The 44,967-nt window shown below is 32.9% G+C and carries 51 protein-coding genes, 1 pseudogene, 1 riboswitch and 1 other annotated feature (1 of these 54 cut by a window edge); of the genes and pseudogenes, 44 read left to right on the plus strand and 8 right to left on the minus strand.

All coding sequences use genetic code 11. From position 1 onward, the window contains the following. The 13 genes and pseudogenes from FC55_RS10245 to FC55_RS04120 all read left to right on the plus strand — a co-directional run. A pseudogene (locus FC55_RS10245) lies at positions 1-755 on the plus strand (DUF6625 family protein) (it extends 188 nt beyond the left edge of the window). A gap of 19 nt (positions 756-774) precedes the next feature. Continuing rightward, the gene (locus FC55_RS04065) at positions 775-1,890 is read left to right on the plus strand and encodes a glycosyltransferase WbsX family protein (protein WP_003700377.1); all 1,116 of its coding nucleotides are present in this window, start codon (positions 775-777) and stop codon (positions 1,888-1,890) included. A 72-nt stretch (positions 1,891-1,962) separates the two neighbouring features. Next, on the plus strand, positions 1,963-3,075 hold the full coding sequence (locus tag FC55_RS04070; protein WP_003700375.1) for a glycosyltransferase WbsX family protein: 1,113 nt from the start codon (positions 1,963-1,965) through the stop codon (positions 3,073-3,075). Positions 3,076-3,103: 28 nt separating this feature from the next. Beyond that, positions 3,104-4,636 (plus strand): lipopolysaccharide biosynthesis protein, encoded by a 1,533-nt coding sequence (locus FC55_RS04075; RefSeq protein ID WP_081036605.1) that lies wholly within the window; start codon positions 3,104-3,106, stop codon positions 4,634-4,636. A 5-nt stretch (positions 4,637-4,641) separates the two neighbouring features. Then, a complete protein-coding gene (locus FC55_RS04080; RefSeq protein WP_035149816.1) occupies positions 4,642-5,721 on the plus strand; it encodes an NAD-dependent epimerase/dehydratase family protein in 1,080 nt (359 codons plus the stop codon). A 6-nt stretch (positions 5,722-5,727) separates the two neighbouring features. After that, complete coding sequence (locus FC55_RS04085) at positions 5,728-6,978, plus strand: nucleotide sugar dehydrogenase (RefSeq protein ID WP_003700371.1); 1,251 nt, start codon at positions 5,728-5,730, stop codon at positions 6,976-6,978. Between the two features lie 12 nt (positions 6,979-6,990). Then, positions 6,991-8,151: a glycosyltransferase family 4 protein gene (locus tag FC55_RS04090; protein ID WP_003700369.1), complete on the plus strand. Its 1,161-nt coding sequence runs from the start codon at positions 6,991-6,993 to the stop codon at positions 8,149-8,151. 74 nt (positions 8,152-8,225) lie between these two features. Continuing rightward, positions 8,226-9,383 carry a glycosyltransferase family 4 protein gene (locus tag FC55_RS04095; protein WP_003700368.1) on the plus strand — a complete coding sequence of 386 codons (1,158 nt, stop codon included), beginning with the start codon at positions 8,226-8,228 and terminating at the stop codon, positions 9,381-9,383. A gap of 22 nt (positions 9,384-9,405) precedes the next feature. Continuing rightward, positions 9,406-9,738 carry a hypothetical protein gene (locus FC55_RS04100; RefSeq protein ID WP_003700366.1) on the plus strand — a complete coding sequence of 111 codons (333 nt, stop codon included), beginning with the start codon at positions 9,406-9,408 and terminating at the stop codon, positions 9,736-9,738. A 142-nt stretch (positions 9,739-9,880) separates the two neighbouring features. After that, entirely contained in the window at positions 9,881-10,726 is an 846-nt protein-coding gene (locus tag FC55_RS04105) for an SDR family oxidoreductase (protein WP_003700365.1), read from the plus strand. A 62-nt stretch (positions 10,727-10,788) separates the two neighbouring features. Then, the gene (locus tag FC55_RS04110) at positions 10,789-11,250 is read left to right on the plus strand and encodes an Rrf2 family transcriptional regulator (protein WP_003700363.1); all 462 of its coding nucleotides are present in this window, start codon (positions 10,789-10,791) and stop codon (positions 11,248-11,250) included. Beyond that, complete coding sequence (locus FC55_RS04115) at positions 11,231-11,539, plus strand: CHY zinc finger protein (protein WP_003700362.1); 309 nt, start codon at positions 11,231-11,233, stop codon at positions 11,537-11,539. The genes FC55_RS04110 and FC55_RS04115 overlap by 20 nt, the downstream gene beginning before the upstream one ends. A 224-nt stretch (positions 11,540-11,763) precedes the next feature. Next, positions 11,764-12,768 (plus strand): NADP-dependent oxidoreductase, encoded by a 1,005-nt coding sequence (locus FC55_RS04120; RefSeq protein WP_003700360.1) that lies wholly within the window; start codon positions 11,764-11,766, stop codon positions 12,766-12,768. A gap of 69 nt (positions 12,769-12,837) precedes the next feature. Here the strand turns inward: FC55_RS04120 and FC55_RS04125 are convergent, their stop codons facing one another. Next, positions 12,838-13,407: a hypothetical protein gene (locus FC55_RS04125; protein ID WP_003700359.1), complete on the minus strand. Its 570-nt coding sequence runs from the start codon at positions 13,405-13,407 to the stop codon at positions 12,838-12,840. A gap of 216 nt (positions 13,408-13,623) precedes the next feature. On the opposite strand from FC55_RS04125, the gene FC55_RS04130 reads away from it, so the two are divergent. The 5 genes from FC55_RS04130 to FC55_RS04145 all read left to right on the plus strand — a co-directional run bounded on the left by FC55_RS04130 (position 13,624) and on the right by FC55_RS04145 (position 17,057). Continuing rightward, positions 13,624-14,307, plus strand: a complete 684-nt coding sequence (locus FC55_RS04130) for a TMEM175 family protein (protein ID WP_003700358.1) — start codon at positions 13,624-13,626, stop codon at positions 14,305-14,307. 97 nt (positions 14,308-14,404) lie between these two features. Next, positions 14,405-15,214: a conserved phage C-terminal domain-containing protein gene (locus tag FC55_RS04135; RefSeq protein ID WP_003700356.1), complete on the plus strand. Its 810-nt coding sequence runs from the start codon at positions 14,405-14,407 to the stop codon at positions 15,212-15,214. Positions 15,215-15,286: 72 nt separating this feature from the next. Continuing rightward, positions 15,287-15,409 carry a hypothetical protein gene (locus FC55_RS10200; RefSeq protein WP_003700355.1) on the plus strand — a complete coding sequence of 41 codons (123 nt, stop codon included), beginning with the start codon at positions 15,287-15,289 and terminating at the stop codon, positions 15,407-15,409. 129 nt (positions 15,410-15,538) lie between these two features. Continuing rightward, positions 15,539-16,051 (plus strand): GNAT family N-acetyltransferase, encoded by a 513-nt coding sequence (locus tag FC55_RS04140; protein ID WP_035149811.1) that lies wholly within the window; start codon positions 15,539-15,541, stop codon positions 16,049-16,051. A 43-nt stretch (positions 16,052-16,094) separates the two neighbouring features. Beyond that, positions 16,095-17,057, plus strand: a complete 963-nt coding sequence (locus FC55_RS04145) for an SDR family NAD(P)-dependent oxidoreductase (RefSeq protein WP_003700353.1) — start codon at positions 16,095-16,097, stop codon at positions 17,055-17,057. On the opposite strand, the gene FC55_RS04150 is transcribed toward FC55_RS04145, so the two are convergent. Both FC55_RS04150 and FC55_RS04155 read right to left on the minus strand, forming a co-directional pair. After that, entirely contained in the window at positions 17,046-17,612 is a 567-nt protein-coding gene (locus tag FC55_RS04150; protein ID WP_003700352.1) for an NUDIX hydrolase, read from the minus strand. The genes FC55_RS04145 and FC55_RS04150 overlap by 12 nt on opposite strands. A gap of 84 nt (positions 17,613-17,696) precedes the next feature. After that, positions 17,697-18,434, minus strand: coding sequence for a hypothetical protein (locus FC55_RS04155; protein WP_003700350.1), 738 nt, complete (start codon positions 18,432-18,434; stop codon positions 17,697-17,699). A gap of 319 nt (positions 18,435-18,753) precedes the next feature. On the opposite strand from FC55_RS04155, the gene FC55_RS04160 reads away from it, so the two are divergent. The 10 genes from FC55_RS04160 to rpmA all read left to right on the plus strand — a co-directional run bounded on the left by FC55_RS04160 (position 18,754) and on the right by rpmA (position 23,450). After that, positions 18,754-19,275 (plus strand): sigma-70 family RNA polymerase sigma factor, encoded by a 522-nt coding sequence (locus tag FC55_RS04160; protein ID WP_003700348.1) that lies wholly within the window; start codon positions 18,754-18,756, stop codon positions 19,273-19,275. Between the two features lie 90 nt (positions 19,276-19,365). After that, complete coding sequence (locus FC55_RS04165) at positions 19,366-19,566, plus strand: DUF1659 domain-containing protein (protein ID WP_035149809.1); 201 nt, start codon at positions 19,366-19,368, stop codon at positions 19,564-19,566. Between the two features lie 16 nt (positions 19,567-19,582). Next, entirely contained in the window at positions 19,583-19,816 is a 234-nt protein-coding gene (locus FC55_RS04170) for a DUF2922 domain-containing protein (protein ID WP_003700343.1), read from the plus strand. Positions 19,817-19,935: 119 nt separating this feature from the next. Next, positions 19,936-20,145: a hypothetical protein gene (locus tag FC55_RS04175; RefSeq protein ID WP_003700342.1), complete on the plus strand. Its 210-nt coding sequence runs from the start codon at positions 19,936-19,938 to the stop codon at positions 20,143-20,145. A gap of 243 nt (positions 20,146-20,388) precedes the next feature. Continuing rightward, positions 20,389-21,654 (plus strand): RNA-guided endonuclease IscB, encoded by a 1,266-nt coding sequence (iscB, locus tag FC55_RS04180; protein WP_003700341.1) that lies wholly within the window; start codon positions 20,389-20,391, stop codon positions 21,652-21,654. Positions 21,655-21,738: 84 nt separating this feature from the next. Further along, positions 21,739-21,942 (plus strand): hypothetical protein, encoded by a 204-nt coding sequence (locus FC55_RS04185; protein WP_003700339.1) that lies wholly within the window; start codon positions 21,739-21,741, stop codon positions 21,940-21,942. 130 nt (positions 21,943-22,072) lie between these two features. Next, positions 22,073-22,330, plus strand: coding sequence for a hypothetical protein (locus tag FC55_RS04190; RefSeq protein WP_003700337.1), 258 nt, complete (start codon positions 22,073-22,075; stop codon positions 22,328-22,330). A 61-nt stretch (positions 22,331-22,391) separates the two neighbouring features. Continuing rightward, positions 22,392-22,470, plus strand: a sequence feature (ribosomal protein L21 leader region). Positions 22,471-22,487: 17 nt separating this feature from the next. Next, a complete protein-coding gene (gene rplU, locus FC55_RS04195) occupies positions 22,488-22,796 on the plus strand; it encodes a 50S ribosomal protein L21 (RefSeq protein ID WP_003700335.1) in 309 nt (102 codons plus the stop codon). Positions 22,797-22,820: 24 nt separating this feature from the next. Continuing rightward, positions 22,821-23,147: a ribosomal-processing cysteine protease Prp gene (locus FC55_RS04200; RefSeq protein WP_003700333.1), complete on the plus strand. Its 327-nt coding sequence runs from the start codon at positions 22,821-22,823 to the stop codon at positions 23,145-23,147. A 21-nt stretch (positions 23,148-23,168) separates the two neighbouring features. Then, positions 23,169-23,450 (plus strand): 50S ribosomal protein L27, encoded by a 282-nt coding sequence (gene rpmA, locus FC55_RS04205; RefSeq protein WP_003700332.1) that lies wholly within the window; start codon positions 23,169-23,171, stop codon positions 23,448-23,450. Positions 23,451-23,551: 101 nt separating this feature from the next. Here the strand turns inward: rpmA and FC55_RS04210 are convergent, their stop codons facing one another. Then, positions 23,552-24,136, minus strand: coding sequence for a hypothetical protein (locus FC55_RS04210; protein ID WP_035149805.1), 585 nt, complete (start codon positions 24,134-24,136; stop codon positions 23,552-23,554). Between the two features lie 386 nt (positions 24,137-24,522). Here FC55_RS04210 and FC55_RS04215 point away from each other — a divergent pair, with 386 nt between their 5' ends. Both FC55_RS04215 and FC55_RS04220 read left to right on the plus strand, forming a co-directional pair. Further along, positions 24,523-24,726: a hypothetical protein gene (locus FC55_RS04215; protein ID WP_003700329.1), complete on the plus strand. Its 204-nt coding sequence runs from the start codon at positions 24,523-24,525 to the stop codon at positions 24,724-24,726. Positions 24,727-24,759: 33 nt separating this feature from the next. After that, positions 24,760-25,653, plus strand: coding sequence for an ATP-grasp domain-containing protein (locus FC55_RS04220; protein ID WP_035149801.1), 894 nt, complete (start codon positions 24,760-24,762; stop codon positions 25,651-25,653). 114 nt (positions 25,654-25,767) lie between these two features. On the opposite strand, the gene FC55_RS04225 is transcribed toward FC55_RS04220, so the two are convergent. Continuing rightward, a complete protein-coding gene (locus FC55_RS04225; protein WP_003700324.1) occupies positions 25,768-26,730 on the minus strand; it encodes a diacylglycerol/lipid kinase family protein in 963 nt (320 codons plus the stop codon). A gap of 273 nt (positions 26,731-27,003) precedes the next feature. Between FC55_RS04225 and FC55_RS04230 the strand changes: the two genes are divergently transcribed. The 12 genes from FC55_RS04230 (at position 27,004) to xerD (ending at position 37,243) form a co-directional block, all read left to right on the plus strand. After that, positions 27,004-28,179 (plus strand): SAM-dependent methyltransferase, encoded by a 1,176-nt coding sequence (locus FC55_RS04230; RefSeq protein ID WP_003700322.1) that lies wholly within the window; start codon positions 27,004-27,006, stop codon positions 28,177-28,179. Positions 28,180-28,370: 191 nt separating this feature from the next. Continuing rightward, a complete protein-coding gene (gene xerC / locus FC55_RS04235) occupies positions 28,371-29,267 on the plus strand; it encodes a tyrosine recombinase XerC (protein WP_003700321.1) in 897 nt (298 codons plus the stop codon). Positions 29,268-29,293: 26 nt separating this feature from the next. Then, a complete protein-coding gene (hslV, locus tag FC55_RS04240; protein WP_003700319.1) occupies positions 29,294-29,821 on the plus strand; it encodes an HslVU peptidase proteolytic subunit in 528 nt (175 codons plus the stop codon). Positions 29,822-29,839: 18 nt separating this feature from the next. Next, positions 29,840-31,243 (plus strand): ATP-dependent protease ATPase subunit HslU, encoded by a 1,404-nt coding sequence (hslU, locus tag FC55_RS04245; RefSeq protein WP_003700317.1) that lies wholly within the window; start codon positions 29,840-29,842, stop codon positions 31,241-31,243. 288 nt (positions 31,244-31,531) lie between these two features. Beyond that, positions 31,532-31,897 (plus strand): reductase, encoded by a 366-nt coding sequence (locus tag FC55_RS04250; protein ID WP_003700315.1) that lies wholly within the window; start codon positions 31,532-31,534, stop codon positions 31,895-31,897. Then, positions 31,881-32,666, plus strand: coding sequence for a segregation and condensation protein A (locus FC55_RS04255; protein ID WP_003700313.1), 786 nt, complete (start codon positions 31,881-31,883; stop codon positions 32,664-32,666). The genes FC55_RS04250 and FC55_RS04255 overlap by 17 nt, the downstream gene beginning before the upstream one ends. Continuing rightward, on the plus strand, positions 32,656-33,246 hold the full coding sequence (gene scpB, locus FC55_RS04260) for an SMC-Scp complex subunit ScpB (protein WP_003700312.1): 591 nt from the start codon (positions 32,656-32,658) through the stop codon (positions 33,244-33,246). The genes FC55_RS04255 and scpB overlap by 11 nt, the downstream gene beginning before the upstream one ends. Next, positions 33,246-33,974 (plus strand): pseudouridine synthase, encoded by a 729-nt coding sequence (locus tag FC55_RS04265; protein ID WP_003700309.1) that lies wholly within the window; start codon positions 33,246-33,248, stop codon positions 33,972-33,974. Before scpB ends, FC55_RS04265 begins: the two co-directional genes overlap by 1 nt. Positions 33,975-34,040: 66 nt before the next feature. Then, a riboswitch (FMN riboswitch) is annotated at positions 34,041-34,167 on the plus strand. A 110-nt stretch (positions 34,168-34,277) separates the two neighbouring features. Then, on the plus strand, positions 34,278-34,874 hold the full coding sequence (locus tag FC55_RS04270) for an ECF transporter S component (protein ID WP_003700307.1): 597 nt from the start codon (positions 34,278-34,280) through the stop codon (positions 34,872-34,874). 126 nt (positions 34,875-35,000) lie between these two features. Continuing rightward, positions 35,001-35,462 (plus strand): DUF441 domain-containing protein, encoded by a 462-nt coding sequence (locus FC55_RS04275; protein WP_003700305.1) that lies wholly within the window; start codon positions 35,001-35,003, stop codon positions 35,460-35,462. Positions 35,463-35,476: 14 nt separating this feature from the next. After that, positions 35,477-36,343: a CvfB family protein gene (locus tag FC55_RS04280; protein ID WP_035149798.1), complete on the plus strand. Its 867-nt coding sequence runs from the start codon at positions 35,477-35,479 to the stop codon at positions 36,341-36,343. A 27-nt stretch (positions 36,344-36,370) separates the two neighbouring features. Continuing rightward, positions 36,371-37,243 carry a site-specific tyrosine recombinase XerD gene (gene xerD, locus FC55_RS04285; RefSeq protein WP_003700300.1) on the plus strand — a complete coding sequence of 291 codons (873 nt, stop codon included), beginning with the start codon at positions 36,371-36,373 and terminating at the stop codon, positions 37,241-37,243. Between the two features lie 55 nt (positions 37,244-37,298). Here the strand turns inward: xerD and FC55_RS04290 are convergent, their stop codons facing one another. The 3 genes from FC55_RS04290 to nhaC form a co-directional block, all read right to left on the minus strand. Beyond that, entirely contained in the window at positions 37,299-39,617 is a 2,319-nt protein-coding gene (locus FC55_RS04290) for a transglycosylase domain-containing protein (protein WP_003700299.1), read from the minus strand. Between the two features lie 29 nt (positions 39,618-39,646). Beyond that, on the minus strand, positions 39,647-40,288 hold the full coding sequence (recU, locus tag FC55_RS04295) for a Holliday junction resolvase RecU (protein WP_003700298.1): 642 nt from the start codon (positions 40,286-40,288) through the stop codon (positions 39,647-39,649). Between the two features lie 167 nt (positions 40,289-40,455). Continuing rightward, positions 40,456-41,841, minus strand: coding sequence for a Na+/H+ antiporter NhaC (gene nhaC, locus FC55_RS04300; protein WP_003700297.1), 1,386 nt, complete (start codon positions 41,839-41,841; stop codon positions 40,456-40,458). A 476-nt stretch (positions 41,842-42,317) separates the two neighbouring features. Here nhaC and FC55_RS04305 point away from each other — a divergent pair, with 476 nt between their 5' ends. Next, positions 42,318-42,869 carry an SLOG family protein gene (locus FC55_RS04305; protein WP_003700296.1) on the plus strand — a complete coding sequence of 184 codons (552 nt, stop codon included), beginning with the start codon at positions 42,318-42,320 and terminating at the stop codon, positions 42,867-42,869. 112 nt (positions 42,870-42,981) lie between these two features. Continuing rightward, on the plus strand, positions 42,982-44,718 hold the full coding sequence (gene ade, locus FC55_RS04310; protein WP_003700294.1) for an adenine deaminase: 1,737 nt from the start codon (positions 42,982-42,984) through the stop codon (positions 44,716-44,718). The last annotated feature ends 249 nt before the right edge of the window (positions 44,719-44,967 follow it).

Consider the following 44,967-nt stretch of genomic DNA (forward strand, 5'->3'; position numbering starts at 1 on the left):
GAGTAAATTTGATTTTAAAATTAGTTTGGAAAGGGCATATAAAATTTGTGATTTTCGTCCAGCCTATAGTTATATTTTTCAGGAAGAGTTAGAAAAATATAAATTTTGGGGATATTGTTTTTGGTGATATTGACAAATATTTATCTGATGAAATTTTATTTAAGAATGATGTCATTGGTAAGTATGGACATTTTTCTATATATCAAAATAATGAAGAACTAAGATATCTTTTTATGGATGATGGAGTATATCCAGAAAAAAATTATCGAGAAGTATTCCAAAATAACGATGCCTTCTACTTTGATGAATTTGGAGGAATGATGTTAAAGAAATCTAGAAATGGGTATAAAACGTATCCCTTGAAAATAGCTAATTTCTTACCTATGCCTCCATATTTTAATGATCGAGGAGAATCGGTATACATAAAGTGGAGTAATGGTAAAGTATATACAATTTCTAAAGATAATCATTTAGAAGAATACTTTTATGTGCATTACAGTAAAAGAAAATTTAATCTTCATAAGGGTAACCAAAGCTCGGAAATAATTGTAACACCTAGTGATATTTACATGGGGAATGATAATTTACATATTAAACTAAAAGATCTTAAATTAGGTAAATTTTACTACTACAAATATATGCTAAGAAGAATATATATGCATCGTAATAATATTGGAAAGTTAATTCAACGAATGATTTGGGGACGTGATTTGAAAAAGTATACTGATAGCCTTAACGATAAGAAGAATTTTTAGTAAGGAGGAGGTGTGATATATGAAAATAATTGCTTTCTATTTACCTCAATATCATGAGATAAAAGAAAATAATGAGTGGTGGGGTAAAGGTTTTACCGAATGGACGAATGTAAGGAATTCTAAGCCTTATTTTAAAGGACATAATATGCCACGCCGCCCATTAAATGACAATTACTATGACTTAACAGATGTAAAAACGATGTTATGGCAAAAAGATCTAGCCAAAAAATATGGTATTTATGGATTTGCATATTATCATTACTGGTTCGAAGGAGAAATGTTATTGGAAAAACCAGCCGAGATAATGCTAAGGCATCCAGAAGTAGATATGCCGTTCTGCTTTTCCTGGGCAAATCATACTTGGTCGCGAGTTTGGGCGGATAAGACAAATAATGTATTAAAACTTCAGAAGTATGGCGATGAAAAAGATTGGAAACGTCATTTTGATTACTTATTACCTTTCTTCAAAGATAAACGCTATATTAAAGAAAATGGCCGACCAGTAATGATAATTTATAATCCTTTAGGTGTAAAAGAATTTCCTGAGATGATGAAAAAGTGGCAACAATGGGCTAAAGATGCAAGTTTGCCAGGAATTTTTTTCCTACATCAACAAAATGAATTTAATCATAATGAGGAATTTGGTGGTAATTCATTTGAAGGTGGAATTGAGTTTCAGCCTAATCGAGCTGTGGTAGAATACATACGTAAAAGTTTAACTTTTAAATTGGAAGCTTTAGGTAGCAGAATAGCAAATAAAATTCCTGTATTAATCTGTAAACATACTATGAAACATTATAGCTATGATGATATTTGGAAAATTATCTTAAAACAACAACCTAAAGGTAATGATTGGTATCCAGGTGCTTTTGCAGATTGGGACAATACTCCACGTAGAAAGAATAAAGGAGTATTTTGCGATGGAACGAGTCCAGAAAAGTTTGAATATTATTTAACGCAACAGATAAAACGAGCAAGGAATGTTTACCATAAGAATTATTTATTCATGTTTGCCTGGAATGAATGGGGAGAGTCTGGTTATTTAGAACCGGATACGAAAAATAGTTATAAGATGCTAGAGGCGGTAAGGAACGCCTTGATAGCTAATGATGAATTCCCAGATTTTGATAATTGAAATAATAATATTATATTTAAAAAATATATTGTAGGGTGATAAAAATTTCTAGTGAATGGAGGATTGTGTTATATGAAGATAATAGCATTTTATTTACCTCAATATCACGAAATAAAAGAAAATAATGAGTGGTGGGGTAAAGGATTTACGGAATGGACAAATGTAAAAAATTCTAAACCATATTTTAAAGGGCATAATATGCCACGCCGCCCATTGAATGATAATTATTATAATCTAACAGATATAAAAACAATGTTATGGCAAAAAGATTTAGCTAAAAAATATGGCATTTATGGATTTGCGTATTATCATTACTGGTTTGAAGGTAAGATGTTATTAGAAAAACCGGCTGAGATAATGCTAAGGCATCCAGAAGTAGATATGCCATTTTGTTTTTCCTGGGCAAATCATACCTGGTCTCGAGCATGGGCGGATAAGACAAATGAAAAATTAATAATTCAAAAATATGGTGATGAAAAAGACTGGAAACGTCATTTTGATTATCTACTACCTTTCTTCAAAGATAGTAGGTATATTAAGGAGGATGGTCGACCAGTAATGATATTATATAATCCTTTAGGTGTAAAGGAATTTCCTGAGATGATGAAAAAGTGGCAACAATGGGCTAAAGAAGCAGGTTTACCAGGAATCTTTTTCTTACATCAGCAAGATAAATTTGATCATCATAAAAAAGATAGTGATGGCTTATATGATGGAGGAATTGAATTTCAGATGAGTCGAGCCATAGTAGAATATGGACGTAAGAGTTTAACTTTTAAACTAGAGACACTAGGCAGTATGATAGCTGATAGATTTCCTATGCTTATTTGTAAGAATACTATAAGACATTATAAGTATGATGATATTTGGAAAATTATTTTAAAACAACAGCCTAAAGGTGATGACTGGTATCCAGGTGCCTTTGTAGATTGGGATAATACTCCACGTCGGAAAAATAAGGGTTCATTTTGTGATGGAACAAGTCCAGAAAAATTTGAATATTATTTAACGCAACAGATAAAACGAGCAAGGAATGTTTATCATAAGGATTATTTATTCATGTTTGCCTGGAATGAATGGGGTGAATCAGGTTATTTAGAACCAGATACGAAAAATGGCTATAAAATGTTAGAAGCAGTGCGAAACGCTTTAATAGCTAATAATGAATTCCCAGATTTTGATTAGTAGAATAAACTATAAATGAGGAATGGATATGAAAAGCTCAAGAGTTGAAAATTCAATCAGAAATACAATTTATGCACTTAGTACTCAAATTTTTTCTATGTTAATGTCTTTTGCTGTACGTACTGTTTTTATTCATACTTTAGGAAAAGAGTATTTGGGTTTTAATGGTTTGTTCAGTAATATTTTTTCCATACTATCGTTAACAGAATTAGGTATGGGAACAGCTATTGTTTACTCCATGTACAAACCAGTAGCTCAAGGAGATCATAGAAAAGTAGCAGCTTTATTAAATTTATATCGGACTTTTTATAGAATAGTTGGAACTATTATTGCTGTTTTAGGATTGAGCTTGCTTCCATTTCTAAATTACTTAGTTTCAGGTATAAGAGATATTCCAGAACTAAAAATTATTTACTTGTTATATCTATCTAGTTCAGTTATAAGTTACTTTTTTGTATATAAAAAGAGTATTTTGACTGTATACCAACAAGATTATATTTCATCTAGAATTGATCTAATAATAAATTTCATACAAGGAATTATTCAAATTGCAATATTGATATTGTGGCATAATTATATTTTGTATTTAATAATTTTAATATTAACGGTGTTTTTTGGTAACTTACTAAATTCTCTCTATGTTGATTACAAATATCAATATTTAAAAGAATACCATTCAGAAAAAGTAGGAAAAGAAACTAAAAAGAAAATATATACAGATGTTAAAGCAATATTTGTTAGTAGAATTAGTTCAGCGATAGTGACTTCAACAGATAATTTACTAATTTCTGCATTCATTAGTACAATCATACTAGGATTATATTCTAATTATCTAATGCTAATAGGTGTTGTTAATACAATAACAAGTAAAATGATAGATTCTTTGACAGGTAGTGTAGGTAATTTAATTGCGGTTGAATCAATTGAAAGAGTTTATTTAATTTTTAAAAGAGTCTGGTTTATCAATTACTGGTTAGTCGCTTTTAGTTCAATATCGTTCTTTATTTTAGCTAATCCTTTCATTATTTTATGGGTAGGGAAATCATATCTTTTAAGTAGTGGAATTATTTTCATGATAGCGTTGAATCTTTTTATGCGACTGATTAGGAATACTTTTCTCATGTTTAATAATGCTTTTGGACATTTTGTAGAATTAAAGAAGAAAAATATTATTGAGCCAATTATTAATATGATAGCATCTTTATTATTTATCTTAGTATTCAAGATGGGAATAGTTGGTGTTTTACTAGGTACATTTGTTAGTAACATTACAACCAATTTTTGGTTTGAACCGTATCTGATATTTAAAAAATGTCAGGTTAGTTTAAAGGAATATTTTAAAATAGTTGGTAAATACTTGTTAACAAATATTGTGGCTGGGGGGCTAACGTATATACTTTGTGATATTTGTATAACAGGAAACAGTTGGATGTTATTTTTCGTTCGAATAGTAATTTGTTGTTTGGTTATTAATTTGACAATAATTTTATTTTATCGAAAAACAGATGAATATCATTATTTTATGATGTTAGTTAAGAAAGTTTTGAAATTAAGTAGGTGAAGGCGATGAAAGAAATAGATTTGACTGGAAAAAGAATTCTGATAACTGGAGGAGCCGGTTTTGTTGGAGCTAATTTGATTCTTTCCTTATTACGAACAGTTAAAGGTGTAAATATTTTAACAGTTGATAATATGAATGACTATTATGATGTTTCTTTAAAAGAATGGCGCCTTCAACAAATAGAGACAGAAATTAATCAACATGCAGAAAGTAAATTTGAATTCATTAAGGGAGATATTGCTGATGCTGGCTTAGTAAATCAAATATTTACTGACTTTAAACCTGATATTGTTGTTAATTTAGCAGCTCAAGCAGGAGTCAGGAATTCAATTACTAATCCAGATGCCTACATTAAGAGTAATATTATTGGTTTTTACAATATTTTAGAGGCATGTCGCCATTCTTATGATAATGAAAATGGTGTAGAACATTTAGTATTCGCTTCATCTTCGTCGATTTATGGTGATGGTAAAGAGATACCATATAAAATTGATAGTAATACAGATAAACAAATTTCTTTGTATGCTGCTACTAAGAAATCTGATGAAGTATTAGCTCATGTATATAGTCATCTTTTTGGGATTCCAGTAACAGGTTTGCGGTTCTTTACAGTTTATGGTCCAGGCGGCCGACCTGATATGGCATATTTTAAATTTACCAAGAAATTGATAAATGATGAAAAAATTCAGATTTTTAATTATGGAAATTGTCGCCGCGACTTTACTTATATTGACGATGTAGTTGAGGGGGTTAAGCGGGTAATGGCTGGAGTTCCAGAAAAATCAGAGCAAGACCTAGAACCAGCTTATCGAATCTACAACATTGGTAACCATCATCCTGAAAATTTGATGGAATTTGTACAAATTTTACAAGATGAGTTGGTGAAAGCAGATATTTTGCCGAAAGACTACGATTTTGAGGGACATATGGAACTAGTTCCAATGCAACCAGGAGACGTGGCTGTTACATATGCCGATATCAGCGAATTAGAAAAAGATTTTAATTTTAAACCAGATACCAAATTGAGAGTGGGCTTGAAAAGATTTATTAAGTGGTATCGAGATTTTTATAAATTAGGGAAGTGATAGTTGATGGAAAAAAGTTTAAATATAGCAGTAGCTGGAGTGGGCTACGTGGGTTTATCGTTGGCTGTGTTGCTTGCTCAGCACAATCATGTATCAGCGGTTGATACAGTTCCTGAGAAAGTAGAATTAATTAATAAGCGACAATCTCCAATTCAGGATGAATATATTGAAAAATACCTTGCAGAAAAAGAATTGGATTTACATGCAACAATAAACAGCGAAGAAGCGTATAGACAAGCAGATATCGTAATTGTAGCGACACCTACTAATTACGATGTAGTCAAAAATTATTTTGACACAAGTTCAGTAGAAAGTGTAATTGAAATGGTTTTAAGTGTTAACTCACATGCAACGATTGTCATAAAATCGACAATTCCTGTCGGTTATACAGAATCAGTTCGAGAAAAATACCAAACAGATAGAATTATTTTTAGTCCAGAATTTTTACGTGAATCAAAAGCTTTATATGATAATTTATATCCAAGTCGAATTATTGTAGCGACTGATAAGAGTGATGATAATCAACTTAAAGCTTCGCAACAATTTGCAGAGCTACTACAAGAAGGTGCAATAAAGGAAAATATCCCAGTGCTATTTCCAGGTTTTTCAGAAGCTGAAGCAATAAAATTATTTGCTAATACCTATTTAGCTTTGAGAATTTCATTCTTCAATGAATTAGATACTTATGCAGAATCTAGAAATTTGAATACTCAAGATATTATTGAAGGTGTATCTTTAGATGAGCGAATTGGCGATCATTATAATAATCCGTCCTTCGGCTATGGTGGATATTGTCTACCCAAAGATACTAAACAATTATTAGCCAACTACCAAGATATTCCAGAAGATTTAATTGAGGCAATCGTGAAATCCAATAGTACAAGAAAGAGTTTCATTGCTGATCAAGTTTTGAAAAAGGCTGGTTATTATGATTATTCTCAAGATATGATTTACAATCCAAATGAGAAAAAACAACCAGTTGTTGGGGTTTATCGTCTAACAATGAAGTCCAATTCGGATAACTTCCGCGAATCATCTATCCAAGGAGTAATGAAACGGATAAGAGCTAAAGGGGCACAAATTATAATTTATGAGCCAACTTTAGATGGTAATGCAACATTCTTTGGTAGTCAGATTATTAATGATTTAGAGAAATTTAAGAAAATGAGCGATGTCATAGTTGCTAATCGATATGAAAAATGCCTAGATGATGTAGAAGAAAAAGTATATACACGTGACATTTTTAAACGTGACTAGGGAGATTGTGATATGAATAAACAGATAAAAATATTATTTTGTCTTCATTATGCTAATCTAAATAATGGTGCAGTACGCTCGTTGGTAGATATTATTGAAAATATAGTTAAAAGAGATGGGGTGACAGTATATGTTGTATATCCTACTCGGAGAGATACAGCTATTGATTATTTAGAAAATTTAGGCGTGAAAACCATATATTTACCCTTTGCTTATAAACTTAATTACACTGAAAATAGTAAAAGAGAAAGTTTCAAGTATATGGTTAAGAAATTTTTATCATGGTTTATACTTTTTAAATTAAGAAGTGTAGTGAAAAAAGAAAAGATTAATGTTATTTACAGTAACACAATTGTGATAGATTATGGCTTTATTTTAAGTAAAATGACTGGACTTCCTCATATATGGCATATAAGGGAATTTGGAAAAGAAGATCACGGTTTTTCATTAAGAGGAGGCGAAAAAGCTCTGTATCGTAAGTTGAATAAATCTAAGGGTATAATCTATATTTCAAAAGCGATAGAGAAGAAATACTCTCCTCATATAAGAAAAGAAATCCTTCAAGAAGTGATATATAATGACATTTCAGGAGATTTTATAAATAAAAAAACTAATTTTAATACTAATCCTAATAACCTATTGAAAGCAACTATAGTTGGAATGATTCAAGAAGGTAAGGGACAATTAATAGCAGTAAAAGCAGTAGAAAAAGCCAATAAATTGGGTGCTAAAATTGAGTTACATATATGTGGAGAAAAATCGGAAGCCTATTACAATGAAATAAATAGTTATGTGAAAGATCATAGGCTATCTGATCAAGTGTATTTTGATGGTTTCAAGACAAAAATGAACGAATATCGATCTGATATGGATATTGGGATTGTAGCATCTAGAAGTGAGGCTTTTGGAAGAGTTACGATTGAAGGAATGCTTAGCAATTTGGCGATGATAGGTGCTGATAGTGCTGGTACAAGTGAGCTAATAGCAGATAATGTAACAGGCTTATTATATAAAAATGGAGATATTGATGAATTAGCTGAGAAATTAGTGTACTTGTATAAAGATAGGCAAAAAATGAAAGAGCTAGCCATCAATGGATTTGATTTTGCAAAGAAATTTACAAAAGGAAATGCAGCGGATAAAATTTACAATGTGATTACTAAGTTGGGTTAATGGCTATGAGATGGATTATTTATAAAAATTATTTTAATACAATTAAAATCTAATTGTATAGAAAGGAAATAAAAATGGATGAAAAAGTAAAAATATTGTTCTGTTTACATTATTCAGACCTAAATAATGGTGGAATACGCTCAATGATAGATGTTATTGAGAATATCATAAAAAATGATAATGTAACAGTATATATTGTATATCCTACTCGTAAAAATACAGCTATTGATTATTTAGAAAAATTAGGGGTAAAAACTATATTTTTACCTTTTTATAAGCTTAATTATAATAAAACTGGGAGAAAAGGAACCTGGAAGTACATAATTAAGCGGATTATGTCACCATTTTTATTTTATAAATTAAGGCAGATAGTTAAAAAAGAAGAGATTAATGTTATTTACAGTAATACAATTGTAATAGATTATGGCTTTATTTTAAGTAAAATGACTGGACTTCCTCATATATGGCATATAAGAGAATTTGGAAAAGAAGATCATGGTATTTTGCTAAGAGGTGGAGAAGAAACTTTATATCAAAAGCTAAATAATTCTAAAGGAATAATCTATATTTCAAAAGCGATAGAAAAAAAGTATGCGCCACATATAAGAAATGGTATTTTTCAAGAAGTAATTTATGATGATATATCAAAAACATTTATAAATAAAAAGACTGAGTTTAATATTGATCCTGACAATTTATTGAAAGCTACTATAGTTGGAGCAATTCAAGAAGGTAAGGGACAATTAGTAGCAATAAAAGCAGTAGAAAAAGCTAATAAATTAGGTGCTAAAATTGAGTTACACATATGTGGGGAAAAAACAGGAGCTTATTATAATAAAATAAATAATTACGTGAAAGATCATAATTTATCTGATCAAGTGTATTTTGATGGTTTCAAGACAAAAATGAATGAATATCGATCTGATATGGACATTGGGATTGTAGCATCTAGAAGTGAGGCTTTTGGAAGAGTTACGATTGAAGGAATGCTTAGCAATTTGGCGATGATAGGTGCTGATAGTGCTGGTACAAGTGAGCTAATAACAGATAATGTAACAGGCTTATTATATAAAAATGGAGATATTGATGAATTAGCTGAGAAATTAGTGTACTTGTATAAAGATAGACAGAAGCTGAAGGAGCTAGCTATCAATGGTTTTGATTTTGCGAAGAAATTTACAAAAGGAAATGCAGCAGATGAGATTTATGATGTGATTACTAAGTTGAGCTAATTATTACGGAGATGGATTGAATATGAAAAAATTTAAGTTTTTAATACGATCCACATATTTAATTGTATTATTAGAAATATTCTACTATCTAAGAATAGCGCCTCAAGTAGTTGGAACGCATTTTGTAAGTGATAATATTCCTGATAGTCTTGGAAGTAAGTATCAGCTATTTCTCTGGGAACTGCTGATATTAATTATGGGTGAAAGCATTATTTTAATAGAAAAGAATTGGCGTGTAAAAAATAAATTAGATAATTTACCGAAGCTATTGCCAAGAGAGTACAGATTATTAATAGTACCAGTAGTTATCATTATTTTGTCTGGTTTTATGATGTTTGAACAAATAAGTGTTTAGATGAAAAGCTATATTGAGAAGTGATTGCGATAGTTATTGTAATTCACTTCTTATTTTTTTGCATTTATCTGTTGACATTAAAACAACAGGGTAGTATATTATAGTTGTTGATTATAAAACAACAAGTTAGGAGAAGATAATTATGAAATATGGTATTACAGCAGCAACAGGTCACTTTGGTCAAGTAGCAGTTAAGGAATTAGTAGGTTTGGTAGGAGCAGACAACGTTGTCGCAATTGCACGTAATCTAGAAAAGGCTAAGCAATTACTTCCTAATAATGTGGAAGTTCGTCAAGGTGACTATGATGATAAGAATAGTTTAGTTTCAGCCTTTGAAGGACTAGACAAGGTGTTATTCATTTCATCTCAACCAGGTGGTAAAATCACACGTTTAGAACAACACACAAATGTAGTAGATGCCTTAAAAGAAGCTAAAGTTGGTTTTGTGGCATACACAAGTTTCCCACATGCTGATCAAGCAAAATCTGCCTTAGCTAGTGATCACACTGCAACTGAAAAGCTAATCGCAGAAAGTGGTATTAAGCACTCATTCTTACGTAACAACTGGTATTTGGAAAATGAAGCTGGATTCTTAAATGGAGAAGATATTGTTTATGCTGCTGGTGATGGAAAAGTAGGTTGGGCATTGGAACGTGAATATGCAGAAGGTGCTGTGAAAGTACTTGCTAGCGATGACACAAAAGATGTCTATGAATTTGCTGGTGCAAGCAGAAGTTATGCAGACTTAGCTAAAGCTGTCGGTGAAGTTTACGGTAAGAAAATTGCAGTAACAAATGTTGCTAGTGACGACTACAAGACAGGTTTAGAAAAAGCTGGTTTAGATGAAAATACAATTGGTTTCATTTTGATGATTCAAGATTTAATCAAGCAAGGTGAACTTACAGAAGAAACTTCTGACTTAGAAGATGTATTAGGTCATGAATTGAAGGCTTTACCTGAAGCAATTAAAGAAGTCATTGGTCGTTAATTTGTTGAGTATTAACTATACCTTTGTTAAAATGAAGAAAGTTAGATTTGAGAGGTATAGCGATGAAACATTCATATAAACTAAGCGATGCAATTCATATTTTGACATATGTTGATATATACAAAAATGGTGATCTGAGCAGTGCTAGAATTGCGGCAAGTATTGAAGCAAATGCTAGTGTTGTGAGAAATTTAATGTCGAAATTAAAAAAAGCAGGGCTGTTGAATAATCAGCCAGGGGTAGCTAAAGCAAGTTTAGCAAAACCAGCAAGTGAAATTTCTGTTTTAGATGTTTATCGTGCAATTACATCAACTGCCAGTCTACTGCATGTTGATCCTAAGACTAATCCTAATTGTGTGGTAGGTGCCAATATACAAGATACATTGAATAATGTATATCAGAGAGTGCAAAATGCTGCAGAGTTAGAGATGAGCCAGATTAGTATTCAAGATGTAATTGATGGAGTGCTAGAGAGCGAAAGATTGAAACGGAAAGATGGTGGCGATGATGACACCCTTGATTAAGGGCATTAATCTAGATGCTGCAGGGCGATGTAAACATTACCACAAAGATGCAGACATTGCGGCTTTAAAATGTAGTCAATGCGATGAATATTATGCTTGTTATCAATGCCATGATAGCTTGGAAGATCATAAATTTGTAGCAAGCAATAAAGATGATTATCCTGTGATGTGTGGCGTATGTCGACGTTTATTGGACTTTGACGAATATACAAGTGGTGCATGTCTTAATTGTCATCATGGGTTTAATCCGCTATGTAAATTGCATTATGAAATATATTTTGAAGATTAAGATCGTTTTGAGTTAATTTAAGGTCATTAATTGCCTTTAAAATAACTTAAATGTTAAATACAATAATTATTAAGATAGCTTAAAATCATGTTGTGAGAAGCATGAGTTTTAGGCTATTTTTTTGTGCTTTCGTCTCGATTTTCTTTCTCAATGGGGAAATAGCTTGTAGGTAGAATAGTTTAATGGTTTAATTTGATTAAACAAAGAGAAAGTGTAGGTAGATAATGAAAGCAGCATACATTGAACGTTATGGACAAGAACAGTTAACTTTAGGTCAATTACCTAAACCTAAGATTACTTCAGCTAAACAAGTTTTAGTCAAAGTTCTCAAAGCAAGTGTTAATCCAGTTGATTTGAAAATTCAATCTGGGAAATTACGTCCGTTATTACATTTTCCAATGCCACTTATTTTGGGTAATGATTATGTGGGAATTGTTGAAGATATTGGAGAAGATGTTAAATCAGTAGAAATTGGGCAATTAGTATTTGGACGCATCAGCAAGAAACAAATTGGAACTTTTTGTGAGTATTTAGTTGATGAAGAAAATAATCTTGCTGCAGTCCCATCAGCATTGACACTCCAAGAAGCAGCAGGGTTGCCATTAGTTGGTTTAACTGCTTATCAAGCACTATTCGAGAAAATGAAAGCTAAGAGTGGACAATCGATATTGATTCATGCAGGGGCTGGAGGAGTAGGAAGCTTGTTGATTCAACTGGCTAAGATGCAGGGCCTAACAGTTATTACTACTGCGAGTCAACGTAATCATGCTTGGCTGTATTCTTTAGGGGCTGATCAAGTTATAGATTATCATAAGAGTGACTTTACTGAAGTTTGCCCACCGGTTGATTATGTTTTTGACACTATTGGACAAGAAACATTATTGCGCTCGTTTAAAGTAGTTAAGCCAGGCGGGAAAGTAGTATCTGTTTCAGGATTACCAGATGAAAAATTTGCTAAAGATTATGGTCTGAATATAATTTGGCAAAAGTTATTTAAGCTAGGTAGTTACAAGATAAGGAAAGCTAGACAAAAAGCTAAAGCAGATTATGAGTTTCTATTCATGCATCCCGATGGAAAACAACTAGAAAAATTAGGTAAATTAGTTGCAGATAAGGAATTGAAAGTCAGAATTGATAAAGAATTTGCCTTTGGTGATTTACAAGCGGCTTGTGATTATGTAGTAACTGGCCACGCTAATGGTAAAGTGATTATAGATGTAGTGGGATAAGATAAACATTTGCACAATAAAAAGCAAGTAATCGATTTGTATTTAAACAAATTAATTACTTGCTTATTTTTATTCTTCTGCAGCTGTAGTAGGTTGTTCAGGAACATTGTCACCAGCATTGCCAGAATTGCCGGAATCATTGTTGGCATCTCCATCATCTGAAGGAGAAGGATTTGAATCAGTTGGAGTGCTTGCTCCGCTACCAGATCCACTGCCACTACCTCCACCTTGAGGAGCAGTATACCCGCCATAGTAGTAACTAGATGCTGGTGCTTGATATGTTGTAGTATTACCTTGACTTGTATTTTGTTGATTTGATGATGTGTCTTGTGTATCATCGCTTGATGAAACTGAACTTGAGTCAGTTGATTCAGATACACTTGAACTTACAGAACTGCTTTGTTCAGAACTGCTAGAACTTTCCTTTTTCTTTTTCTTCTTTTTATGTTTTTTCTTTTTAGCAGCTTCAGCCTTATCATGTGCTTCTTTTTTAGCCTTTTTAATGCTTTCTGCTTTTCGAGAACTTGCTTTATAAGAAAATAAACTTTCGTTAGAGGATTTACTTGATGACGTTATTGAACAAGCTCCTAGCGTCATTAATGTAAGCACAGAAAGAACAAAAATGCTTATTTTTCTCATTTATGTATACTTTCTTTTTTAGTACAGCTTTTAGCGACATCAGATTGCTGGTCGAAATATCTCACATTTAATACTATCTTATAATATTAAAACGGTCAACATTAAGAATAGTAGTAATTTAGCAAATGTTTTTGACTTAATAAAATCTGGTTGAAATTATGATTTGGTGTGATAAAATAAATTCGTCAAATATGAATTGTTTAGTGGGGGAAAACTATGAGAAAGTTCTTTTTAAGAAGACGAAATATTAAGATTAGTGAAGAAAATATCGCTGAGTATCATAGAAGAACTGAAGAGATGCAGAAGAAACGTCATTCTTATTTGAAACAAAGATTAGAAGCTTTAAATGACGGAATAATTGCAATTATTATTACGATTATGGTGTTAGAGGTGCCATTGCCTAATGGGCAAAATATAGCATCTTATTACAATTTTTTAGGTAGTCTATCTGTGTTTTTGGTAAGTTTCTTCGTTGTAGCTAATTTTTGGTACGAATTAGGACAATCATTGGCGTTGGTTGATGAGATTGACAAAGGAATAATCATTTTTGATTTTGTTTTTCTAGCAACCTTATCGTTATTACCGATACTAACAAAATGGATGATGCATAATCCTAGTCAGTTAGCAGTGGTTAATTATGGGATAGTATACATGGTCGCTAATTTACTTAAAACATGGTTAGCTCATAGCCAATTTCGAAAAGTACTAGGAGCTAAAAATAATATTTCTGAAATGATGACTAAAGTGATTATTGGTCGCTTTGTATTAACAGCAATATTTAATTTACTTCTGATAGTAGCTGCCTATTTCTATCCTCAAATTACTTTATATGCATACTTAGCTTTGCCAATTATTGATTTCTTTTTTCCAGAAGACAAAGCTCCTCAAAAAAAGTTCTAGCATTTTGTTAGAACTTTTTTTGTTACATTTTAGTTCTTGCCAACGTATATATTATAGGACGTCCAAATAGACCAAAACGAAATGGCAGGAATTTAATATGAAAAACTTTGAACCCAATCGGGCATTTAATACAGAAGTCGCAGCAGCTTTAGGAATTTATCAAGCAATTTTGATTCAACAAATTCGCTATTGGCAAGAGAAGTCAACACATGAGATTGATGGAAGAAAATGGATTTATAATACTTATCAAGATTGGTCCAAGCAGCTTACATTTATTTCAGAGCGAACCATTAGGAGAGAACTAAAGAAACTAGCTGAATTAAAGATTGTTAGAGTTGCGAAATACAATATTTCAAAATTTAATCATACAAAGTGGTATTCACTAGATGGGGAGAAGCTACAAGAATATTTAGACAATAAAACACCTGAATGTCGAAATGGACAAATTGGACAGGTAGAGTGTCCTAAGGAAGATAATGGAAATGGAAAATCTGACCAATTCAGAAATGGACAAGTTGACCACTTCAAAGACAATAAAGTACCTAAGAATACATCATTAAATAATCAACAAAAGATAAAGGAGATCCTGGAATGTTTCAAAGAAGTTACCGGGCAGGTGTTTGATAAAGATAAATGGGGAATAAAATTGATTAAAGAAAGACTAGCAGCTGGAAATGATGTGGAACAGTGTAAAAGCATGATAGTTTTGAAAGCTAAGCAGTGGAAAGGAACACATGTTGAAAAATTTGTCCGTCCCCGAACATTGTTTGGTGATAATTTCAGTAAATATTATGCTGAATGTTATGCATATCATCGCGAAAACAACTATTTTGTTGATGACAAAGAAGAAAACATTGATCGAGACAAACTAAATCAAGAAATAGATATGCTTTTAGCTAAGATTTGAGTGTTACAACAATACTATTTTTTTCGTATATATCAGTGAGAGGAGGAATTTGGAAAAGAAGGGGGATTTTCAATGAAATTAATCTTAACGAAATTAACATTTTGTGGCTGGATTTTAGGTTTTAAGCAAAAAGTAAGCTTTGAAAGAACCACGATTGAAAAAGAACCTGAATATAAAACAAATAGAAGTGAGTGACAGGCTTCTTGAATAATTAATATAAACAGGATTTAGAGTAAGTAGGAATTCGCTTTCATACTTACTCTTTATATATTTATAAATTGTGATAAGATGTAGTTAGAAGCTAATATGGGGAGGTTTTTAACTATGAATGAAATTGAATTAGCCCATGTAAATGATGTTGACAGATGCTTGGAAATTATTGATAGCGGTAAGAAATTTCAAAATGATCAGGGATTTGTTGAATGGACAGACGACTATCCTAATCGTGAAAGTATATTAGAAGACATTCTAGCTAATAAGGGATTTGTGTTACGTGTAGATGGTATCATTGCCGGCTATTTACGAATAGATTTTACAGGTATGCCATATTATAAAGAAATATTAGGAGATTGGCATACGGAAGAACCTTACGCAACAGTTCATAGTTTTGCAATAGCAGAAGAATATCGTAATCAAGGCCTAGCAAGTATTGCTTTGGAATTAGTGGAGAGATTGACATATGCTTGCCAAATCTATGGAGTTAGATTAGATACAGCTCTTGAAAATGAACGAATGAAACATATTTTGAAGAAGAATAGTTATCAAATATGCGGAAAAGTTAATTTTAAGGGTGCAGATAGAGTGGCCTTTGATAAGGTGTTGAAAGAAAAATTTTAATAAGATCCAATCTTATACTTTATACGAAAAAGGATTGAAGAAAATGAAAAAGAAATACTTAGTTACAGGGGGAGCTGGGTTTATCGGTTCAAACTTAATTGAAAAAATCATTTCACAAGGAGATGAAGTCGTTGTTGTAGGTAGACATCTACCATCTGAGTGCAAAGAAGATGATAACAATTTAAAAGATAATATTACTTTTTATCAGGCTGACGTTACTGATTATGAATTTATGGAACAGTTATTAATCAAAGAAAAATTTGATTATATTGTATTGTTAGCTGCAGTTATTAGTATTTCTGGTACAATAGCTGAGCCTCTTAGCACACATTTTATTAACCAAGAAGCAATTTTATATATTTATGAAATCATTCGAAAGAACAAGTTAAAGGTAAAAAAGGTACTGTTTACATCCTCGTCAGCTGTGTATGGGAACATTGCTGATACACCTAGGCGTGAAGATATGCCGGTAAGTCTTAAAAATCCTTATGCAATAGACAAATTTGCAAGTGAAAGATATGCTATGTTTTACGAAAAAGTCTATGGGATTCCAACCGTTGCAGTGCGTTTCTTTAATGTATATGGGCCTAGACAAAAAGCACAGGGGAAATCTGCGGGTGTATGTGCAATTATCTTAGACTGTTTGCTTAATGACAAGGAATTTAAGCTAAATGGCGATGGAAAGCAAACACGTGATTATATGTATGTAACAGACGCAGTTGATGCTACTTTGATGTTACTGCAAGATCCAAAAATAAGTGGAGAAATCTTCAATGTTGCTTCTGGTAAATCAGTGAGCTTAATAGATTTAATAGCGGCTTTTGAGAAAATTACAGGCAAAAAGCTAAAAATTATACATAACAAAGGTCTAAAATTTGACACCAAAAATTCACTTGCGGATATTACAAAACTTGAAAAAACAGGTTTTCTTCCTAAATATACGTTTGAGTCAGGATTGAAGCAATATGTAAAAGAAGAAAAAAGTCGGTTGGGGCTAGTAAAGTAGGTTAACTTTTTCAATTAATTTATGATAGATACGTTGATTGAACCAAACTTCACTGACCTTAGAATCTAAGCTAGATAAATCAAGCCAAGTAATTTGACTATTTTCATCAGGTTTAATACGTAATGGCATAGTAGTATCAGCTTCGAATAGGTAAGTAATGTTTAAATGTAAGTGCGAAGAAACATATTCTCCACGTTTTTCGTGTCCATCAACAGTTAGAACTTCAAGCGAGAAAATATCGTCTGATAAAAATTTAACATCAGTTAGTCCACTTTCTTCTTGAATTTCTTTGAGAATTACTTGCTTTAAATTGGAGTTGCCATCAGCATGTCCTCCAAGCCAAGACCAAGATTGATAGATATTGTGATAAGCCATTAGAACTTTATTTTTATCAGGGCTAATAATCCAAGCTGATACGGTAAAGTGAGCTAATTTGTTTTTACGAGTAAAAATATCTTTGGCATTAGCAAGTTGGTCAATAATAAGCTGCTTATCTTGTTTTTCTTGTTCGTTAAAAGGAATATATGATTTAAGTTGAGACATTAAGTCATTCATAGTAAATCCACCTCCTGAAAGATTGCAAATCAATTATAGCATTTAAAGAGAATGAAAAGACAGTCGAGAATGACTGTCTTTTTTCTATGTTCTATTAAAATAGCAGAATTTGTTCACGAGATATTTGTGGCATTCTTCAAGAATTTCATCTGTATTCATCGAATCAATATCATCACAGAGAAAAACAAAAATTTCTTTAATAAGTTGGTAAAGCATTTCCTTGGTATAAATATCGCGAGGAATATCTTTTAATGTGCCGATATCAATGTAATCCGAAATCATAGAAATAGTTTTTTGTGCATCGAAATTTAGCAGATTTTCAACGGTATGCAAGAAATGAGCAGTAGCTTTTAAACTAGTTCTAAAACTTGTTTTCTGATTTAAAAAGGTAACGTAGCCCGATAAATCTTTGAATTTAAATGAGATGTCATGATGATTAGTATCCCAAATAGATTCAACTAGGTAAAGATTGATCCAAGTGGCAGGGTGCTGAGAAGAACGAATGAAACAATGGGAGTCAGAAATAGCAGACGTATATGCCTGAAATTTATGATGTTTCTTGACCATCTCAGTAGTTAACTTGGTGAAACATATACCATTTATTTTATTAAATAGAGTTGTCGTAGAAAGATTCGACAATATGATACCTTGGTTTTTATCAAAAATAATTGACTTATATTTTGAGTCATTATTATGAATATTGAAAGCGAAATAAGTATAATTTCTATGAATTACATAGAAAGGTTTATGTTTTCCAATCTTCAATAGTTTATCGATCGCAATTTCGCTATCAATATTAAACCAGTTACTGGTATATATCATATTTCCCCTCCTTTGAGTATTTTTTATATTTTATAAGTAAATAATCTATCAAAAAATCAGTCATAAATCAATATTTTTTTATTTATTTGTAAAATTAATTTTAGCTTACGGAATTTCAGAAAAATGACGTCAAATTAATTAGATATTGATAAGTATTAAGTTATAAGAGTGATAACGAATACATGGTAAAAAATCAAGAGTAAAATATTTTGTAACACATCCTGAAATGAATATTTTTGCTGGGGTGCATGAATTTTAAAGTCAATTTATTCTTAATGGGTACAAGGCGCCAGTACAAATCATTTTTAGAGGTGAAATAGTGAAACGAGGTTTTGAGTACGCATTGAAGAATGACAGACTTATTTATGGAGTGTTGGCACAGTTAAATTACAAGGTAGGGCATCCAGATTTTGAAGACATGTTCGAAGAGTCAAGGATCTTACTAGCTGAGATATACACCGAATATCATCGTAAGGAAAACACTAAAGAAGAATGTGGGAGTTATATGTTTCAAAAACTAAAGTGGCGCTTATTGGATAAACTAAGGCAAAAGAATCGGAAACAAGCAGAAGTGTGTTTTAGTCAGTTAGCCAATGAGAACGATGAATTACCCCAAATAGAAGAAATTATCGAAATTGGAGATAACATTGAAATTAGCGATGCTCTGTATCAGTTATATAAAAGATGTACTGATAATGAAAAAATGTTGTTGAGCTATTATAGTGTAGGGATAACTAAGACTACAGAAATTGCAAAGTTGATGGGGAAATCACGAATGACAATCAATCGTTGGAGAAAGAGCATCCAAGAAAAATATTTGGAATTAATTAATGAAAAATAAAAATGTATGTTACAAAAGGCCAAAAAATTACGTATATATCTATGTAAGCTTCAAAATGAGCTTAACAATAATTTAAAGGAGGCCGTTAAAATGGCAAAAGAGGTCAAAAAATCTGTATTATACATTTATGGTACTAAGGAGGATGGTGATACACGTCGTCGTTCCTATCATAATTTAGTGAATAATGTCGGTACTGAAAAGTTATCTGCATTTGGAAAAATTATTGGTGAGTTATCTGGAGAAGAAACTCAAGATATTGAAATTGTCGAAACTAGCATGGTTAAGGACTAATTGAGGAGGTAGTTAAATGAAAGTTAGAGCATTAAATCTTGGATTCAAAGCAGCAGATGGAAAACATCATACATTAAAATTAAATAACGTATCTACAAATCTTGATGAGAGTAAACTTCGAGAAGCGATGAATAAGTTAGTTGAATTAGATATGTTTCAAGATAAATTTGGAACAAAGTTATATGCAGAGGCAGTTAGTGCGAAGTATGTTGATACAGAAACTCAAACAGTTTTTACAGTTGAGGACTAAGTAAAATTTTAATAAGCAATAAGGCATGTCAGAAATGATATGTCTTTTTAACGTTGAAATAAATTTATTTAATGCTATAATCTTAAGTATAGAACATATGTTTGTAACAGAGGAAACTTATGCCAAATTATGTCATTGTAAGAAATAAAGATGAAAAGCCAATGGAATATTATCGACAAAAGACGAAGACGTTTGTCGGAAGTCTTCAAAGTGCTAGTAAATGGAATAGTAAAAAAATGGCACAACCAGCTTATGATAAATTAATCAAAAATGGTGAAAAGAACTTAGAAATAGTAGATAGCGGTCAACAGAATCACCTACTAAAGTAGGTGGCTTGTAGCGAATAACTACAAGTTGGTTGATTAGCCTAAGTTTTAAGTAACTACGTTAGGGTTGAATAGATAGGTACTTTGGAATACCACCCTAGTTCCAAACACTACGGTTGATTATTAAACAGGGCTAAGGTTCAGGCTCAGTGTGATTAACATTAAACCAACCTATAACATTGGCGAAGGGTACACACGTACCAACTCTATGTTAGGTACGAATTATTATGATTGAAAGGAGTTGGCATGATGTCAGAAATTAAAAAAGTTGATTATATTTATGTAGTAGACTCCAACGGCACACCACTCATGCCAACTTCAAGATTAGGTATGGTGCGTCGTTGGTTAAAAACAGGTCAAGCAAAATGGTTCGGAAATAGTAGAAATACTATCCAATTTGTCAGACCAGTTACTACAAATACCCAAGAGTTAACACTAGGAGTAGATGCTGGTTTCCACTTAGGTTTATCAGTTGTGGGTAACAACCGTGAATATTATGTATCAGAAAGTCTAAGGAAATCAGAAAAAGATAGAATTACTAGCCGAAGAGAGTTAAGAAGAACTAGAAGGAATCGTTTAAGATACCGTAAGGCTAGATTTAATAATCGTAGACGCAAAGATGGCTGGTTAGCTCCTAGTATCCAACACAGGTTAGATTTTACAATCAAGGAAATCAAACGCTTATATAAGTTTTTACCAATTACTAATCTAGTCGTTGAAGTTACACCATTTGACAACCAAAAGTTATTAAACCCAGATATTCAAGGCTGGCAGTATCAAAAAGGTAAGATGTATGGTTTTAAGACTATTAAAGATTATCTGTTAGCTAGGGATAACTACCGTGATGCTTTAGACGGTAAACAATATCCAGCTAGTCAATTAAGAGTTCATCACTTAGTTCAAAGAAAAGATGGTGGTTCTAATCAACCAGATAACTTAGTTTTATTGTCAGATATTAATCACAATCAAGCTAACCATAATAACGGTATCTTAGCTAAGTTGAGAGAAAATCGACAAAAGACGCTTGATTATCGTGGTGCTTACTTTATGAGTATTTTAGCAACAAGATTAAGCAATTATTTTGAACATTATACGACAACTCAAGGTTATCTAACCGCTAACTTAAGACAAAAGTTAAGGAATAATAACCGAGTGTTACAGAAGTTCTACGACGCTAAGTATATTGATAGTCGAGATGGTAAACAAAAAGCTGGTAAAGAATTAAGTTCAGGGAGAACTAGACGATCACAAGAGCTTAATTATGACAATTTAAGACAATTAAGAAAAGAAAAAGTCAAAAAGGGTCGTGTTTCGATTAGAAGAGGTCATTATCAATTAAGACCACATGATGTTGTGTTAAATACCAGAACTAACAGAATTGAAACAGTTAAGGGAGTTCAAAATAGTGGCACAGTAATCAAGTTCCAAACTGGCAAGACTTGTTCAATTAAAAGTGTAGTTAGCTTATATCATGTAAATGGAATATTAGAAAAGAAAATGAAAAATATTTAGTTTGCTTAGGCAAACTAGGACTTACATCCCACGACTAAAGTCGTAGGTTTTACGTCCATTTGTAATAAAGATAAGCAGGAAGTCATGAATATGTTGCTAGGTGGCGATGAAAATACTGGTTCGCAACATGCGATGGATGCGTTAGATAAGATAAAAGAAGTAACAAGTCCTAGAAGTTATCAGTATCGTAATCCAAAACTCAAACAAAAATATAGTAAGTTATTACAATCCAAACAAATAAAGACTATTGAAAAATTAATTAAGCATGTTTGGAAGCTAGTAAAATAAGGAATTCTAGAACTCTATATATTTTTTCGAACATATTTTTGATAAAAATACTGGACAGAACAATCGAACGTATGTATTATAAGTTACATAAAGAATGTACGTTCGAGAATAAAGTAAAGGTGAGATTAATATGAATCGAGTATATGAAGGAATCCAATTTGCAACAGTAACAATCACATTATCAGCAGTAATTACATTGATCACGTTATTCGTTACACCATCTGTATGGCAATTAATGTTGTTAATTACAGGAGAAGTTATCGTCATTAATGCTGCTTACTTGATATTTGTATTGGTATTACTAGGACTTAAGAACTTATTAGATTATTGGGAAAAGAATCAAAATAGATTTAAATCAGATAAATCTAAATTCAAATATTTAAATTAGATTTTTTCTATTGACTATTAGTAATTGATTTGTTAATATTTTAGTGTTGTATTTGTGCATATCACATCTGCAACCGCACGTTTTAAGTTTAAGTATCTCTCTTTAGAGGTCACTACATTACGGCGAGTCTAAGTATTTTAAGAGGAGGTGCACATAGATGTACGCAATTATTAAAACAGGTGGCAAGCAACTTAAAGTTGAAGCTGGTCAAACAATTTACGTAGAAAAGCTTGATGCAAAAGAAGGCGACAAGGTAACTTTTGATAAAGTTGTTTTTGTTGGTGGCGATAAGACAGTTATCGGTACTCCTTTTGTTGAAGGTGCTACAGTTGAAGCTACAGTTGAAAAACAAGGTCGTGCTAAGAAAGTTGTTACTTTCAAGTACAAGCCTAAGAAGCATCAACACACAAAGCAGGGTCATCGTCAACCATACACAAAGGTTGTTATTGACGCTATCAATGCTTAATTTGTCTAAAAGGTTGGTATTAGAATGATTAGAGCAAGATTTTTATATCGTGATAAGTTAATTTCTGGCTTTGAAATGCGAGGTCATGCTGATTCCGGCGAATATGGACAAGATATCGTTTGTTCAGCTGTTTCAGTGTTAGCTATAAATACAGTTAATAGTCTTGAGAAACTTGCTAACGCCAATTTGAATATCGTTTCTGATGATGAAAATGGCGGACTGTTAGAAGTACATGTTAGTGAGAACTTTCTTTCAAATGAAAGTGTAAAGTTATTATTAGCTAGTTTAAAACTAGGACTTGAAGATGTTGAAAAAATGTACGGTGATTTTATAAAAATCGAGAATAACTAATTATTAGGAGGTGCAATCATTATGTTAATGAATTTACAATTCTTCGCTCATAAAAAGGGTGGTGGTTCCACAGCTAACGGCCGTGATTCACAATCTAAGCGTTTAGGTGCTAAGAGTGCTGACGGACAAGTTGTTACAGGTGGTTCTATCTTATACCGTCAACGTGGTACACGTATTTACCCAGGTGTTAACGTTGGTATGGGTGGCGACAACACATTATTTGCAAAAGTTGCAGGTGTTGTTAAGTTCGAACGTAAAGGACGCGACAAGAAACAAGTTTCTGTTTACCCTGTTGCTGAATAATATATAGTATAAAACGTCTTAAATCCTTGATAGGTAAGGATTTAAGACGTTTTTTTGTTGTGCTGTTTTCTTAAAGTGTGATATATAACTTTAAATTAAATTTACCATTGTTTATTTTGATCATAGTCGGGAAAGTCGTCCTGACCATTATTCCAAGCATTGTCACGTTGAGAGACCCAATTTTTGAAATTTTCTGTTTCATTACCATTAGAGTCAATCATACCTTGACTTTTAGCCCAATCTATTTGTCCTTGCACCCAAGAGTCAGGATTCCCATAGACATCAGAACCTGGCGCATGATCCTGTCCAGGCATTACAGGATTTCCTTTTGGATCATATCCGCGTTCCATATTGATTTGACTTTGTGATTTAATAGGAGTAGAGGTTTGTGTTTGATAACTATCAGAATTTTGTTGTTGAGTTACTTGTTGCGAATTAGTAGCTGCAGTATTTTCAGAGGCTGCTTTCTCACTTTCTGCCTTTTTAGATTCACTCTGTGCTTTCTTGATAGATGATTCCTTTTTCTTCAACTCAGCTTTAGCTTTTTTGATAGATGATTCTTTAGCCTTCAACGAACTAGATTTAGAAGAATCAGAGCTAGCCTTATCATTTGAATTAGAGTTAGAACACGCCCTTAGTAAACTTAGTGATAGTAAAGAAATAGTTATAATATTAAATTTTCTCATATAAAAAACTCCCAATTGTAAATAGATATTAAACATTAATTATAGTAATACAAATTAGGGTAGTTTGTGAAGAAATAGCGGAGCTTATTAGTAAAAAACTATATAATATAGATATATGGGAACGCTTTTCATAATAATGGGGGAGATGAGTAATGAAAATTATTGATAAATTCTCGATTAAAATAATTACACTTTTAACAGTAGATGTGAAAATGTAAGGGTTGGTTATAAAGCTGAAATAGATGTTGATGGTGGTCCTAATCATATGACTTTAGAAGAAGCGAAGAAAGCATATAAAGAAGGGCGACCAATTAATTAATATTTTTTTTAGAATTATTAAAATTAGGAGGTGGAAAAATGGATTTAAGACCTTATTTTGGAAAAATGTGATAGTTACTGACGTTGATAATATTATTTATAAAGGCTTTGTTGCAGTTGGAACAATTCCAGGAGACTCTGATGATAATTGCTACGAAATTGATTTAATACGAACAAAGCAATATGGTGATAGTTATTTTACTTTAACCGAGTATGAAATAAAATCCATTGAACTAGATCCTGATAAAGAAAATTTGTGTGAATCAGAATGAAAATACTAGATTTTAGTTTAGGATGTGATAACTGTGAAGTTAAACTATGTTTTCCTTTTTCTATCTGATCCTTTAGACTCAAGAATTCCAGATGTTGAATATGAAAAGGAATATAAATCAGCAAGCAAGTATTTTTCCGTAGGTTTGATAAATCAGGAACGATTATTTGAAGATAATGTAGTAACTACAACGTATAAAATTAGTAATGATGACATTATTGTTTATCGTGGTTGGATGCTGAAGCCTCAATTGTATGATAGATTAGTTACTTATGTTGAGAAAAATGGTGGACAGATGTTTACTAATTTATCAGAATATGAATATACGCATTTGATTCCAAATTGGGTTAAGGACAATAGTAATCACGTAAAAACCAAATGGACAATAGATTTGTCAGATAAAAGCATAATAAAACTTCTCGAAGAATTTAATGGAGCCGTTACTATAAAAGATTTTGTAAAAAGTAGAAAATATGAGTGGGATGAAGCTTTTTATATTCCTGATGTTTCTGATACTAAGAATGCACTGCGAGTTATCCATAACTTTATTAATAGACAGGGTAGTGAGCTAATTGGAGGATTAGTAATTCGTGATTTTATTGAGTTAAAAAATATAGGCAGACATCCTAAAAGTCATACGCCAATTTTTGAAGAATACCGAGTGTTTTATATAGGTAATAAGCCACTTGTAGTTATTAATTATTGGAATGATAGAAAAATTAATCTTTCTACAGGAGATAAAAAAGTCATTATGAATGCTCCTAAAGAGGTTAAAGCAAAATTTTATACAATTGATTTTGCAAGGAAATCTAACGGAAAGTTGATCATCATGGAAATGGGGGATGGTCAAGTTTCAGGACTTCAAGGATTTGATGAACAAAAATTTTATGATTTATTATGGGAAAATTTATCTGAGAGTAGAGCTTAATATCAGATTTAAGAGACAAAGTAGAAAAAATAAATTACTCAGAGTGTCTAAATCATCTTTCCAACTAATAACTAAAAATCCCACTTTTTGAAAGAATTATTTCAAAAAGTGGGATTATTTTTTACGTCTTTCTTTGAAAGGAATACTAGATAGATTGAACCAGAAGGGATAGCTAGTAGTTTTGAAGAAAATATCAAAATACTGGCTGCCATGTTCTTCACCATCAATCTGTAGAAATTCCAATGATTTAATAGTTAAATGAATTTGATCATCTTTGAAGCGATGGAATGACTTCAAATTAAGTTGTTTATGAAAATATAAACTTACAATCAACATAAAGAAACGTATGAAATTCATATTTTCAGTAACGATCAAGTCAAGTTTCTTATCTTTAATGTTAGCTTGAGGAGAGAGTGAAACATCTCCTTCAAAATAGGGATGGTTAGCAACATTCATGATATAGACATGTTTGAAAAATCTATAGGAGTCACTAACTCTAACCGTAGTCGAAAAAGGTTCTTGATTATAATAAGCACTTATACTGCTAGTAAGGAATGGAAGAAAACCTCGGCGGAAGAATTTACGTTTCTTCTTACGATTGTAAATACTTGTAATAAAAGCATCCATGCCTATACCAAAATTATTTAAGAAGTAACCTTGAGTGTTTCGTAAAGTTTCTTGGTAAGTACCAATTGTATAGTATATCTTGTCTGTTGTATTGATAACTTGCTTTAAGGCGACGATAGGATTGAGCGAAAGTCCAATTGCTTTGGCAAATCCATTTTCAATCCCAGCAGGAACTAGACCAATTGGTAGATCGAAACGTTGTGCTTGCTTGATACCATTTAAAACATCGACTAAAGTTCCATTTCCACCTACAACTAAGACGACAGTTTTACTCTTTTCTCTTTCAGCTAAATCCAAAGTAAAATTTTTAGCAACTTCAACAGCATTTTCATTAACTTTTTTGTAAGTAAATTTGACTCCCTGTGTCACTAATTCTGAATGAATGGTTTGCCAGATTTGTTTAGCACTACCATTTTTGGCATATTCATTGACAACTACAAAGTATTCCAAGGTAATCCTCCTTTCTTAGAGCTTTGATTGCAAAAATATTTCATTCTTTATTATAATTTTACAAATAATTATCAACTATGCAATTATAACGAACAATCAACACAATTGACAAGTATAAAGAAACGGTTACATACTAAATTTTCTTTAATCTTTAACTTTAAATTATCGCAATATAAGATAAAACAACATTCTCCGAGATTTGTTGATAGATTTTTTTGATTAAAAGGTGGTAGAATAAAAACAATAACTTTAAGAAAGGTGGCCTATATAACCATGCTTGATAACATGATTTTTAAGCAACTAATGAAACATTCTTTTACAATTCCAGTAGAGGTAACCTATCCTAATGGGAAAACTGAAAAATATGGTAATGGTGCCCCACAGGTAAAAATTAAAGTTAATGAAAAGATACCAGTAAAAGATTTACTGAGAAATGCTTCAATCACATTAGGTGAAGCATATATGGATAAGAAAATAGAAGTAAGTGGTTCTTTACAAGTGCTTATTAATTCAGCATATGAATCAGCAAACAGTTTCTTGAATAATAATAAGTTTAAACGTTTCTTACCAAAACAATCACATTCTGAAGAAAGTAGTAAGAATGACGTTCAAAGTCATTATGATTTGGGAAATGACTTCTATAAATTATGGCTTGATAAAACTATGACATATTCATGTGCTTATTTTGAAAAGCCAGATGATTCTTTAGAAGAAGCCCAAATGAATAAAGTTCATCATATCTTAAAGAAATTAGATCCAAAACCAGGTTCTAGTTTATTAGATATTGGTTGTGGTTGGGGAACATTAATGTTAACTGCCGCAAGGGAATATAATATGAATGTTGTTGGTATTACTTTAAGTGAAGAACAGTATAATGCAGTTAAACAACGTATTAAAGATGAAGGATTGGAAAATCAAGCTGAGGTACTTCTTGAAGACTACCGTGAACTTGATCATCTACCATTTGACTACATTACAAGTGTTGGTATGTTTGAACATGTTGGTGAAGAAAATCTAGGTGAATACTTCAATACAATTTCAAGATATTTGAAGAGTAATGGGGTAGCATTGATTCATGGTATTACTCGTCAACAAGGTGGAGCATACAATGGTTGGATTAATAAATACATTTTCCCAGGTGGTTATGTGCCAGGTTTAAATGAAAATCTAACACATATTATTGAATCAGGTATGCAAGTGGCTGATATAGAAATGCTACGTCGTCATTATCAAAGAACTTTGGAAATGTGGACAGATAATTTCCATAAAGTATTGCCAGAAGTAAGAAAAATGCATGATGACAGATTTATTCGTATGTGGGACTTATATCTTCAAGCTTGTGCAGCTTCATTTGAATCAGGGAATATTGATGTAATCCAATACTTGATTTCTAAAGGTCCAAGTGCCCGTACTTTACCAATGACAAGAGATTATATGTATAAAGATTAGTCACAAAGTACTTTGAAATATTGTCTATTAGGCAAATTCCAAAGTACTTTTTAGTATGAATTTGATAGAAAAGGTCAGATTTAGTCAAAATTTAGTAACCTTAAAAATATTTTATAGTTTATCTTAAGGTAAATTCTTGACTATTATTGACCTTCTTTGTAATAATTATAGACAATGAGGGGTGATAGTGAATGGAACTCACTTGGATTGAAGAATTCAAGAAATATTTGTTAATTGAAAAACAATATTCAGATGAAACTTTGAAAGCTTATAGTGAAGATTTACAACATTTTGTTGATTTTATTGACGAAACTGGAGGCGCTAAATCTTTCAAAGAAATTGGTAGTAATGATGTTCATGCATATATGAGTTATCTATATGATAGATATGAAATGACATCGATTTCGAGAATGATTTCCAGCTTACGTGCATTCTACAATTTTTTAATTAAGAATGAATTAACAGATGAAAATCCCTTCGCTTATGTACAATTAAAGCGACATCCACGATCACTACCACGTTTTTTCTATGAAAAGGAAATGACCGCATTATTTGAAGCAACTGAAGGAGACACACAGATGTTGATCAGAGATAGAGCGTTGTTGGAGTCTTTGTATGGAACTGGAATGCGTGTCAGTGAATGTACAGGTTTAAAAATGGAAAGTGTAGATTTGACTAATAAAAAGATGCTTCTACATGGGAAAGGTGATAAAGACAGACTAGTACCATTTGGAAGTTACTGTCAAGAAGCATTACAACGTTATTTTGAACAAACTCGTACACCTTTAATGGAAAAATATCATCGGGATCATGATTTAGTCTTTGTAAATCATTATGGAAATCCTTTAACTCCAGCTGGGGTAGCATATATCTTAAAACAGATAGTTAAGCGTAGCAGTCTACATACCAGCATTCATCCTCATGAGTTGCGACACACATTTGCGACACATTTGATGAGTAATGGTGCGGATTTACGTGCGGTACAAGAGTTACTAGGGCATAGTAGTTTATCTACTACTCAGATCTATACTCATGTAACACCGGAACATTTACAAAGAGATTATCGAAAATTTTTCCCAAGAGCATAGAATTTAATTATTAGGAGCTGAAATTAATGACAACAATATGTGCAGTAAAACATAATGGAAAGACAGCGATTGCCGGCGATGGACAAGTTACTTTAGGTGAAAAAGTAATTATGAAAGGTAGCGCTAGAAAGGTGCGTCGCATCTACAATGACAAAGTAGCAGTTGGATTTGCTGGTGGTGTAGCAGATGCAATTAACTTAGAAGAAAAATTTGAAAATAAGCTAAATGAATATAGTGGCAATTTGGAAAGAGCTGCCGTAGAATTAGCGCAAGAATGGCGAGGCGATCGTACTCTACAAAAATTAGAGGCGATGTTAATCGTAATTGATAAAGATAATTTATTGATTGTATCTGGTTCTGGTGAAGTTATTGCCCCGGATAACGGTGTGCTAGCAATTGGTTCTGGTGGTAATTACGCTCAAGCTGCAGCTGTAGCTTTATCAGAATATTCCAAAGATATGTCAGCAGGTGAAATTGCCAAAGCTGCTTTAAATATCGCCGCAGATATAGATATCTTTACTAACCATAATATTATAGTTGAAGAATTAGCTTAGAAATGAGGAATTTATAAGATGAATGAAATAGATAAGACACCTAGACAGATTGTTGCTGAACTTGATAAATATGTTATTGGTCAAGACAGTGCTAAAAGAGCAATTGCGGTAGCTTTACGTAATAGATATCGTCGTATGCAACTACCAAAAGATATGCAAGAAGATATATCTCCTAAAAATCTTTTGATGATTGGACCTACTGGGGTTGGTAAAACAGAAATTGCACGTCGTTTAGCTAAAATCGTTAACGCACCATTTGTAAAAGTTGAAGCAACGAAATTTACAGAAGTTGGTTATGTTGGACGTGACGTTGAATCTATGGCACGTGATTTAGTTGAAGTTGCATATCGTATGGAACAAAATGATGCTTTCAAGCAAGTTCGTGCTCAAGCTGCACAACAAGCTAACAAGCGTTTAGTTAAGTTGATCGTACCCGCTAAGAAGAAACAAGAAAATCCTAATCAATATCTTTTCAATGCTTTGAGAGATCTACAATCCGGTTCTTTCCCTAACATGAATGGAAATGATATGGAAGAAGTAACTGAAGATGTTAGAAATGAACGTTTAAGTGTTGCTGAACAATTGAAACGTGGCTTGCTAGAAAATAATGAAGTTACAATTCAAGTGGATGATCCTTCAACACAATTCAATAATCAAAGTGGTATGTTAGGACAAATGGGGATTGATTTATCTTCATTGAGTTCAATGATGCCAACTAAGAAAGTTGAACGTACAATGACAGTGGCAGAAGCTAGAGAAATCTTGATTAAAGAAGAATCTGAAAAATTAGTTAACTCTGCAGATTTGGCTGATGCAGCAATTAAACGTGCTGAAAATACAGGAATCATCTTTATTGACGAAATTGATAAAATTGCTTCTAAATCTCAACAAAATGCAGGTCAAGTTTCACGTGAAGGTGTACAACGTGATATCTTACCAATTGTTGAAGGTTCTCAAATTTCAACTAAGTATGGCTTGGTTAAGACAGACCACATTTTATTCATTGGTTCTGGTGCTTTCCATGAAAGTAAACCAAGTGATTTAATTGCCGAATTACAAGGTCGTTTTCCAATTCGTGTTGAATTAGAAGATCTATCAGTTGATGACTTTGTTAAAATTTTGACAGAACCAAACAACGCTTTAGTAAAACAATACATTGCGATGATTGGTACAGACAATATTGATGTAACATTTACAATCGAAGCTATCCATCGTATCGCTGAAGTAGCATATCAATTGAACCATGATACAGAAAATATTGGTGCACGTCGTTTGCATACTATTTTAGAAAAATTACTTGAAGACCTACTATTTGAAGGTCCAGATATGCAAATGGGCGACATCAAGATTACAGAAGCTTATGTAAATGACAAGATTGGATCAATTGTTGAAGATAAAGATTTGAGCCAATACATTTTGTAAGATTGGTATATGAATATTGCGAAAAGTATGCATTGATATGTATGCTTTTTTTGTTTTGAGGAGAAAGTTTGTGGGATTAAATAGGAAAGATTAAAAAATCTATAGCTCTTAACCCTAAATATAAAGCTTTATAAAAATGGTAGATAAAATCACCAAACTCACAACAGGGTGCTTTTTAAATGCTCAAAAATAAAAATTATGTCTATCTGCTTGTGATTGTATGTTGTTTAAAAATATGATAGAGTAGTAACATGTGTAGAGTTCAAGATAAAGGAGGACTCGTTTTCGATGTTATATAAATATAAAAAGGATTATCAAAAAATCGCGATGGGATTGTTGTCCTTTATCGCTGAATTGAAAGATATATCCAGATTACAATCAGAATTAAAATGGTATGATGCCGAAGATAATCGCAATCTTTATCTATGGAAAGACGACAGCAATGATTTTGTTGGGATTGTTGGGATTGAAGAAAATGATGATATTGTGATTGTACGTCATATTACGGTTTCTCCAGCAGTGAGAAATGAAGGTGTAAGTTTTAAGATTCTTGATGATCTCCAAAATTTATATTCAGAAAAGAAAATCATGGGAAACATTGAAACAACTAATTTAATTACAAAGTGGGAAATGAAAAATGGCTCAGGAAAATAAGCAAAACTCACGAACAGCTGAGCATTTAACGTTTAAATTGGATCAGTTTGAAGGTCCTTTAGATTTACTTTTACATTTAATCAAGCAAAATGAAATGGATATTTATGATATTCAGGTTGCAGAAATAACTTCTCAGTATATAGATTACCTTCATCAAATGCAAGATTTAAGGTTAGATATTGCTGGGGAGTATTTAGTTATTGCTGCAACTTTACTAAATATCAAAAGCAAAATGTTATTGCCTGTTGAGCAAGAACAACAAGTTGAAGAAGATTATGTCGATCCACGTGAAGATTTAGTCCAACAATTGGTTTCACACCAACTTTATCAAGAAGTTGCGGCTAAATTTCATGTAATGGAAAAACAACGAATGGAATTGTTTTCCAGAGAACAGGTAGTTAATGAAGATGTAACCTATGAAGTTTCAGAAGGAACAACAATTGATTTACTACAAAAAGCCTTCGCAAAATTGATGGCTCGTAAACAGGTAAAGAAAATCAAGAAGATTAAACGGAAAATTATTCCTGAACGTTATACAATTAAAGAAGAAATTGAAAATATTGAACATACACTCAAAATGCATAAAGGAACGATGAATTTTACTGATTTATTTGATTTTGACGGTGAGGTTGAAGTTGAAAAAGTTGTTACATCTTTTCTAGCATTATTGGAGTTGGTAAGAGTTGGTAGAGTAAGTGCGAGTCAGGAAGAAAATAATGGACCAATTCTAATGACATATGAAGGAAAGGCGGAGGAAGATGCTATCTAATCAAGCAAAAATTGAGAGTTTGCTATTTATTAGTGGAAATGAAGGGATAACATTAACCGAACTTTCTCAGATTACAGGAATTCTAAAACCAGCTTTACATGAGCAGTTGGATAAATTAGCAGATAAGTATAAGCAAGATAGATCCTCAAGTTTGCAACTTATCCATGCGGAGGAAAGATATAAGCTGGTGACCAAACCTGCTTTAGCTGAGTTGGTAAAGAAATACCTAAATAGTAATAACATTACAGAATTAACTGGAGCAGCCTTGGAAACTTTGGCAATTATTGCTTACAAACAACCAATTACTCGTATTGGTGTTGATGAAATTCGAGGTGTACAATCTAGTTCAATGATTCAACGTTTACAACTACTAGAGTTAATTAAAGAAAATGGTCGTTTAGATGCTCCCGGAAGACCAATTCTTTACGTTACAACTGACAAGTTTTTGGATTACTTTGGTTTAGAGAGCCTAGATCAACTTCCAGAACTTGATGAAGAAAAACAAGAAGATGAAGAAATGGATTTAATGACTTTATTTGAACAAACGACAGGTTCAACGGAAGATGAGGAGGAAGAATAATGGCTGAACGATTGCAAAAAGTTATGGCTAATGCTGGTGTAGCTTCACGTCGTGCAAGTGAGAAGCTGATTCAAGAAGGTCGTGTAATGGTTAATGGCGTTGTAGTGACTGAATTGGGAACTAAGGTTGAAAGTGACGACTCAATTTCAGTAGATGGCAAGCTTTTAAAAAAAGACGAAAAGAAAGTTTATTACTTACTTTATAAGCCACGTGGAGTTATTTCAGCAGCTAAAGATAACAAGGGACGTGAAGTTGTAACAGACTACCTAAAAGATGTTCCTGAACGTTTGTATCCAGTAGGACGATTAGATTATGATACTTCTGGATTACTAATCTTAACTAATGATGGTGATTTTGCTAATCAAATGATGCACCCTCGTTATAAAGTAGATAAGACTTATGTTGCTAAAGTTGAAGGACTAATCACACCTGATAGCATTAAGAAGTTACGCAATGGAGTAGTTATAGATGGTAAACCTACTAGCCGTGCTAGAGCTAAAATTATATCACGCGATGCTAAAAAGAATACTTCAATAGTTTCATTAACAATTCATGAAGGACGTTATCATCAAGTTAAGAAAATGTTTGATGCAGTAGGACATAAAGTCCAAAAACTTTCACGAACAACTTATGGTACATTGACACTTGATGGTTTAACTTCAGGTGAATATCGTGAACTTTCACATAATGAAGTACGTGAACTTTTGAAACTTATAAATAATAAGTAAAAAAAGATTGATTACCGCTTACATTTATGATACTATATAGGTGTTGAAAAAAATAATATAAAGTATAGGTGTCTTCAGAGGCAGGGTGAAATTCCCGACCGGCGGTTAAAGTCCGAGAGCTGCTATTGTATGTAGTGGTTGAACTGGTTTGATTCCAGTACCGACAGTATAGTCTGGATAAAAGAAGATGAGCGATTATCAAGTAAATGAAATAACAAAGCTCTGTTGATTCCTTAGTCAACAGAGCTTTTTACTTGTAATTACTCTGGTACTTGTGAAGGGACCTCGAGTGGAGGTTTTACTATGAGAAATGTTTCAATTAAAAGATATGCAATAATTGCATGTCTCGCCGCTATTTCATATTTACTAATGTTTATTTCATTCGCAGTTATCCCAATTGTGCCATATATGAAAGTAGACTTTGCGGATATTCCAATTTTATTAGGATTCTTCGTATTAGGTATTAGTGGCGGTATTGAAATCGCAGTATTGAGATCAGTTCTATACTTTTTGATTACCGGTCCATCAATCGCAAGTTTGATTGGAGTTGGAACTAATTTATTGGCTACATTAACAATTTGCTTGCCAATGTATTATATCTTACATGAAAAGCATGACTTGAAGAGATACATTATTGCGATTGTTGTATCAACTATCTCATTGACATTCTGGTTATCTATAGGTAACTGGTTAGTGATTACACCATTATACATGGCAGTATTAGGTATGAAATTAACTTTACCTTTAAGTCAATTAGTGTTATATGGAGTATTGCCATTTAATCTTATTAAAGGTGTAATTGTTGGGACAGTCTTCGTACTAGTTTACGCAAAGATTCATGTATGGTTGGATAACAAAGCAAACGAATTTCTTGCTGAAACAAAAACAAAATCAATCTAGAAAATGAATGTAGAGTCGTTAGGCATTTGTCTAGCGACTTTTTTACTTGGAAATAGACCTTAACTATAATTAAACTTATATTTATGGTAAACTAGGTTGTACTAATAGATTCGGAGTGATTATATTTTGGAAAGTTGGATATTTCTAGGGCTAATTTTATTGATTGCGTATCTGGGAAAGAATTCCTCGCTATTAATTGCCGGAGCAGTAGTAATGGTAATTAAACTATTCCCATTTTTATCGCAAAAATTATTTCCAGTTATTCAAGCGAAAGGTATTAACTGGGGTGTAACAGTTATTTCAGTTGCAATTCTAATTCCAATCGCTACTGGACAAATTCAATTTAAAGACTTAATTAACGCAATGAAAACTCCAGCTGGTTGGATTGCAGTTATTTGTGGAATTTTAGTAGCAATTTTATCCAAACACGGAGTTAACTTGCTATCATCAACTCCACAGGTAACAGTAGCTTTAGTAATTGGAACAATCATTGGAGTAGTATTTTTAAAGGGTGTAGCAGCTGGGCCAGTTATTGCAGCCGGAATTACATATTATTTAGTTACACTGCTGAATTTGAGTTTTAGCTAATTATGGAGGAAAAAATGTTAAAAAATATCTTAGGTAGAGAAATTATTGCGAAGGTAACAGATTTTAATGATAAATATATCTTTGCACAAGTAGAAGGTTTAACTTTTAGAATGGCACGTGATGAGCTTTTAAAAGCACCTAAAATTAATTCATCATTGAAAGGTTTTGCTTATATCAATGATAATCATCAATTACAGTTGACTAAAAAGGTTCCTAAAGTTCAAGTTGGTAGGTATGCTTGGGGAACAGTCGTTAGCAGCCGTAAGGACTTAGGTGTATTTGTTGATATAGGTTTACCTAATAAAGATATCGTAGTATCAATTGATGATTTACCAGAGTTACCACAATTATGGCCACAAAAAGGTGATAAATTGATGATTGGACTAGCAATTGATGCTAAAGATAGAATGTGGGGTAAATTGGCTACCCCTGAAATGTTTCAAACTATCAGTGGAATGGCCAAGAAGAACATGCAAAACAAGAATGTAACAGCTACAGTCTATCGTTTGAAATTAGTAGGAACTTTTGTAATAACAGATGACTACTACTTAGGCTTTATTCATCCATCTGAACGAGAAGTTGAACCACGTTTAGGTGAAGTTGTTAAAGCCCGTGTAATTGGAGTAAAGGATGATGGTACATTGAACCTCTCTACACGTCCACGAGCATATGAAGCAATTAGCGATGATTCACAAATGATATTGATGGCCTTACAACACACATCGGCTAAGCAATTACCATTTACAGACAAATCATCGCCAGACGAAATCAAGGCCTACTTCGGTATTAGTAAAGGTCAATTTAAACGTGCAGTTGGTCATTTAATGAAAGCAGGTCTAGTTAAACAAGCAGATGGATTTTTGATTTTAAATAAAAATTAGAGGTGAATAGCGATTAATAATATTTTAATGGACTATTTGCATTATTTAAAAGTTGAGCGTGGCTTATCAGAGAATACGATTAATAGTTATGGAATTGATCTCAAATTGTTTTTAGAGTATTTAAGGGAAAATGAAATTCCATCTTTTAAGCAAGTGAATAAAGAGGTTATCGTCAACTATATGCAAGCTGAGAAGAATAACAATAAAGCTAATTCCAGTATTTTACGTAGTGTTAGCAGTTTAAGAAAGTTTTTTCAGTATTTAGCGCAAGAAAAAATTATTGAAAAAGACCCAATGTTGTTAATTGATACACCAAAGAAGAAACAACATTTACCCCAAGTGCTAACTAAAGAAGAAGTTGAAAAGTTATTGCATTCACCTAATACGGGTCAGGTTTTAGGTTTAAGGGATCGGGCGATGTTGGAATTGATGTATGCGACTGGTCTACGAATCAGTGAAATTATCAACTTAAAACTTGAAGATTTGCATTTAACAATGGGGACACTTCAAACGTTAGGTAAGGGGCATAAAGAACGAATTGTTCCAGTAGGTGATGAGGCAATTAAATGGGTTAATCGTTATTTAGAAGAAGCTCGACCTAAATTATTGAAGCAAAAGCGTAGTAATTACTTGTTTTTGAACTTTCATGGGAATAACTTAACGCGTCAGGGTGTATGGAAAAATTTGAAGGCAGAAGTAAGAAAAGCTGGAATTCAAAAAAATATAACACCACATACCTTGCGTCATTCATTTGCGACTCATATTTTAGAAAATGGGGCAGATTTAAGAATTGTTCAAGAGTTATTAGGGCATGCAGATATTTCAACAACACAGATTTATACGCATCTTTCAAATAAGCAATTGACGGATATTTATAATCGTGCTCATCCTAGAGCATAAAAAAACAGGATTTGAAACTGGAAAATCAGATTTCAAATCCTGTTTTTATTATTAACTAATGTCCGGCTTGGTTACCGCCATTATTTCCAGCTGGTGTTGCTGGAGTGTTGTTGTTTTGTGTATTGTTATTACCACCTGTAGTAGTTGTTGCACTACTATTAGCTGGTGTACTGCTTGCAGTAGAAGTACTGCTTTCGCTAGCATTACTGTTAGAATCACTACCAGAAGACTTTTCATCGCTAGAAGAAGTGCTGCCAGAAGATTCTTTATCACTAGAAGAACTTGAGGAACTAGATGAAGATTCATTGATTCCTGAAGAACTTCCTTTACCAGTGATTGTAGGAGCAGCTGAACCAGCTAGGTAAAGTTCACGTTGGCCATTAATTGTTCTAGAGTAAACATTACTTGGTTTAGTCCAGTCGATATTTGAAACTCCTTGGGATAGGTAAGTCATCAACACTTTATAAATCTGTTGTGCCAGCTTGGAGTTATTCGGAACATAATTACCAGGTTCATACTGGTGATCATATCCAACCCAGACAGAAATGGAATAATGTTTAGTATATCCATCAAACCAAGAATCCATAGCTGCATCAGATGGGAATTGACCACTGACATCAGATGGATAAGCAGTTGTACCAGTTTTACCAGCTTGGTATAAACCAGAAATATTAGCTGCAGTACCAGAACCATTAGAAGAAGTGATAACTTGTTTCAACATATCAGTAATCATGTAAGCAGTTGAGGATTGCATTACACGTTTACCAGAGCTAGAGTAGTCATTTACTTGACCGTCTGCAGTTTCAATCTTATCAATATAAGTTGGTTCATAGTAAGTACCACCGTTAGCAAAAGCAGCATAAGCAGCCGCATTTTGTAATGTTGATGCTGGAAGTCCAATACCATTTTGTAAGGACAAGCCTTTAGTATCATAACCAAGATTACTCAAGAATGACTTAGCTTTAGTCATACCAACTGCTTGTAGAGCTCTAATCGCAGGAACGTTTCGAGATTCAATCAAAGCTTGACGCATGGTAATTGTACCTTTGTAGCGATTATCAAAGTCATATAATTGAGTTGATGTTCCAGGATAGTAGAACTTGGTATCCTTCAAAGCGTGGTAAGTAGCCCAATCTAGATATTCAATTGCTGGTGCGTAATCCATAACAGGCTTAGCTGTCGAACCACTAGAGCGGTCAGTTTGAACAGCACGGTTTAAACCATAAGTTACATCGCCAGTCTTACGTCCACCAATCTGAGCAATAACTTTACCATTATTAGGATCAACAACTGTTGTCGCAACTTGCATAGTATCGTTAGGGAAGGCTACATAGTAGTCAGTATTAACGATGTTATAAAGTTTCTTTTGTGCATCCATATCTAAATTGGTGTAAATCTTTAAGTTTCCAGAATAAGGATCATAGCCTTTTTCCTTAGCTTCAGCAATTACTTCTTTTAGATAGGAGTCAGAAATTTTTGCTTTTTGTGAAGTTGTGCTTTCTTGTTCATGTGTTTGGACAAGACCATCTGTTACATCCTCTTGCTTAGCTTCATTAGCTTGAGCTTGTGAGATCTTTTTATTAGCTACCATTGCATCTAAAACATCATTACGACGTTGAGTAGCTAATTTAGGACTCGAATATGGATTGTAAGTAGAAGGAGCGTTAGGAATACCTGCAATCATTGCAGTTTGTGCTAAATCAAGATTCTTTAATGATTTACCATAATAATACTTGGCTGCAGTTTCCATACCATAAGTGCCATATCCCATGAAAACTTTGTTAACGTAGAAAGTCAAAATTTGTTCCTTGGAATATTCTTTGTCCAATTGCATCGCTAACCAAGCTTCTTGTGACTTACGCTTGAGCGTTTGATCTGACTTCTTAGTTGAGAAGAAAGAAAGCTTGATTAACTGTTGATCTAAAGTACTACCACCTTGTAGACCGGCGGAAGAACCAGTGACGTTTGAAAGGGCAGCAGACACGATACGAACAGGATCAACACCGTGATGCTTATAGAAACGTCTATCTTCAATGGAAACAACAGCATCCTTCAATTGTTGAGGAATGTCTTCCGTCTTTATGTAAGTACGATTCTCATTTCCAAGTGAAGTTATCTTATCACCATTAGCGTCGTAGATAACGGAATTACCGGCACTTGTAAGTTTGTTTTCTGAAAGCTCAGGGGCATTTTTAGCATAAACGAAAAATACCGTAGCTCCAATAACAAAAAGTGCCAAAAGTGCTGTTAAAGCGCCTAAAATAATCTTTTTGACTAAGCCACTATTTTTATTAGGCTTGCGAGGGTTATTTCGACTTTCTTCTTCGCGACGTTTTGCCACACGAGAAAGTCTAGAATTTTCATTACTATCCATTTTTATCTCCTTTAATAAAGTTTAATGAATTATGAATTAGCAATTAATAAGTCTACCCCCTTCAAGAAGGGAATTCTTGGAGAAATTGAGTAATTCAATTTATATCCAAGCTGTTCAATTTCTGCTTTAGGAATTGATTTACGTGACTTATCTTGTTCATCCCAGTACTTAAAAAGTAAATCAGCAGGTAAGATAAATAACTCGTCAGTCTTAGTAAACTTAACAATAGTAAAACAAATTCCTCCTTGCTTCTGGCAGGCTCTCATGTGTTCAACCTGATGTGCATGAAAGTTGCGTAAAGGAAAAGAGGAAATATTAGTTGTTTCTTTAGCTTCAAAGTCGAGATATTTACCCTTATAAACACCGTTGTAGTCTGTTGTCGAAGCTTGCTTAAAGTAGGCTTCTTTAATAACAGCGGCGCTTCTCTTAGGATAATCAACACTAACGATTTGGATTGGTATCGGTTTCTTATGAATGACAGCAATCCCTTGACTCAAATAATATTGATTACTTTCATTGATTTCTTCTTCAAGTGACATCCCACGATTTCCATAAATTGTCTTAGAACGATTGTGATTGATGCTGCGATGATTTACCTTATTAACTAAACTAGGATGATTTTCATTTTTATGATAGTCGTAAGCACGACCATTCGGATAATGGAAAACCATTAATTCATCACGCTCCTATCCAACTAATTATACCAAGCCCGCCATGTATTAGCAAAATAATTATGTGTAACTTAGTTGTAACAAACGTTTAACATAGAGAGATATTTATTACTATAAATGTAAAAAAGATAGGCCCATTATAAGACCTATCTCATGAATAATATTTATTAAGCTTTTTTCTTTACAACATTTACAAATCCCGCTAAGATGCAAAGAACTGTAACTAAGAATGGGAAGATTGCAAATGGAATAAAGTCTAGTGGATTAACGCGTAGGGTGCCGGCGATAAATACACCACTAACACTCCAAGGAACGACAGCATTAATTGCAGCACCGGCATCATTGAGGACACGAGTAAGAGCTGTTCTAGGTAAATTGTGGTGATCAAAAGCTTCTTTAAAGGATTCGCCTGGTAAAATGATTGCAAGGTAATGTTCACCAACTAAAAGGTTAACACCGATACAAGTTAAAGCAGCAGAAATAGTTAAACCAACGATACCTTTGACAGATTCTTCAATCTTAGTGATAATCACACCGATGATGTTGAATTTGATTAAAAGTCCACCTAAAGCTAAAGCAAAAATAATTAATGCAAGTGAAGTAAGCATACTACTAATACCACCTTTTGAAAGAAGAAGGTTGATATTTTTGTTAGGTGTATGAGCAACGAATCCATTCATGATCAATTCAGTAATAGAATTAATGGAGATATTTGGATTATGAATCCAGCCTAGAATAACAGCAGATAAAGCACCTAGTCCTAATGAAGGAATTGCAGGAACTTTAAAGATAGCTAGGATGATCAACAAGATAACAGGTAACATAGTCCATGGTGAGATCCAGAAGTTATTTTGTAATTGATCAAGCATAACATTAATAGCGTGTAAGCTAGCTGGTTTTGGATGTAATCCCATAAGTGTGAAGAATATTAATGAGATAAACCAAGCTGGTAAATCAGTCCAAAGAAGCGATTTGATATGAGTGTAGATGTCAATTTCTCCGGTGCTAGCAGCTAAGTTGGTTGTTCCAGACAATGGTGAAATGTTAGAACCACAGAATGCGCCAGAAACAATTGCACCAGCTGTTAGACCAGGACTAAAGTGTAAAGTTGTACCAATACCGATAAAGGCAATTCCCATAGTAGAAACACTGGTAAATGAACTACCACAAGCAATTCCGACCAAGGTACAAACTAAGAAGACAGTAGGGAGGAAAAATTGAATAGAAATAATTTTAAATCCCCAGAACATAACAGTAGGAATGGTTCCTGAAAAGATCCAAGTAGCAATTAAAACCCCAATTGTTAAGAAAATTACAAGTGGATCAACTCCAGTACGTAAACCAGTACGCATACCGTCAATGATCGTGTCCCAAGTAAATCCACGTAAGCGACCGTAAACCATTAAAACAACAAAAGCGATTAATAATGGTGCTTGTGGTTCTTGATGTTGTCCAATAATTAGGAAACCTAAAATTCCTAGAATAATAGCTAAAACAATAATACTTTCCCCTAAACCTAAAATAGGTTCACTTTTCTTAATTAATTTCTTCATAATAAATTCTCCATTTCTTATAATAAAATATTAATCGTCACTGAAAAAATATTGATAATAATAATCCATACATCATCACTCCTTTTAAACAAAAAGTCCCACGACTGACTAATCAGCCGTGGGACGAAATTCTCGTGGTACCACCCAGTATTTATGCAAACAATTTGCACCTCAATTGCTGTATCGTAAGCAAACGCAATTCTAATTTTGATGGTTGTAATTCATTAGAATACTATGGTTTAACTTGCAGCTACCGTTAACTCTCTTAGCCGGGGAGTATCTAACTACTGGGTTCCATTAGAATTATTAGAGACCTTTAATTTATAACTTAGGTTAATGCATGCAAAAACATTTGTCAACACATTTATTTGCTAAAATTCGAAATTGTTTAAAACTAACTGCTAGTCATATAATGTAAATAACTATATTGTAGAGTATATTTGAACTGATAAAATAATTAGTTGTGAGGTGAAAATATGAATTTATGGGTAACAGGTTATAGGAGCTATGAGTTGGGAGTTTTCGATTCAAAAGATAAAAAGGTAGAAGTAATCAAATATGCATTACAAAAGAAACTCCTTGAAAAACTTGATGAAGGTTTAGAATGGGTTATCACTGGAGCACAGATGGGAATTGAACAGTGGACTTGTGAAGTAGTAGCAGAAATGAAAAAAGAGTATCCAGAGCTTAAATTAGCTATCATGATGCCTTATAGTAAGTTTGCTGGAAATTGGAATGAAGCTAATCAGGAAAGTTTTTCAATACGTTGTTCGCTGGCAGATTTTGTAGGAGAAGTTAGTAAGGAAAAATATAAGAGTCCGATGCAACTTAAAAATTATCAAAACTTTATGTTAGATCATACGGATCAGGCGATGTTAATCTATGATCCTGAACACGAAAGTAAGACAAAGTACGACTATGAAATGATAAAGAAGTATAGCGAACAAGAAGATTATCCATATGATCTAGTGGATATGTATCAGCTCCAAGAATTTGCAGAAATGTATCAAGAAAAAGATAGTTTTTAAAAACGAAAATCACCCTTGTTAGTTCGGTTTTTGTGTAGTATAATCTCAAATAATAATATTTCAAGAGGATATACAGTTAAAATACGAATTATAGAAATGGGTGTTATAAATTTTGGAAAAGCAAAAACTTATTAAATTGATAGATGTCGCTGCAGGTCGTAAAAAAGCTGATTTAGTTTTAAAGAACGCAAAGATTGTAGATGTTTTTCAAGCTAAAATTTTAACAGGAGATATTGCTATTTCTGACGGATACATCGCCGGAATTGGTGAAAGCTATCAAGGTGTAGAAGAACGTAATTACACAGGTAAGTATGTTGCACCAGGTTTCATTGAAGCTCATATTCATATCGAGTCATCCTATGTTTCTCCAGAAGAATTTAGTCGAGTTTTTATTCCAAGAGGAACGACAACCATCTTGGCTGATCCTCATGAAATCGTAAACGTTGCCGGATTAAAAGGTTTAGATTATATGGTAAATGCTGCAAAGAACGCAAAGATGGATATTCGCTACATGATGCCACCATGTGTTCCAGCAACTAATTTTGAAACTTCAGGTGCAGATTTATATGCTGATGATATGGAAGATGCACTAAAGACAGGTGAAGTTGATGGCTTAGCAGAACTAATGAATTTCCCAGGAGTTATTAATGCTGAAGATAAGATGATTGATGAAATTCTTATGGCTAAAAAGTATGGTGCTCGAATTGACGGGCATGCTCCTCAAGTAGTAGGAAAAGACTTAAATGCATATATTGCTGCTGGCCCAGCTAACGACCATGAATGTTCGACTTTAGAGGAAGCTGAAGAACGTTTAGCACGTGGAATGTATCTTTTATTACGTGAAGGTTCAGTTACACAAGATTTACGTAAGCTATTGCCAATTGTTAATACTGCTAATTCACGTCGTTGCTTGCTATCAGGCGATGATGTACAGGCAAAAACAGCGATTAATAAAGGACACTTGGATAATAGTATTAGAATATGTATTGATGAAGGCTTGAATCCAATTACTGCTATTCAAATGGCTACATTAAATCCAGCTGAATACTGTGGCTTGAATGATAGAGGAGCAATTGCACCTGGTCGTCGTGCAGATATGGTCGTTTTTGAAAGTTTAGAAGACTTTGCTGTTAAAGAAACTTATATTTTAGGTGAAAAGTTAAGTCAAGGAAATAAATATTTAGGTGAAGTTAACTACTATCCAATTGATAGTGTTGCATCTTCTATGCATGTTAAGGACTTTACACGCGAAAAACTTCAACTACATTTAAATAGTGACAAAGTTCGTGCAATCGGAGTAGTACCAGGTGAAGTTTTGACAACTGAAGAACATGTGACAGTAAAACGTGATGGCGATGGTAACTTTGTATACAACGATCAAGAAGATGTAACAAAGATTGTTGTTGTTGAACGTCACCAGAACACTGGAAATGTAAATGTGAACCTATTAAGTGGATATGGTATTAAAGCTGGAGCGATCGCAATTTCTATTGGACATGATTCACATAATATTATTGCTACTGGAACTAACGATGATGATATCTTCATGGCTGTTAACGAACTCATTAAGCAAGAAGGTGGGGCAGTCGTAGTTAAAGATGAGAAAGTTATTTCACGTATGGAATTGAAGATTGCAGGATTGATGTGCAATTTACCAGCTGAGAAAATGATTGCGCAACAAGACGCACTTGATGAAGCTGTTCATGAAGAATTAGGTGTACCAGATAATGTTAACCCAGTAATGACTTTGAGTTTCATGCCATTAGCAGTAATTCCAAAGCTAAAGATTACAGATAAAGGATTAGTTGACGTTGAAAAGAATGCTTTTGTTAGCAATGAGTTAGACTAAAATCAAATTATTTTAAAGTAAGCATATAGTTTTTCTCGGTAAAAATTAATTAATAAGAAGCGAGAATTTATAAATATAATTAACGAATCTATGTAAAGAATTAAAACTTTACATAGGTTTATTTTATTGTTCATGTGTAACCGTTTTATCATATAATAGCTATTTACAGATTGCTAACTTATTTATTATGTAGCGTACCTACTACTATTCTTGAATAAAATTATTTGCTGTAAATTTGCAGCTGATGAT

This window comes from Ligilactobacillus salivarius DSM 20555 = ATCC 11741, from assembly GCF_001435955.1.
GTDB classification, from domain to species: domain Bacteria; phylum Bacillota; class Bacilli; order Lactobacillales; family Lactobacillaceae; genus Ligilactobacillus; species Ligilactobacillus salivarius.

Coding starts and splice junctions, on each gene's coding strand:
- FC55_RS04065 (WP_003700377.1), top strand. CDS start 775: ATGAAAATAATTGCTTTCTATTTACCTCAATATCATGAGATAAAAGAA.
- FC55_RS04070 (WP_003700375.1), top strand. CDS start 1,963: ATGAAGATAATAGCATTTTATTTACCTCAATATCACGAAATAAAAGAA.
- FC55_RS04075 (WP_081036605.1), top strand. CDS start 3,104: ATGAAAAGCTCAAGAGTTGAAAATTCAATCAGAAATACAATTTATGCA.
- FC55_RS04080 (WP_035149816.1), top strand. CDS start 4,642: ATGAAAGAAATAGATTTGACTGGAAAAAGAATTCTGATAACTGGAGGA.
- FC55_RS04085 (WP_003700371.1), top strand. CDS start 5,728: ATGGAAAAAAGTTTAAATATAGCAGTAGCTGGAGTGGGCTACGTGGGT.
- FC55_RS04090 (WP_003700369.1), top strand. CDS start 6,991: ATGAATAAACAGATAAAAATATTATTTTGTCTTCATTATGCTAATCTA.
- FC55_RS04095 (WP_003700368.1), top strand. CDS start 8,226: ATGGATGAAAAAGTAAAAATATTGTTCTGTTTACATTATTCAGACCTA.
- FC55_RS04100 (WP_003700366.1), top strand. CDS start 9,406: ATGAAAAAATTTAAGTTTTTAATACGATCCACATATTTAATTGTATTA.
- FC55_RS04105 (WP_003700365.1), top strand. CDS start 9,881: ATGAAATATGGTATTACAGCAGCAACAGGTCACTTTGGTCAAGTAGCA.
- FC55_RS04110 (WP_003700363.1), top strand. CDS start 10,789: ATGAAACATTCATATAAACTAAGCGATGCAATTCATATTTTGACATAT.
- FC55_RS04115 (WP_003700362.1), top strand. CDS start 11,231: ATGATGACACCCTTGATTAAGGGCATTAATCTAGATGCTGCAGGGCGA.
- FC55_RS04120 (WP_003700360.1), top strand. CDS start 11,764: ATGAAAGCAGCATACATTGAACGTTATGGACAAGAACAGTTAACTTTA.
- FC55_RS04125 (WP_003700359.1), bottom strand. CDS start 13,407: ATGAGAAAAATAAGCATTTTTGTTCTTTCTGTGCTTACATTAATGACG.
- FC55_RS04130 (WP_003700358.1), top strand. CDS start 13,624: ATGAGAAAGTTCTTTTTAAGAAGACGAAATATTAAGATTAGTGAAGAA.
- FC55_RS04135 (WP_003700356.1), top strand. CDS start 14,405: ATGAAAAACTTTGAACCCAATCGGGCATTTAATACAGAAGTCGCAGCA.
- FC55_RS10200 (WP_003700355.1), top strand. CDS start 15,287: ATGAAATTAATCTTAACGAAATTAACATTTTGTGGCTGGATTTTAGGT.
- FC55_RS04140 (WP_035149811.1), top strand. CDS start 15,539: ATGAATGAAATTGAATTAGCCCATGTAAATGATGTTGACAGATGCTTG.
- FC55_RS04145 (WP_003700353.1), top strand. CDS start 16,095: ATGAAAAAGAAATACTTAGTTACAGGGGGAGCTGGGTTTATCGGTTCA.
- FC55_RS04150 (WP_003700352.1), bottom strand. CDS start 17,612: ATGAATGACTTAATGTCTCAACTTAAATCATATATTCCTTTTAACGAA.
- FC55_RS04155 (WP_003700350.1), bottom strand. CDS start 18,434: ATGATATATACCAGTAACTGGTTTAATATTGATAGCGAAATTGCGATC.
- FC55_RS04165 (WP_035149809.1), top strand. CDS start 19,366: ATGGCAAAAGAGGTCAAAAAATCTGTATTATACATTTATGGTACTAAG.
- FC55_RS04170 (WP_003700343.1), top strand. CDS start 19,583: ATGAAAGTTAGAGCATTAAATCTTGGATTCAAAGCAGCAGATGGAAAA.
- FC55_RS04175 (WP_003700342.1), top strand. CDS start 19,936: ATGCCAAATTATGTCATTGTAAGAAATAAAGATGAAAAGCCAATGGAA.
- iscB (WP_003700341.1), top strand. CDS start 20,389: ATGATGTCAGAAATTAAAAAAGTTGATTATATTTATGTAGTAGACTCC.
- FC55_RS04185 (WP_003700339.1), top strand. CDS start 21,739: ATGAATATGTTGCTAGGTGGCGATGAAAATACTGGTTCGCAACATGCG.
- FC55_RS04190 (WP_003700337.1), top strand. CDS start 22,073: ATGAATCGAGTATATGAAGGAATCCAATTTGCAACAGTAACAATCACA.
- rplU (WP_003700335.1), top strand. CDS start 22,488: ATGTACGCAATTATTAAAACAGGTGGCAAGCAACTTAAAGTTGAAGCT.
- FC55_RS04200 (WP_003700333.1), top strand. CDS start 22,821: ATGATTAGAGCAAGATTTTTATATCGTGATAAGTTAATTTCTGGCTTT.
- rpmA (WP_003700332.1), top strand. CDS start 23,169: ATGTTAATGAATTTACAATTCTTCGCTCATAAAAAGGGTGGTGGTTCC.
- FC55_RS04210 (WP_035149805.1), bottom strand. CDS start 24,136: ATGAGAAAATTTAATATTATAACTATTTCTTTACTATCACTAAGTTTA.
- FC55_RS04230 (WP_003700322.1), top strand. CDS start 27,004: ATGCTTGATAACATGATTTTTAAGCAACTAATGAAACATTCTTTTACA.
- xerC (WP_003700321.1), top strand. CDS start 28,371: ATGGAACTCACTTGGATTGAAGAATTCAAGAAATATTTGTTAATTGAA.
- hslV (WP_003700319.1), top strand. CDS start 29,294: ATGACAACAATATGTGCAGTAAAACATAATGGAAAGACAGCGATTGCC.
- hslU (WP_003700317.1), top strand. CDS start 29,840: ATGAATGAAATAGATAAGACACCTAGACAGATTGTTGCTGAACTTGAT.
- FC55_RS04250 (WP_003700315.1), top strand. CDS start 31,532: ATGTTATATAAATATAAAAAGGATTATCAAAAAATCGCGATGGGATTG.
- FC55_RS04255 (WP_003700313.1), top strand. CDS start 31,881: ATGGCTCAGGAAAATAAGCAAAACTCACGAACAGCTGAGCATTTAACG.
- scpB (WP_003700312.1), top strand. CDS start 32,656: ATGCTATCTAATCAAGCAAAAATTGAGAGTTTGCTATTTATTAGTGGA.
- FC55_RS04265 (WP_003700309.1), top strand. CDS start 33,246: ATGGCTGAACGATTGCAAAAAGTTATGGCTAATGCTGGTGTAGCTTCA.
- FC55_RS04270 (WP_003700307.1), top strand. CDS start 34,278: ATGAGAAATGTTTCAATTAAAAGATATGCAATAATTGCATGTCTCGCC.
- FC55_RS04280 (WP_035149798.1), top strand. CDS start 35,477: ATGTTAAAAAATATCTTAGGTAGAGAAATTATTGCGAAGGTAACAGAT.
- xerD (WP_003700300.1), top strand. CDS start 36,371: ATGGACTATTTGCATTATTTAAAAGTTGAGCGTGGCTTATCAGAGAAT.
- FC55_RS04290 (WP_003700299.1), bottom strand. CDS start 39,617: ATGGATAGTAATGAAAATTCTAGACTTTCTCGTGTGGCAAAACGTCGC.
- recU (WP_003700298.1), bottom strand. CDS start 40,288: ATGGTTTTCCATTATCCGAATGGTCGTGCTTACGACTATCATAAAAAT.
- nhaC (WP_003700297.1), bottom strand. CDS start 41,841: ATGAAGAAATTAATTAAGAAAAGTGAACCTATTTTAGGTTTAGGGGAA.
- FC55_RS04305 (WP_003700296.1), top strand. CDS start 42,318: ATGAATTTATGGGTAACAGGTTATAGGAGCTATGAGTTGGGAGTTTTC.